A 52470-nucleotide genomic window follows, 5' to 3' on the forward strand; every position below is an offset into this window, starting at 1 on the left:
ATGGGGAGGATCAGGGGCTTCCGGCAGAAATCGTCGCCGATGCCGCGATGAAGCTCCTCGATGCGCGGGTCGCGTGTCGCGACGGGCGGGAGGCAGAGGCGATTGCAATCTACGCCGGTCTCAGCGCGAGGCTGGCTGCCGCCGCCGGCCGCCGTTGAGCTTCCTCTTTCTCACACAAGGAGGCTACGATGACAGCGGCTGAACTGGCGGCCACTGCATTTGCGCTGTGCAATGCCGTTCGCGCTCTCGCCTATCTGCCGCAGATCCTGCGCATCATCCAGGATCCGGACGGAGCGCGGGCGATTTCATGTGCGACCTGGAGCCTGTTCGCGATCTCGCACCTGACCACTGTCGCGTACGCGCTCCTGGCCGCTCACGATTGGACGATGGCGGCGGTCTTTGGAGTCAATGCTCTCGCCTGCGCCACGATCATCGGCCTGACCTTGTACAAGCGGAGGCGGGAGCAAAGGCGGTCAGGCGTCGAGATCGTTATCGGCGAAGCGGCTGGGCGCTCTTCAACAAGCAGGAAGGGCTCGCAGGATGGAAGGCTCGGGCAGCTCGCTCAGCCACGCCCTGCGGCTACGCGATTCTGACGATGACGTTGCCAATCGTTCCGCGCTCGACCGCTTCATGTGCGGCAGCGGTTTCGCTGATCGGAAATGTCGGTCCGATACGGGCAACGGCCTCACCTTGAGCAAGAGCGCGCGTGACGCCCGCCACTGCACGTTCTCGCTGCTGCGCGTCCAGTTGATAGATCAGGAAGAAGTTCAACTGGATCGAATTGGCGAGGAAGGCGAAGGCAGGAATCGTCGCCTCCACTCCCGTGCCGTAAACGATGACCTTTCCCTTCGGTCGGAGCACTGCGGGAATCAAGCTGGCGTTGGCAGTAAGGTCCATCTCGGTGATGGCGTCGACGCCGCGTCTCCCCGTGATTTCGGCAATACGATCGCCCACATTTTCGCGCTTGTAGTCGATGCAATGGTCGGCGCCGGCTTCGCGCGCTGCCACCGCCTTGTCCGGTGACGAGATCGTGCTGATCACGGTTGCGCCACGAGCCTTGGCGAATTGAATGGCGAACTGGCTCACCGAACCCGCACCGCCCGATACGAGCAAGGTTGTGCCTTGCCCGACCCCGGCCAGCTCGACGGCATGGTAGGCGGTCAGGGCAGGGATGCCGAGAGCGGCTCCCTCCTCGAAGCTGAGTGCATCTGGCAGGGGAACGGCCTGCGCGGCCGGCAGCGTAATGAACTCTGCGGCTGTTCCAAACGGACGCTGCCACTGCCCGTTCCAGATCCAGACCCGCTCGCCAAGGCGTGACTTCGCAACGCCAGGGCCGACAGCCTCGATTTCGCCAGCGCCGTCGCTATGTGGGATGACCAGCGGGAACGGCGACTTTCGGTGTCCGCGACTTTTGACGTCGGATGGGTTGACCCCCGACGCGTGCAAGCGCACGCGAACCTCCCCGACTCCTGGGCTTGGAGTTTCAATGTCTCCGATGCGCAGCACATCGCGCGCTGGCCCGTTGGCTTCATAGAATACTGCACGCATCGATCAGCATCCCTCGGCAATGTGAGAGCCTGAAAGAAGGATCGCTCTGGGCGGCTCGGCCAAGCGCTGGCGACAACCGGACGGACCACGACGACAACGAGGCTCGTGGTGCCGCGCCGGCTACCACAGAGCAGCTTTTTGCTCGGCCTCGACCAGTACCCATGCCGGGTCGAGGGCGGCACGCACGATCACTCCCGTATCGAAGACCTCATTGAATTCAAGCCGCCTGTCAGCTGTCATCACGACCTCGCGCTCGCTGTTCGGGCCACTGTAGCGAAAGGAATCGCCGAGGACGCGGGCCTTGAAATGGGTCGCGCCAGCCGGCTTGACGACGAGGCTCAGGGCCCGAGGAGGTCCCCGAACCGTGAAGCCCGTCAGAATGCCGGAGGGTTCTGCTCCGGTGATGACCAGCATGAATTGACGGTTCGAATTAACGAATCCGGTGCTGCTGACCCAGATGCCGACGAAGCGGCGGTACTCGGGGAGAACATCGCGCCCGATCCGGTTGATCTGGAACACCGGAAGCGGCAGCTCCTTCTTTGCGGCAATTGCCGCAATCCGCCGCGCGTCGTCTTCCGTGAAAAGAGCGTTGGCTGACGATGGCAACGACAGGCGGGCTGCAAGATATCCTGCCGCAACCAGGCAGCAGATGACGATGGCCGCCGTCACCAGAGCCGCCCGTTTGCGCTGTACAGGCGGCCATACAGCGAGGCGGCGGCCAACTGACCCGACAAACGGAATTCGAGATCGCTCGGATGGCGTCTGCGAGCCGTTCTCATGGACCGTGCGGGGTTGGCCGGCGTTCAGCAGGTATCCGCGACGGGGTACGGTTTCGATCAGGCGATGATCGGTGTCGCCCAGCTTGTCTCGCAGCTCGCGAATGCACTGAACGAGCGAGTCGTCCGTGACGGCGACATTGGGCCATACGACGTCGAACAGTTCCCGCTTCGACACCAGTCGTCCAGCATTCGTGACCAAGTGACGGAGAACCTCGAACGCCTTGGGTCGTAGCGCAATCTCTCGATCGCCCGCTCTCAGGCGTCCGCGCATCAGATCGAGCGCAAACCGGTCGAACTGCAGAAGTTTCGGAAGCACCGGGTCCATGGTGCTTGGCCCTCACCGTAGCTCGCCCGATGAACTGCGTCCGCTGACTATAGGCGAAATATCGGCATTCCGTCACCCATTGATCGTGACCAAAGGGAATGCTCTTCGCTATGGCTGACCCCGGAGACTGCCGGCGGGGATCAATCCGACGCAGTCAGGGCCCATCCTTGACATCAGCCCATATTCGAAGGGGGCATCTCATGGGACGAGCTTCAGTGTTTGCGATCTGCTCCGGCATCAATCTGGAGCGGGTTTGTGGAGAGCGCACAATCGATGACGCGTCAGGCACGGGCCTGCCTTGCCTAGGACAAGGAACTCGTACGCATGCTTGAGTGGAGCGAATTATTCGGCCTCCACACTGCATATCTCCGTCAAGGCATTCGCGTTGAGGCATTCAAATTGCGAGAACGATGTGCTCGCGATATCGGCAGGGCATCTCTTAATCGTTATGTCATGCACGCGAAGCTTCTCTATGATGATGAGGTTGATGAATTTGATATTTTCAGCGGATTATAAACGTCAGTAGATTGATTTGTTCGTATAATTTCTGAGTATAGAGTCGTTTATTGATATTTTACTTCGCAGTCGACCGCGTTTTCGACAGGTGGATGCGATGAGGATCATTAAACGGTGCCTGATATTTGGCGCAGTGCTACTCGCGCCTATGACCTTTGAAGCCCGGGCGCGTGACGAGACAGTAGAGCGCCTGCGTCTCGGCTCCGGCTTCGAAATCGTCATTGGGGAGAGGCAACCTGATCCGGGAGGAGGGTTACTGGAGGCCCTGGCGATATGGGTCGGTGCGAAATTGGGGCAGCCGGTACCCTCCTTTTTGCCAGAGCTCGTATTCAAGCCGGTTGGCCAAGTCGCCGCCCTGCGGCTCAAGCAATACGCGTCCGAAGTCATGCAGCAACACGGTCGGCCAGATATCCTGTCAATCTACGATTCTCGCGAGAAGGTTATCTACCTGGGGGACACATGGACTGGCGCAACGGCAGCCGATTTGTCGGTTCTCGTGCACGAATTGGTTCATCATTTTCAGGAGACGCATCAATCTAAATTTGAGTGCGATGCCGCACGCGAGGCCAAGGCTTTCGAGTTGCAGGAAAAGTGGCTGAGAATATTCGGGGAATCACTTGAGGAGGATTTTCAGATCGATCCATTCACGCTCCTGGTAAGGACATCCTGCGGAATGTAAGAATTTTCGGCTCGTTAAAAACTCTCCGAGACAACGCCTGTCTCGTTCTCTCTTCATGAGGCCTGCGCCGAGATTCTTCTGCACTGGGGTGCCTGGAAAGCGTTTTATCAGGGCGCGGCTTACGAGGTGCTCAAAAGCTTAAGGGGTGCCAGCAGCACGGCGCGCTGGCCAGCGTGGAAGGGCTTGAATAACGCCCCATCTCCCGGGCGCGATGGTTGGCCAAGCGCTTGTCAGCGGAGGAGCCGATGAAGATCACCCAGGTCGAAGCGATCCCTTTGCGTATTCCGTTCACGGTTGGAGGCAGGTCGGCCGCCGGTGCCTGGGGCAAAGGAGGTTTGCAGGCGGCCGACTCGCTGCTGGTGCGGGTTTCCACGGATGACGGTCTGGTAGGATGGGGAGAATCGTTCGGCTTTACAGCAATTCCGGCTGTCAGAGCTGCGCTCGATTCAATGATCGCGCCGGCCTGCATCGGCATGGAGGCGGGCCGGATCGAAGCGATTTCGGAAGATCTCCAACGGCGCTTCCACATTTTCGGGCGTAGCGGCGCTATCATGTTCGGCCTGTCGGCGCTCGACATTGCGCTCTGGGACATTGCCGGCAAAGCTGCGGGCGTGCCCGTTCATGCGATGCTGGGCGGGGCCCGGCGCATCCGCCTGCCTGCCTATGCCAGTCTGATCCGTTATGCGGATACCGAGGCGGTCACGACCAATGTCCGCCGTGCGCTGGGCGACGGGTACCGATCGCTCAAACTGCACGAAATCGATTTGACGGTGATTGCGGCAGCGCGGGAGGCCGCTGGCCCCGACACCGAAATCACTCTTGACGTAAACTGCCCCTGGTCGCTGCGAGAGGCGATTGACATGGCAGGGAAGCTGGAACCGATGCGGCTGCGCTGGCTTGAGGAACCTGTTTGGCCGCCGGAGAATTTCGATGGGCTCGCGGCCTTGCGCAACGTGTCAGCAATCCCTCTCGCTGCCGGAGAGAACGCGTCCTCGCTGATCGAATTCCAGCATATGTTCACTTGCGGAGCGGTCGACTTCGTGCAGCCCAGCCCCGCCAAGATGGGCGGCATCACCGCCTTGCGAAAGGTCATGGCGCTGGCCGAGGCCAACAACGTCGCCGTGATGGTTCATACCTTTTATGACGGCCCCGGCCTTCTCGCGAGTATTCACGCCACGGCCGCTCTCGGCGATGACGAGGCAATGATCGAGTGGCGATATTTCGACATGGAAGCCGATCTTTATGGCGGGGCCTTGCGTCCGCGCGACGGCCATATCGACGTGCCGCTCGGGCCAGGACTCGGCCTGGAGCCCGATCCGGCTGTCATCGCGCGATATCGTGTCGACTGACGAAGCCACCCGGAGCCGCCGGACGTCAACTACAGGCCAAACCTTGGCTCTCGGATGGTGCGCCTTGAACGGCTGGCTCGGATCGAAAGCAGCGTCGATCTATCCGTTGCACATAACCGAACAATCGAAGCATCGGCCGGCCGCCGAACCTGACCAAAGGTTGAAGAGACGGCGCGTTGTTGTCTTCCAGGCGCTGAACGTGAAGCCGGAACTGTCGGCTACCCCGCAAAGCAACGCCTCCTGACACGAGTCAGGAGGCGCCTTGGGAACAGGTTTCGATGGGGAGGGGCTTAGAACTCTTCCCAGCCCGCATTGTCGTTGCGCGCATTGACTGCGCGCTTCACAGGCGCGGGTTTGACCCCCGTGGGCTTGGCTTCCGCCGCCGGGCGTCGCGTTTGGTGGAATGCGGCTTCGGCGAGTTGGCGCAGGCGCTCCGGCTCCGACCCGGCGGTGACGGGCAGGCGCGTCGTGGCGGCCTGGCCCTGATTGGTCTTGAAGGCCGCGACCAGCGCATTGAGCTGCTCGATCCGGCCCGAGAGCGAGTTGGCCGAGGCCGCGCTCTGCTCGGACAGGGCCGCGTTCTGCTGCGTCATCTCGTCGAGATGCGCGACGGCCTGGCTCATTTCGTCGATGCCGTTGGCCTGCTCGCCGGACGCTGCCGAGATGTCGGCGATGGTCGAAGCCACCTTCTGCGAGGCCGCGAGGATTTGCGTCAGCGCTTCACCGGCCCTGCGCACCAGCTTCACGCCCTCGCCGACCTCGACATTGGACGAGGAGATCAGGGCCGAGATATCCTTGGCCGCCTCGCTCGAGCGCTGCGCCAGCGTGCGCACCTCGGAGGCCACCACTGCGAAGCCCTTGCCGGCCTCGCCGGCGCGGGCAGCCTCGACCGCGGCGTTGAGCGCGAGCAGGTTCGTCTGGAATGCGATGTCGTCGATGACGCGGATGATGTCGGAGATCTTCTGCGAGGCCGTCTCGATGCGGGCCATGGCATCGACCGCCTGGCCGGCGATCGTGCCGCCCGAACGTGCGGCGTTCGCCGCTTCATCGGCTGCGGTTGCTGCCGAGCGGGAGGCCTGGGCCGAGGCCTTGACCGAGGCCGCGAGTTCCTCGGTCGTCGCCGCGGTCTGCTCCAGCGAGGAAGCCTGTTCCTCGGTGCGCTTCGACAGGTCGTCAGCGCCGATGCTGATCTCTCGGGCGGCAAGGCCTACATCGGCCGAGGTGGTCTGGATCGTCGCGACCGTCGTCGAAAGCCGGTCGACCGTGTCGTTGATCGCACCCTTGAGATCGGCGAAGCGGCCGCGATAGCCGGTTCCGATCTGGCGGGTCAGGTCGCCGCCGGCAATCGCCTGGAGGATATCGGCGAACTCGGTCGTGGCGCTGTCGACGACCCGGTTGATCTCGTTGATGCCGGCGACCAGCCGTTGCATCTGCTCGTCGCCGTCGTCGATCTGGAGCCGTGCCGAGAAATCGCCGGCCGCGGCGGCGGCAACGACTTCGCTGACATCCGAGACGACCGCTTCCATCGACTGCGCCCGCGCGAGCCGGGCTGCGGCTGCGGCGCGTTCCTGTTCCTCCAACGCGCGGACCCGGGCCGCATTCTCCTGGAAGATCTGCAGGGCTCCGGCCATGTCGCCGATCTCGTCGCGGCGGCCGACGCTGGGCACCGTGACGTCCTGTTCGCCCTGGGCGAGGCGCTTCATCGCATCGGTCATGCCGCCGAGCGGGCGGAGGATGCCGGCGATCACGAAGGCCAGCGCCAGCGCGCCCAGCAGCAGCGCGCCGCCGGCGACGGCGAGCAGCAGAATGCTGGCGGAGCTGGCGGTCGAGCGCGCTTCCATGCCGTGGTCGCGCGCTTGTGTCAGCTGCAGCGCGGTCAGCTCGCCGAGCTTGGCCGCGATCGGGTCGATCGCCTTGTAGAGTTCGTCGGTGGTGAACATGCGCAGCGCGCTCTCGTCGCGCTCCTTCAGGATGCCGATCAGCTTGGCAACGGCCGCATCACCCTTCTTCATCAGTGACGCCGCCTGATCCGCGAGCTGCTTCTCGTCGGCAGCGGTGATGCTGGGCAGATAAGCCTTCCAGCCCTTGTCGATATTCCCCCCCGCGTCCTGGACGTTCTTCAGCGCGTTCGTCCAGGTGATCTGGTTGCTCTGGGCCTTCCAGGTCGTGTCGACGATGTTGATCGCATACATGTCGCTGACGATGCGCAGTTGCTCCATCGGGGCGACGTTGTTCTGGACGACCTCGTCGATCCGCTGCGTGACGGAGCGAAGGGCGACGAAGCCGCAAGCGCCGACGGCGAACACGCATAGGGTCAGCGCGGCGAGCGCCCCCGCCAGCTTGGTCTTGATGCTCAGGGTCATGATGAACCTTCTGGAGAAGAGGCCGTGGTGATGAGGAGGCGATGACGTAAAAGATGAGGGATCTGCCTATTTTTGAGGCGATCCGCGGGCTCGTCCGGCTTGGTTCATGACGGAGGGACTGTATTTGGGCTGCGATTTCTCCCGAAATTTTCAGAGAATGCTTAAGGCCGCTCTAACGGAACGGTGCAGTAATTTGCTCTCATAGGGTGTATAATTTCAAAATATTGAATAAATTCTTCCTAAGGTTGTATTTTGTGTCGGACTTGCAGCCTCTCCACGCGGCTTTCCGTGGCTGATTCTAGCCTCAGTCGAGGGGAGGCGCCGCTATTCCGCCGCGCGCTTCAGCTCCAGCCCCTTGGCGAAGGGCAGCTTCGGCTCGCTTTTCTCGTCGTCGAAATCGAGCGCGCCGATCTTCTCGGCGCGGCTGGTGACCTTGCCGGCCGAGGTCTTGATCTGGCCGACATCGTCCTGCGCCTGCCGGAAATGAGTGTCGAGCTTGTCGACGCGCTCGCCGAGCCGGCGCACATCGTCGAGCAGCTTGCCGACCTCGCTCTGGATCACCTGCGCCTCTTCCCGCATCCGGGCGTCGCGCACCAGCGACTGCATCAGCTGGATCGCCAGCGCCAGCAGTGACGGCGAAACGATCATGATGCGGGCGCGGTGCGCCCGCTGCACGACATCGTCGAAATGCTCGTGCAGATCGGCATAGATCGACTCGGACGGAACGAAGAGCAGAGCGAGATCCTGCGTCTCGCCCGGCAGGAAATAGCGCTCGGCGATGTCCTTCACATGTACGCCGACATCGCTGCGCACGCGCTGGCCCGCGGCCTTCCTGGCGTCGTCGCCGCGCGCCTCGCGCAGCAGCGTGAAGCTCTCCAGCGGGAACTTGGCGTCGATGACGAGCCCGCGCCCGTCGCCGGGGAGCGTGACGAGGCAGTCTGGCCGCTTGCCATTCGACAATTGCGGCTGGAAGGCGAAGAAGGCGGCGGGCAGGCCGTCGCGGATGATCGCCTCCATCCGCCCTTGCCCATAGGCGCCGCGCGCCTGCTTGTTGGCGAGCACGTCCTTGAGCGTCACGACCTCGGAGGTCAGGTCGGTCAGGTTCTTCTGAGCATTGTCGATCACCGCCAGCCGCTCCTGCAGCTTGCCGAGGCTTTCGGTCGTCTGCTGGACGTTGCGTTCGAGTCCCTGGCCGACTTTATGGCTCAACCCGTCCATCCGCTCGGCGACGAGCCGCGCGAGATCGCCCTGCCGGGTCGACAGGATCTCGGCCATCGATTGCATCCGGCCGGCAAGCTCCGCCTGCTGGCGGTTCATCTCCGCGACCTTGTCGTCCATCTCGCGTGCGCGCTCGGCCGCCATCGCGACTTCGATCGCGCGGCTCTTGCCGCCGCGCCAGCCGGCAATCACCGCCATCAATAGCAGGATGAGACTCAAGACCCCGAAGCCGAGTGCGGCCTCGGCCCAGGTCACCGGGCGTTCCAGCAGGGTGAAGGCGATCTCGTTCATGCGCGGGAGCCTAGCCGATTCGGCAGGGGATGGCGAACGAAAGCGGAACAGTTTGACCGTCTGCCCACAAATGCTTATGTCCCGGGTTCAACAGCTCTTTTCCCTTGGAATCCCATGGCCATTCGCCCGCTCGTCATCCTGCCCGACGCCCAGCTTCGCCTCGTCTCGAAGCCGGTCGAGGCCGTCACGCCCGAGATCAAGGCGCTGGTCGCGGACATGTTCGAGACGATGTACGACGCGCCGGGCATCGGGCTCGCGGCGATCCAGATCGGCGTGCCGCTGCGCGTGGTGACGATCGACCTGTCGAAGCCCGAGGCAAAGGAGGGCGAGGAGCCCGAGCCCCGGAAGCCGCAGGCCTTCATCAACCCGGAGATCACCTGGTCTTCGGAAGAGTTCAGTGCCTATGAGGAAGGCTGCCTCTCGATCCCCGAATATTACGAGGAGGTCGAGCGCCCCGCCGAGGTCAAGGTCCGCTACATGGATCTCGACGGCAAGACGCACGAGATCGCGGCCGATGGCCTGCTCTCCACCTGCCTGCAGCACGAGATCGACCATCTCGACGGCGTGCTCTTCATCGACCATCTCTCGCGATTGAAGCGCGAGCGCGTCACCAAGAAATTCGCCAAGGCGGCCAAGCGCGAGCGGGCTGCGTAAGCTTCGTGAATTGGCACTGGTCATCCCGGACGCAGCGAAGCGGAAATCCGGGACCCATGCCTGAACATTGGCCTGAAGCGCTCAGGCATGGATCCCGGGTCTCCCTTCAGTCGCCCGGGATGACATTCGTTTATAGGTAAGGTCGAGCGTATGAGTTTGCGCGTCATCTTCATGGGCACGCCGGATTTCGCCGTGCCGGTGCTGACCGAGATCGTCGGCCAGGGGCATGAGGTCGTCTCCTGCTATACTCGCGCTCCGGCGCAGGCCGGGCGGGGCCTCGAATTGAAGCCCTCGCCGGTTCACCGTGCCGCCGAACGCTTCGGCATCCCGGTCTTCACCCCCGCCACGCTGAAGACGCCGGAACAGGCCGAGATCATCGCCTCGCACCAGGCCGATGTCGCTGTCGTCGTCGCCTACGGCATGATCCTGCCCCAGGCGATCCTCGATCTGCCCGAACTCGGCTGCCTCAATCTCCATGCCTCGCTGCTGCCGCGCTGGCGCGGCGCCGCGCCGATCCAGCGTGCGATCATGGCCGGCGATACCGAAAGCGGCGTCTGCGTGATGAAGATGGAAGCCGGCCTCGATACCGGCCCCGTCGCCATGGTCGAGAAACTCACGATCGGCCCGGACATGACGGCCGGCGAACTGCACGACCAGTTGAGCCCTCTCGGCGCCGATCTGATGGTGCGCGCGCTCGCAGCACTCGGCCGCGGCGGGCTGCAGTTCACGCCGCAGCCGGAGGAGGGCGTAACCTATGCCAGCAAGATCACGAATGCCGAGGCCAAGCTGAGCTGGGCGCTGCCGGCCCAGCAGGTCCATGATCTCGTGCGCGGCCTCTCGCCCTTCCCGGGCGCCTTCGCCGAGATCGATCTCGGCAAGGGGCCGGAGCGTTTGAAGATCCTGCGGACGGCCCGCGCCGGCGGTGCGGCCGAGCCCGGCACGCTGCTCGACGACGAGGGCACCGTCGCCTGTGCCGTCGGGGCGGTGAAGCTGCTGCAGGTCCAGCGCGCCGGCAAGGCGCCGATGAGCGGGGCCGAGTTCCTGCGCGGCGCCCGGCTCGGAGCCGGCGGCAAGCTCTGAACCGATGACCTCACCCTCAACGCGGTCATCCCGGGCGCAGCGAAGCGAAGACCCGGGATCCATGCCGGAACCTTCATCGGCAGCGCTCCGGCATGGATCCCGGATCGGCGCGGCTTCGCCGCCTGTCCGGGATGACGGCGCAGGGGAGAGCGTCTGATGCCGCGCTACAAGCTCGTCATCGAGTACGACGGCACGCCGTTCTCGGGCTGGCAGCGCCAGCTCAACGGCCCGTCCGTGCAGCAGAGCGTCGAGGAGGCGGTCGAGGCCTTCTGCGGCCACCCCGTCCGTTTGCATTGCGCCGGCCGGACCGATGCCGGCGTCCACGCCACTCATCAGGTCGCCCATGTCGATATCGATAGGGAGTGGCGCACCGATGTCGTGCGCGACGCGACCAATGCCCGGCTGAAGCGGATTCCGGTCGCCGTGCTCGGCGCCGAATTGGTGCCCGACGATTTCGACGCCCGCATTTCGGCGCGGCGTCGCTATTACGTCTACCGCATCCTCGACCGCCGGGCGCAGCCGGCTCTGGAGCGCGAGCGGGTCTGGCATGTGCCGGTCAAGCTCGATCACGAAGCGATGGATCGCGCCGCCAAGGCGCTGCTCGGCCAGCACGATTTCACCACCTTCCGCGCCGCCGAATGCCAGGCCAACAGCCCGATCCGCACGCTGGATCGTTGCGATGTCCGCCGCGAGGGCTCCGAGATCGTGGTCTATGTCCATGCCCGCTCGTTCCTGCACCATCAGGTCCGCTCGATCGTCGGCTGCCTGAAGATGGTCGGGATGGGCCGCTGGCCGGAGAACAAGGTCGGCAAGGTGCTGGCGGCGCGCGACCGTTCGCAATGCGCCGCGCTGGCGCCGTCCTGCGGGCTCTATCTCGCCGGGGTCGACTATGTGGAACAGCCAGCCTGAGGCCGGAGCGCTTCAGAACAGGCCGAACAGCCTCGTGACGCCGTAGTCGAGCATAAGGCTGGCGGCGACCAGGGGCAGGGCGATGCCGCGCAGTTCCGGCCCGAACACGGCCTGCGCCACGCAATAGCGCAGCCTCATGACGATCGCGGCGAAGAAGACGGATTGCACGACGGCCAGCGCCGGCGGCGCCCAGCCGATTGCGAAGACCGTCGCAGGAACCGCCATCAGGCTGGCCGAGACGATGCCGGCCCAGTTCCAGGCGATCACGAAGCTGGTGAAGCGTGGTGTCTGCGCGAGCCGCGGACGCAACGCGACCAGCAGGGTCGGTACGGCGAGGATCGCCAGCGCCAACGCCGCGAGTACCGAGAGGGCGAGGGCTGGTGCGGTGAACAGCCCGGCACTGTTCGGTAACCCAGCGATCAACCGTACCGCGGCGAGGATGGCGATCGTCGCTGGCAGCATCAGCGCAAAGGCGAGGAAGGAGCGCCAGAATCCGTCCCGCGTCAGGTCGAGCTCGGGCAGGGCCTCCGCCCCGTGGGTCATCAGGTGCCAGGAGCCGCGCAGTGAACGCGCGATGTCATCGGCGGCCAGCCTCATCACGGTCTCCATCATCTGCGATCTTAGACTTTCGTCTAATGGAGATAATGGACCCTTGTTCCGAGGCGTCAAGCCCGCTGCTGCGCCGTAAAATAGCTGGCGAGTAAACGCTGCGTGATCCGCTGGAGCGACACCAGGTCGGCGACGGCGACGGATTCGTCGATCTGGTGCATCGTCTTGCCGACGACGCCGTATTCGACGACGGGGCAATAGCTCTTGATGAAGCGCGCGTCCGAGGTGCCGCCCGTGGTCGAGAGCGCCGGGCGCTTGCCCGTCTCGGCCTCGACGGCATCGGCGACGAGCGCGACGAAGGGACCGGGCTCGGTCAGGAAGGCGACGGCATTGGTCGGCTGGACCTCGAGCGTGTAGCGCACCTGATTGCCGGCAGCCTCGCGCAGGCGCCGTTCAAGCTCGGCTGCAAGCGTGTCGGGCGTCCAGGTGTCGTTGAAGCGGATATTGAAGGCCGCCTTCGCCTGCGCCGGGATGACGTTGGTCGCCGGGTTGCCGACATCGAGCGTCGTCACCTCGAGATTGCTCGCATCGAAATGCTGCGTTCCGCCGTCGAGTGGCGTGGCATCGAGGGCGGCAAGCAAACGGACCATGCCGCGGATCGGATTGTCGGCGAGATGGGGATAGCCGACATGGCCCTGCGTACCCTGCACGGTCAGCTTGCCGCTCAGCGAGCCCCGCCGGCCGATCTTGATCATGTCGCTCATCGCGGCCGGATTGGTCGGCTCGCCGAGGATGCAATGGTCGAAGCGCTCGCCGCGCTCATGCGCCCAGGCCAGCAGCTTGACCGTGCCGTTGACCGAGGGGCCTTCCTCGTCGCCGGTGACCAGGAAGGCGATCGAGCCGGGCGCATTCGGATTCTCGCGCCGGTAGCGGATTGCGGCTGAAACCATGGCGGCAAGCCCGCCCTTCATGTCGCAGGCGCCGCGTCCATAGAGCGTGCCGTTCTCTATGGCCCCGCCGAAGGGCTCGCGCGTCCAGGCGGCTGCGTCGCCGACGGGCACGACATCGGTATGGCCGGCGATCACGAAGACCGGCGCGGTGTCGCCTATGCGGGCGTAAAGGTTCTCGACGTCGGGCGTGCCGGGCTCGCTGAAGACCGGGCGATGCACGGTGTAGCCCTCGGCCGACAGCACGGCGTCGAGCAGCGCGAGCGCTCCGCCTTCCTCGGGCGTCACCGAGGGGCAGCGAACCAGCGCCTGCGTCAGGGCTACCGGGTCGGTCGGGTCGAAGGGAAGGGCGGGGGCGGAGTTGGGGGCGGCGCTCATTCCGCCGCTTTAGAGCATCGGCCCGAAAAGTGGAACGCGGTTTTCGGACAAAGCCGATGCAAAATCAAAGAGCTAGGGCATCGGACTGAATACGATGTTCAGTCCGATGCTTTAGCACCCGCTGCCGTGGCCGCAACCCCGTCCTCTTCCACCGCGGACGGCATCAGGCCGAGATCGATGAAGGCGACGACTCCGGCCATGGTCGAGATCGCTTCCAGCGACGGGCGCCAGCCGATCGAGAGCAAGGGTCGCAACTGGTCCGGCAACACGATCGCGCAGACCAGCAGGATCCCGAACAGTGACGTGCTGCCCCGGTCCGTGGCGCGCTTTGCTGCCAGCGCGGCCCAGGGGAGCAGTGCGAGCGACTTCGCGACGGTGACGATCTCCAAAGCATCCTGGGGGGGCGCCAGAAGCTGCGCGGTGCGCTGGATGGCCAACAGCGTCAGCGCGACCGCGATGCTGCCGAGCCAGAAGGTCCGCAATCCGATGCGGCCATGGAAGTCAGTGAACAGGCGGACCAGGGACATGCTGCAAGCTCCGATGGTCAGTTGTCGCATGGTCAGCGTCGGGGTTGAAGCACATGGTGAATAAAGGGTTAATGAGGCGCTTGAGAGTTTATCTAGGCTCAAAAAGGGCTTGAACGGTGCGAGGCTGGCCGTTAGCTGCGGGATGCGCGTCGCTGTTCGGCACGCGGCCTGCCGTTCCCCGTATCGTGAAGAGCTGTTGAAGGGCGCGTTCGCGCGACCCCAAGTGAGGTTTCGAGCATGACCATCCGCTTCCATCGCGGCGACCTGCCGGACGGCTACGATGCCGGGTCGAGTGTTGCGATCGACACCGAGACGCTCGGCCTCAATCCGCATCGCGACCGGCTCTGCGTCGTCCAGCTCTCGCGCGGCGACGGTACTGCCGATGTCGTGCAGATTCCGAAGGGTGGCGAGCGTCCGAAGAACCTGATCCGTCTGCTCGAGGATCCGGCGGTACTGAAGCTCTTCCACTTCGCCCGCTTCGACGTCGCCGTGCTCAAGCACGCCTTCGGCGTGGTCACGACGCCGGTCTACTGCACCAAGATCGCCTCGAAGCTGACCCGCACCTATACCGACCGGCACGGGCTCAAGGACCTCGTGCGCGAATTGCTGGGCGTCGAGCTCTCCAAGCAGCAGCAATCCTCCGACTGGGGCGCCGATACGCTGAGCGAGGCGCAACTGGCCTACGCCGCCTCCGACGTGCTGCATCTCCATGCACTGCATGATAAGCTGGAGATCATGCTCGCGCGTGAAGGGCGCCGGCATCTCGCGCAGGCCTGTTTCCAGTTCCTGCCCTATCGGGCCGAGCTCGATCTCGCCGGCTGGGGTGAGACAGACATTTTCGCGCACGCTTGACAATTTCTAAGGCTTCTTGCGTCAGTCTGCGCGCGGGTGAAGCGCGCGATGGCGCGCCTGCCCCGCATGGGCGAGCTGCGCGGGGGCGCGATGTGGCCTGTCCTGTGACACGAAAATGCCGTGAGCGGCTGCCATTGCGCGGGGCATGACTTTGGCAATGACCTTCAACGACCCGGCAGCGAGGCTGTCCGCGCAGGCATTGCGCCGGCGTGCGGCCTTTGGCGCGGCGCGACGTCACACGCGGCTGGTGCATATCCTGCGCCGGGTGATTCCCGTCGCCGCCGTCGTGCTCGTGCTGGCGCTGGTCGTGATTCCCTTCCTTGCCCCGCTCGGCGGCAAGCTGGCCAATGTCTCGGTCAGCTCCGTCGGCATCACAGGCGGCAAGGTCAGGATGGAGACGCCGAAGCTCTCGGGCTACCGCAAGGACAACCGGCCCTACCAGGTTACGGCCGTGAACGCCTTCCAGGAAATCAAGAATCCGACGCAGATCGAGCTGCAGAGCCTGACCGCGCGCATCCAGATGGAGCGCGAGGGCATGGTGACGGTGAACGCGAAGACGGGCCTGTTCGACACGCAGAAGGAGAAGCTGCGCCTCGTCGATGACGTCAAGATCCGCACCGAAAGCGGCCACGACATGCAGATGCGGGTCGCCGATGTCGACTTCAAATCCGGTACGGTCGTCTCGAAGGAGCCGGTCAAGGTCAGCCTTGGCGAAACGACGGTGGACGCCAACACCCTTGACGTGAAGAACAATGGCGAGTTGATCGTCTTCGAAGGGCGGGTGCGGGCCTTCATTCGCAATGCGCCGGCAGGTACGATCGCCGGCCCCGAGCGCGAGGGCAGCAGGCCGATGCCGGAACTGCTGAACGCGAATCGGGCGGCCCCTCTAGAGGCTGCGCCGGCAGACGGCCCCGGGAATGGGAAGAGACAGTGACATGACCATGGTTGGCCAGATGCTCCGTTTCGCGCATGCCCGCGACGCCGCGCTGTTGCTTGCGGCAGGCTTTGCGCTGCTCGGTGCGCCGCAGGAGGCCTTCGCCCAGGCGGCGCAAGGCAAGGCGCGCGGCGGGAACGCGTCCTCGCCGCTCGGCGGCCTCGGCGGCGACAGCAAGGAGCCGATCAAGATCGACGCCGACAAGCTCGATGTGCTCGACAAGGAGAACAAGGCGATCTTCTCCGGCAATGTCGTTGCTGTGCAGGGCGAGACGACGGTTCGCTGCACCGTGATGACCGTGCTCTACGAGGGGCGCGGTGGTCCGGGAGGGCGCGGAGCCGCGCCGGCTCCGGCTCCGGCCGCGACGGGAGCCGCCGGCTCTCCGGGCAATGACAGCTCGATCAAGCGCATTCTGTGCAAGGGCCCGGTCACGGTGGTCTCGAAGACGCAGGCTGCGAGCTCCGACAATGCCGAGTTCGACCGGGCCAACAATCTGGTCATCATGACCGGCAATGTCGCCCTCAACGACGGGCCGAACATCACCCGCGGCGAGAAGCTGACCTACAATACCGTCACCGGCGTCGCGAATGTCGAGACCGGAAAGGGCGGGCGCGTGCAGGGCCTCTTCGTTCCGAATTCGGCCGATGCCAATAAGGATGCCAACAAGAAGGATGCAGGCACTCCTGGCGCCAAGCCGGCCCAGCCTGCTCCCAAGCCCACCAACTGATTGTGCTGCAGTGACTGTTTCCGAAGCGCCACGTCCTACGGCCGCGCCGGCGCGGCCGGCTCCGCGCCCGCAGCAACCGGGCGTCTTCGGCCGGCTGCGCGGTCTTTTCGGTAATCGCGGGAAGGCCAGGGAGGGAGGGCTCCAGGCTGGGTCCAGGGTCGCCGCCATCGGCGGGCCGGGCATCCTTGCCGTCGCCGGCCTGCGCAAGAGCTATGGCGGGCGCGCCGTCGTCTCGGAGGCGAGCCTCTATCTGCGCCAGGGCGAGGCGGTCGGCCTGCTCGGCCCCAACGGCGCCGGCAAGACCACGATCTTCTACATGATCACCGGGCTGGTCGCGGCCGATGCCGGCATCATCTCGCTCGAAGGCGACGACATCACCGCCTTGCCGATGTACCAGCGCGCGCGCCTCGGCATCGGCTACCTCCCGCAGGAAGCCTCGATCTTCCGCGGCCTCTCGGTCGAGGACAATATCCGCTCGGTGCTGGAAGTGGTCGAGCCCGATCGCAAGGCGCGCGAGCGCCAACTCGACCAGTTGCTCGAGGAATTCACCATCTCCCGCCTGCGCAAGGCGCCCTCGATCGCGCTCTCGGGCGGCGAGCGCCGCCGCTGCGAGATCGCGCGTGCGCTGGCCGGCAAGCCCTCCTTCATCCTGCTCGACGAGCCTTTCGCCGGCATCGACCCGATCGCCGTCGGCGACATCCAGGCGCTGGTGCGGCAATTGACCGATCGCGGCATTGGCGTGCTGATCACCGACCACAATGTCCGCGAGACGCTCGGTCTCGTCGACCGCGCCTATATCATCCATTCCGGGCGCGTGCTGACCGAAGGCTCCCCGGCCGAGATCATCGCCAACCCGGATGTCCGGCGCGTCTATCTCGGCGAGGATTTCCGCCTCTGAGGCTGCTGATTGTCGCGTGGAACCACTGCGTCATCCCGGACAAGCCGCGAAGCGGCGCCGATCCGGGATCCATGTAGGGCTCCGGAGCTTTGCGATGGATCCCGAGGCAAGCCCGGGATGACGGTGTAGTTTCGCAAGTGCGCGGCGCTCTAAGATGGCTTGGCCATGGCGTCGCGGATTTGCTGCGACGCAGCATTTTCTGCGCGCAGGCGTGGCTGGGCCTTTGACGCGGCGGTGAGCCGGCGCTAGTGTCCCTTTCGCAAGCAAGAAGCGTGCCGAGGGCGCGCGAGCGAGAAGGGCCTTTCGCGCATGGCGATGATGCCGCGCATGGAGCTGCGCCAGGGACAGTCCCTGGTGATGACGCCGCAGCTGCTGCAGGCGATCAAGCTGCTGCAGCTCTCCCATCTCGAACTCCAGAATTTCGTCGAGGGCGAGCTCGAGCGCAATCCGCTGCTGGAGCGCGACGAGGCTGCCGATGGGCCGATGCGCTCCGACGAAGGCGACAGCCCGCACGCAGCCGATGCCGAGAGCTTTGCCAAGGCCGAGAGCCTGAATACGCAGGAGGGCATGGAAGGCCGGCTCGGTACCGGCCTGGACAATGTCTTCCAGAACGAGCAGCCCACCCCGGCACGCAGCGAGGCCGGCGGCGCCGACAGCCTGCCGATCGTAGGCGGCGCCTATGGCGCGACGGGCGGTTCCTTCGACGGCGACCCCGAAGGCTTCGAGAGCAGCCTGACAGCGGACGCCTCGCTCCACGACCATCTGATCGCGCAGCTCGATCTCGCCGTGGTCGAGCCGGGCGAGCGCATCATCGGCCGCCACATCATCGATGCCGTCGACGACAGCGGCTATCTCGGCGAGCCTCTTGCGGAGATAGCCGAGCGACTCGGCGTTGGCGTCGGCCGGGTCGAAACCGTGCTGCAGATCGTCCAGAGCTTCGATCCTTCCGGTGTCGCCGCCCGCAATGTCGCGGAATGCCTGGCCATCCAGCTGCGTGACCGCGACCGTTTCGATCCGGCAATGCAGGTGCTGGTGGCGAACCTGCATCTCGTCGCCAAGCGCGATTTCGCCGCGTTGAAGCGCATCTGCGGCGTCGATGACGAGGATATCGCCGACATGGTCGGCGAGATCCGCCGCCTCGATCCCAAGCCCGGCCGCGCCTTCGGCGGCTCGGCCGCCGAGACGGTCGTGCCGGATGTTTTCATCCGCGCCGCGCCGGACGGATCCTGGCTGATCGACCTTAACCCCGATACCTTGCCGCGCCTGCTGGTCAACCAGACCTATCACGCGCGGGTCTCCAGGGCTGCCCGCAACGAGGTGGAGAAGGCCTTCATCGCCGAATGCCTGCAGACGGCGAACTGGCTGACCCGCTCGCTCGAGCAGCGCGCCCGGACGATCCTGAAGGTCGCGAGCGAGATCGTGCGCCAGCAGGACGGGTTCTTCGCCCATGGCGTCGAGCATCTCAGGCCGCTCAACCTCAAGACCGTGGCCGACGCGATCGGCATGCACGAATCGACCGTCTCGCGCGTCACCTCGAACAAATACCTGACCTGCTCGCGCGGGGTCTTCGAGATGAAGTATTTCTTCTCGGCCGCGATCGCCGCGACCGGCTATGGCGAGGCGCATTCGGCGGAAGCGGTGCGGTTCCGGATCAAGCAGATGATCGACGACGAGGCACCCTCGGCGGTTCTCTCGGACGACGCCATCGTCACCCGGCTCAAGGATGGCGGCATCGACATCGCCCGGCGCACCGTGGCGAAATATCGCGAATCCCTCAGAATCCCGTCCTCGATGGAGCGCCGGCGCGAGAAAGTCGCGATGGCGGCGGCCGAGCGCTAAAGCGGAAGCGCTCCAGAGCGGCCACGTATCTGCGTCATGATTGCGCCGGCTCATTGACAACCCCGACTCCCGGTTCTTAGCTCCTGTAGATGGCCGTACAGGGCCATGGCTAAACAAGGGGAAGCACTCCATGAGCTTGCGAATCTCCGGCAAGAATCTCGATGTCGGCGAGGCCCTCCGCGGTCAGGCCGAGGAGCGGGTCGCTGCGGCGGTCAGCAAATATTACGAGGGTGGCTACCAGGGCCACGTCACGGTCGACAAGGACGGCACCGCCTTCCGGACCGACGGCGTCCTGCACCTGTCCTCCGGGATTACGCTGGAAGCCTCCGCCACCGCCCACGATCCCTACGCCAGCCTCGACAAGATGGCTGAGCGCATCGAGAAGCGGCTGCGGCGCTACAAGCGCCGGCTTAAGGACCGTTCGAGTGCCAATGGCCGTGACGTGGGAATCGAAATCCCCAGCTATGTGATCGCCGCTCCAGACGATGATATCGAGGATTTCGATGGGGTTACGGCTGGCGATAACCCGGTGATCGTCGCGGAATCGACCAAATCCCTGCATGTCAGGACGGTGGGCGATGCCGTGGCCGAACTCGACCTCACCGGCGCGCCGGTCATTGTCTTCCGCCACGCTGGCAATGGCCGCATGAACATCGTATACCGCCGCCGCGACGGCAATATCGGCTGGATCGACCCGCCGGCATCGCTGTCCTGAGGCCGGCGGGCGATCCGCTCAGGCCGTCGAACCTGACCCGTGCCGACGCAATTCGGCCGGCACGGGACATGCATGGACGGGCGAATGACGCTGACCGATCTCCTGAGCCCTGCTGCGGTGATTTCGCCGCTGCGGGCCAACGGCAAGAAGCAGGCTCTGCAGGAGCTTGCACAGCATGCCGCCACGCTGACGGGCCTGCCGGACCGAGAGCTTTTCGAAGCCCTGCTCCAGCGCGAGCGTCTTGGCTCCACCGGAATCGGTGAGGGCATCGCGATCCCGCACGGCCGAATGCCTGGCATCGACCGTCTCGTCGGCCTCTTCGCCAAGACCGAGAAGCCGATCGATTTCGACGCGCTCGACGGCCAGCCGGTCGACATCATCTTCGTGCTGATCGCGCCAGAGGGCGCTGGCGCGGACCATCTCAAGGCGCTCGCCCGCGTTGCGCGCGTGCTGCGCAACCAGTCCGTTCTGGATCAGGTCCGCAAGGTCCGCGACCCCGCGGCGATCTACGCGATCCTCGCCGAATCGGCCGCGCAGGCGGCTTGAACACGCCGTCATGCTCGGGCTTGACCCGAGCATCTCGTGCCGGACGAGCCTCTTCTTTTCTAAGATGCTCGGGTCAAGCCCGAGCATGACGATACTGGCGCCGTTCGGAACGATGCCGATGCCAGTCTGGATTCCCTAAAGACTGCTTGGATGATCCCGACCGACGGGCTATGACGCCGGCTGGATCGGCGCCGCGTCTTCCATGTCTTGATCGCGGCGCAACTTGTTTCGGAGCCGCTGGTCATGGCCTATACGCATGTCGATCTCTTCCCGCTCGGCGAGGACACGACGCCTTATCGCAAGCTGGGCAGCGAGGGCGTCAGCGTCGAGAAGATCGGCGACCGCGAGGTCCTGAGCGTCTCGCGCGAGGCGATCCGCCAGCTCTCCGAACAGGCCTTCATCGACATCAACCATCTGCTGCGCCCCGGCCATCTCGCCCAGCTCGGCAAGATTCTCGACGATCCCGAGGCGACCTCGAACGACAAGTTCGTCGCCTATGATCTGCTGAAGAACGCCAATATCGCGGCCGGCGGCGTGCTGCCGATGTGCCAGGACACCGGCACCGCCATCATCATGGGCAAGAAGGGCCGCAAGGTCTGGACCGACGGCGAGGACGAGGCCGCGCTCGGCGAGGGCGTGGCGGACGCCTATTTCAAGCGCAACCTGCGCTATTCGCAGCTCGCGCCGCTCTCGATGTTCGAGGAGAAGAACACCGCGACCAACCTGCCGGCGCAGATCGACATCTATGCCGAGGGTGAGGACGCCTACAAGTTCCTCTTCGTCTGCAAGGGCGGCGGCTCGGCCAACAAGACCTTCCTCTACCAGGCGACGCCATCGCTTCTCACCAAGGACCGCATGATGGCGTTCCTGAAGGAGAAGATCCTGACGCTCGGCACCGCCGCCTGTCCGCCCTACCATCTCGCCATCGTCATCGGCGGCACCTCGGCCGAGCAGAACCTCAAGACGGTGAAGCTCGCCTCGACCAAATACCTCGATGCGCTGCCGACGAAGGGCTCGCCCTCGGGCCACGCCTTCCGCGACATCGAGATGGAGGAAGAGGTCCACAAGATGACGCAGGCGCTCGGCGTCGGCGCGCAGTTCGGCGGCAAGTATTTCTGCCATGACGTGCGCGTCATCCGCCTGCCGCGCCACGGCGCCTCGCTGCCGATCGGCCTCGGCGTCTCCTGCTCGGCCGATCGCCAGGCCAAGGGCAAGATCACCAGGGATGGCATCTTCCTGGAGGCGCTGGAGACCGATCCGTCCAAGTACCTGCCGGATGTCGACGAGGCGAAGCTTGGCGGCGATGTCGTCAGGATCGACCTCAACCAGCCGATGAGCGAAATTCTCGCCACGTTGTCGAAGCATCCGGTCAAGACGCGCCTGTCGCTGACCGGCACCATCGTCGTCGCCCGCGACCTCGCCCATGCCAAGATCCGCGAGCGGCTGGAGCGCGGCGAGGGCATGCCCGACTATTTCAAGAACCACCCGGTCTATTACGCCGGTCCGGCCAAGACGCCTGAGGGCTTCGCCTCCGGCTCCTTCGGCCCGACCACGGCCGGCCGCATGGATTCCTTCGTCGACCAGTTCCAGTCCTTCGGCGGCTCGATGGTGATGCTGGCCAAGGGCAATCGCTCGGCAGCCGTGCGCGAAGCCTGCAAGGCCCATGGCGGCTTCTATCTCGGCTCGATCGGCGGCCCGGCGGCGCGTCTGGCGCAGGACTGCATCCGCAAGGTCGAGGTCCTCGAATATGCCGAACTCGGCATGGAGGCGGTCTGGCGGATCGAGGTCGAGGATTTCCCCGCCTTCATCGTCATCGACGACAAGGGCAACGACTTCTTCAAGGAGCTGAACCTCGGATGAGGCTCGCGCTGTCCTTGGGGATGCTTCTGCTTGCCGGCCCCGTGCTGGCCCAGCAGCAGCTCCCGGCAACCTGCTCGCGCGACCTGTTCCAGAACGAGGCCGGTTTCCGCGTCCAGCAGACGCGGCTTGCCGGTGTGGCGAACGCCGACCAGGCGACGCAGTGCCGGACCTTTCGCGAGCATGTCGCCTATCTCCAGAAGGCCCGTTCGGTCTTCGCCACCTGTCAGGACGGCGCGGAGCGCGCGCGCAATGTCGCGGAGATGGATTCCCAGCTGGTGAACTACCGCGCGCTGATCGCCAATCGCTGCGGCGGGCGGTAAGAGCCTTCTGAGACACGCGAAAGGCGTTCCATGACCGACCAGCAGCCGCCGCTCCAGATCGCCGTCGTGCCGGTGACGCCGTTCCAGCAGAATTGCTCGATCGTCTGGGAGCCGAAGTCGAACGAGGCTGCGATCGTCGATCCCGGTGGGGACGTGCCGCGCCTGCAGGCCGCCATCAAGGAACTCGGCGTCACGCCGGTCGCGATCTGGCTGACCCATGGCCATCTCGACCATGCTGGCGGTGCGACCGAACTGGCCGAAGCGCTGTCGATTCCGATCATCGGACCGCATGAGGGCGACAAGCCTCTGCTCGACGCCCTGCCGGAGCAGGGCCTGCGCTTCGATATCCCCGGCATGAAGGCGGTCGCGCCGACGCGCTGGCTGAAGGATGGCGATACGGTCACGCTCGGCGACCTCGCTTTCGCGGTCGCGCATGTGCCGGGCCATTCGCCGGGCCATGTCACCTTCTTCCAGAAGGACCTGCGCTTCCTGCTGGCAGGCGACACTGTCTTTGCCGGCTCGGTCGGCCGTACCGATTTCCCCTATGGCGACCATGAGGCGCTGATTTCGGGGATCAAGACCAAGCTCCTGCCGCTCGGCGACGATGTCCAGTTCCTGCCCGGCCATGGCCCCGCGAGCACGCTCGGCGAGGAGCGGCAGAACAATCCGTTCCTGCAGGGCTAATCACAGCCGTCATTCTCGGCCGAAGCGAAGCGGAGAGCCGAGAATATCTGGCCGGAAGGGGGCCTCCTTCTGCTGGAGATGCTCGGGTCAAGCCCGAGCATGACGCTTGAGGCAGGCCCCGGAAACGCCAACGGCCATGCAGCGGAACGGTGCGCGTACATCCGGCGTCACACGTTCGGCTCATGGCCGTCTTCACGGGCACTGGAGGGCCGTGGAACGCCCTCGACATCGCCGTGAGCACAAGATGGGGAGGGCTTCTCCCGATTACAAGCCCTCGGTCGAAAAAGATCTGCGCCACACGTAAAGCGCGTCCGGTTCGCCTTCAACATTGCGCCTGCCGTCGTTGAGATCGACGAGGCGGAAGCCGTGGCGCTCGTAGAAGGCCCGCGCGGCCGTGTTCCGCTGGAAGGTGAACAGGCTGAGCTGCTCGGGGCTGCGCTCCTTGGCCTTCGCGAGCAGCAGCGTGCCGATGCCGCGGCGAAAATACCCAGGCAACAGATAGAGCTGGTCGAGCTCCTCGCCGTTCAGCGTCGCAAAGCCGAGGATGCGCCCGGCCTCGCGCGCCACCCAGGTCTCGCCGGTTGCCAGCATCACGGTCGCGATCCAGCTCCGCACCGCCTCGTCGCTGTGGCAGCGGCGCAGATAGGGCAGGGCGGCGGCGCGCGAGGCGAGATAGAGCGTCGCGATCTCCCCGGCATCGCGGGGAGAGGCGGGTTCGATCGCGATCGTCGGCGTCGCCGGCACGGGGCGCCTCAGGCGTCGAAGACGCCCAGCAGGAAGTCCTGCTTGCCGATCTGGAAGCCGTTCTGGCGCAGGATGTCGTAGGCCGTCGTGGCGTGGAAATAGAAGTTCGGGATGGCGAAGCGGGTGAGATAGGCCTCGCCCGTCATCGTCACGGTCGCCGAGGGGCCGCGTGGGAAGGTAACCTCGCGGGCAAGCCCGGCATCGAGCGCGGCGCCATCGGCGGCAGCGACGAAGGCGAGCGTCTTGGCGATGCGTTCCTTCAGCTCCGGGAAGCTCTTCTCCTCGTCGGGGAAGCGCGGGTTCTCGCCGCCCGAGAGGCGCGCCACCGCGTTCTTGGCGAAATCGCAGCAGAGCTGGATCTGGCGGGTGAAGGCCAGCATGTCCGGCGCGAGCCGGGCGGAGAGCAGCACTTCCGGCTGGATCTTGCGAGTCTCGGCCTGTTCCACGGCCTTGTCGAGAATGGCGTCGAGCGCCTTGAGCGTCTGCACGAAGCCGGAAAGGGCGGCGGCCTTGACTGTGAGCGTCATGATGTCCTCGGAAACAACAACGGGCCCGGAAAGGGCCCGCTGCGTAAAGCTATAGAGGAGAATTTTCTGCTGCGCTCTGCACACAAGAGGTTGTCGGCAATGCGCTGCGGAGAGGCAAGTGGCGGTGCTTTCGAGAACCGGAGCGGAGCGTACTTCAGTACGTGAGCGCCGGAAGTGCAGAAAGCGCCGTCAGTCGACCGCCGCAGCAGCGTTGACGGCGGCTTCTTGGATCAGTCCTTCGCGCGCTCGACATAGGAGCCGTCGGCCGTCATCACGACGATGCGGGTGCCGACGCCGACATGCGGCGGCACGGCGCTGCGCACGCCGTTCGACAGGATCGCCGGCTTGTAGGAGGAGGAGGCCGTCTGGCCCTTGGTCACCGGCTCGGTCTCGGCGACTTCGAGCGTGACGCGCTGCGGCAGCTCGATCGCAACGGCCTTGTCCTCGAAGACCGAGAGCGAGACCTTCATGTTCTCCTGGAGATAGGGAGCAGCGTCGCCGATCACGTCCTTATCGACATGGATCTGGTCGTAGGTCTCCGGGTTCATGAAGACGTACTGCTCGCCGTCCTGGTAGAGATAGGTGAAGTCGCGATCCTCGACATAGGCGCGCTCGACCTGCTCGGTCGTCTTGTAGCGCTGCGTCATCTTGGTGCCGTCGGAGATGCGGCGCATGTCGATCTGCGTCGTCGGGGTGCCCTTGCCGGGGAAGAAGCTCTCGGCCGAGATGACGGTGCAGAGATGGCCGTCGAGCTCGAGGACGTTGCCCTTGCGGACGGAAGAGGCGATGACCTTGACCACGTGAATGTCCTTGCTGGTGCGCGGCGTTCCCCCGCGCCAAATCTAAAATTCAGAGCATCGCTCTCGCGAAAAACCGGTTCCCACTTTTTCGCGCGATGCTCTATGCGAATTCTGTCGCCGCGCAACTACCGCATTCGCGCGCGAAACGAAAGCTTTCCGACGCATTCGACGCGAGATTCGATGAGTTCATCCCCGACGCCGTTCTGGCGGCCCGATATCCATGCCGACCGCCGCCCGGCCCTGCTGGCGCGCGGGCGGATCAAGACGGCGCTGCGCCGCTGGTTCGAGGCCCGCGACTTCACCGAGGTCGAGGCGGCGATCCTGCAGCTCTCGCCCGGCAACGAGACGCATCTGCACGGCTTCGGCACGACGCTGATCGACAATGCCGCAGAGCCGCATCCCTATTACCTGCATACCTCGCCGGAGTTCGCCGCCAAGAAGCTGCTGGCGGCCGGGGAGACCCGCATCTTCGATTTCGCCCGCGTCTTCCGCAATCGCGAGCGCACGGCGCTGCACCATCCCGAATTCACGATGCTGGAATGGTATCGCGCCGGCGAGGACTACGAGGCGCTGATGCAGGATTGCGCGGCGTTGCTGGCCGAGGCTGCCCGCGCCGCCGGCGCCACGACGTTGCGCTGGCGCGGCATCGAGGCCGATCCCTTCGCCGAGCCCGAGCGATTGACGCTGCACGACGCCTTCGCCCGCCATGCCGGGATCGACCTGCTCGCGACCGTCTCGCCCGACGGCAAGACAGACCGGGCATCGCTGGCAGTACAGGCCATCGCCGCCGGCATCCGCCTGGCCGAGGACGATAGCTGGTCCGACATCTTCAGCCGCGTGCTCTCGGAGCGCATCGAGCCGCATCTCGGCCGCGGCCGCGCCACGATCCTCTGCGAATACCCGATCAGCGAGGCGGCGCTCGCGCGGCCCAAGCCCGGCGACCCGCGCGTGGCCGAGCGCTTCGAGTTCTATGCCTGCGGCGTCGAGCTCGCCAATGCCTTCGGCGAACTCACCGACCCGGCCGAGCAGCGCCGTCGCTTCGAAGCGGACATGGACGAGAAGGAGCGCATCTATGGCGAGCGCTATCCTGTCGACGAGGATTTCCTGGAAGCGCTGGCGCTGATGCCGGCGGCGTCCGGCATAGCGCTCGGCTTCGACCGGCTCGTCATGCTCTGCGTGGGCGCGCGCCGGATCGAGGATGTGCTCTGGACGCCGGTCGCGGAACCGGGCAGGGGATGGGCATGACCGTTCACCAGCCCCCCGGAGGCCAGCCGCTGCGCAGCATCGACGCGCTCGTGGAGGCCGGCCTGACCGCGCCCGCGCGCCGCGACGCCTTGCAGAAGGTGGCGGAACGCTATGCCGTCTCGGTGACGCCGGCCATCGCCGGGCTGATCGATCCGACTGATCCAGTTGATCCCATCGCGCGCCAGTTCATTCCCGATACGGCCGAACTGGTGACGCTGGCACAGGAACTCGCCGATCCGATCGGCGACGATGCTCATTCGCCGGTCGAGGGCGTGGTCCATCGCTATCCTGACCGCGCGCTGCTGAAGCTCGTCCATGCCTGCCCGGTCTATTGCCGCTTCTGCTTCCGGCGCGAGATGGTCGGCCCCGGTGGCGATGCTTTGACCGGCGCCAAGCTCGACGCCGCGCTCGCCTATCTCGCCTCCCGTCCCGAGATTTGGGAAGTGATCATGACCGGCGGCGATCCCTTTATCCTCTCCGCTCGCCGCGTGCGTGAGGTCGCGAAGCGCCTGGCCGCGATCCCGCATATCAAGGTCGCGCGCTGGCATACCCGCGTGCCCGTCGTCGATCCCGGCCGGATCACGCCGGATTATGCGAGGGCGCTGCGCATCCCCGGCAAGGCGAGCTATATTGCGATCCACGCCAACCATCCGCGCGAGTTCACCGATGACGCCCGTGCTGCGATCGCGACGCTGGCCGATGCCGGCCATGTGCTGCTGAGCCAGTCCGTCCTGCTCAGGGGTATCAACGCCGATGTCGAGACGCTCGGTGCCCTGATGCGCGCCTTCGTCGAGAACCGCATCAAGCCCTATTACCTGCACCATCCCGATCTCGCGCCCGGCACCTCGCATTTCCGGCTGACGCTGGAAGAAGGGCAGGCGCTGGTCAAAAGCCTGCGCGGCAACCTTTCCGGGCTGTGCCAGCCGACCTATATCCTCGACATCCCCGGCGGTGCCGGCAAGATTCCGGTCGGCCCTGCCTTCCTTTCCGGTTGCGAGACGCCCGGCGTGGAAGCGGTCGCCGAAGACCGTCACGGCAGGCAGCATCGCTACCCGCCGGCCTGAGACAAGGACATTGATATGCAGGACAAGCTGCCGCTCGCGATCGTCTCCGACATCGCCTGCCCCTGGTGCTTCATCGGCAAGACGCGGCTGGAGACGGCGCTGGAGCGCTACGGCCTGAACGAGCGCTTCGCCATCACCTGGCTGCCCTATGAGCTGAATCCGGAAATGCCTGAAGAAGGCATGGACCGCACGCAATATCTCGAAGGCAAGTTCGGCCCCGGCAAGCGCAAGGAGATCGAGGTCCGGCTGTCGGAGGCGGCGCTGGAGAGCGGCGTGACCTTCAACTGGGCGAAGGTGACGCGCAGCGTCAACACCCGCATGGCCCATATGCTGGTCGCGGCCGCCTCGACCGTGCAGCGCGGCGGGGACATGACCGCCGCCCTGTTCAAGGCCTATTGGCAGGACGGGCGCGATATCGGCGATCTCGAGACGCTGGTCCAGATCGCGGTCGAGCAGGGTTTTGACGAGCAGGCCGCTCGTGACGAACTCGCCAATGACGAATTGCGCGAGACGGTGATCGGGCTGGAGGATCACGCCCGCAAGGTCGGCGTCACCGGCGTGCCCTTCTTCATCGTCGACGGCAAGCTCGCCGTTTCGGGCGCGCAGCCGCCGGAAGTATGGGCCCAGGTCTTCCAGCAGGTTTTCGCGACGCAGGCGCCGCAGGAGTCGCAGTTCTGAGGCGAGGCGGGGGCGGAACCGCCTACCGTCGTCATGCCCGGGCTTGACCCGGGCATCTCGGAAACCAGCCCTTCTCCTCACGAGATTCTCGGGTCGATGCTTCGCTTCGCCCAAGAATGACGGCTTGGTCGCCGCAAGGCTGCAGGTTTCAGAAGCCGAGCATGTGGGTGACGGCCGGCGCGCCGAGCGAGACGCCCGACAGGAACAACAGCAGGAACACGACCTGCCGCATCACGGCCTGCGTGAGCGGCGGCGGATAGCGCCGCGCCAGATGTGTGCCCAGCATCACCGCCGGAATGGCGAAGAGCCCTGACAGCGTCGATGGCGCGGGGATCTGGCCGGTGGCGACGACCAGCCCCGTGCGGAACAGGGCGTTCAGCGCGAAGATCGTGACCAGCGTTTCCCTGACCACGACGAGCGGCATCGGCTGGCGATAGAAGTGGTAAACGAGTGGCGGGCCGGCAGTGGAGAACATGCCGCCCATGATGCCCGCGATGCTGCCGAAGAACAGGAAGCTCGGCGCTTCCGAGGGGCGCTTGAGCGGCTCGGGCTTGCGGGCGAGCTGCAGGCTGGAGATGATGATCACGAAGCCGAGCGCCAGCCTGAGCCAGTCGGCCCGGCTCGCGGCGAGCCATCCCAGCAGATGGAAGCCGATGAACAGGAAAGGCCAGCTCGCGATCAGCACCAACCCGAACTTGCGCCAGTCGACATCGCGCCAGCCCTTGAGCAGCATCTGCGTCGCGTTGACCAGTGTGAGAATACTGACGAGCATCGCCGCATCCGGCAGCGAGAGCAGCCCGGTCAGGCCGACGCCGCCCATCGTGATCAGCCCGAAGGCGAAGCCGGTCAGCGTCTGGACATAGGCCGCCATGCCGGTCAGCAGCAGGAACCCGATCAGGGCGGCCAAGGACATCGTCGGCGTCTCCGGAAGAACGGAGCGTGAGGCCTAGAGGATTGGCCTGAGGGCGGGAACAGATTTGTTGGCAAGGCATCGATGCGTAGAAGGATGTCCTACGCATCGTAGCTGCCGTTCTCGCGCTTGCATCCTCCTTCGAATCGTGCGCCTTCCCTCGAAACTCAGGGAGCCGGTTGATGAACCAGAAGATCAACGATGTCCGCGACCGCCTGATCGTCGCCCTCGATGTGCCGACCGTATGGGATGCCTACCGCCTCGTCTCGACGCTGGGCGACGGCGTCACCTTCTACAAGATCGGCTACCGCCTCGCTTTCGCCGGCGGGCTCGACCTCGCGCGCCAGCTCGTTGCGGAGGGCAAGAAGGTCTTCCTTGACCTCAAGCTGCACGACATCGGCAATACCGTGACCGAGGGCGTGGACTCGCTGACCAAGCTCGGCGTCACCTTCCTCACCGTCCATGCCTATCCGCAGACCATGCGCGGCGCGGTAGAGGGGCGCGGCGATGCCGCCCTCAAGCTGCTCGCGGTCACCGCGCTCACCTCCTATGACGATGGCGACCTGCGCGATGCCGGCTACGGGCTCGCGGTCCGCGATCTCGTGCGCCTGCGCGCCGAACAGGCCCGTACGGCCGGGATCGACGGCATCGTCTGCTCGGCCGCCGAGGCGGAAATCGTGCGCGAGGTGATCGGCAAGGACATGATCATCGTCACGCCCGGCATCCGCCCCTCCGGCAGCGCGGCGGGCGATCAGAAGCGCACGCTCACGCCGGCCGAGGCGATCCGCATCGGCGCCGATCATCTCGTCGTCGGGCGTCCCATCATCCGCGCGGCAGACCCGCGTGCGGCGGCAGGCGCGGTCATGGACGAGATCGTCGCGGCTTCGTAAGCTCCGGAGCATCGGACCGAAAAGTGGCTTCCACTTTTCGGATCAATCCGATGCCCGGACAAAAGAATAGCCTCAGACCCGATTCAAACGACGGATAGCACCATGCCCAAGGGATATGTCATCGGCCGCGCCAAGGTCTCCGACGCGACCAAGTGGGCGGGTTATGCCGCCAAGGCCTCCGAGGTCATGAAGATCTATGGCGGCACGCCGATCGTGCGCGGCGGGCAGATGACGGTGGGCGAGGGCGAAGGCCGCGCCCGCAACATCATCATCGAGTTCAACGACTTCGCCTCGGCGCGCGCCTACCTGTTCTCGCCTGAATATGCCGAGGCGCGGAAGCTGCGCGAAGGCGCCGGCGAGATTGATCTCGTCGCGGTGGAAGGGGCCTGAGCCGTGGCCAAGGGCTACTGGATCGCGCGGGTCGACGTCGAGAACGCCGAGGCCTACGCCAAGTACCGCTCGCTCAATGCCGTGGCCTTCGCCAAATACGGGGCGAAGTTCCTTGTCCGCGGCGGCGAATACAAGCTCGCCCGCGGCGAGGGCCGCAAGCACAACGTCGTCATCGAGTTCAAGGACGAGGAGACGGCCCGTGCCTGCTACGCCTCGCCTGAATATCAGGAGGCGGTGAAGCATCTCAGCGCCGCCGGCCAGTCCGACCTCGTCATCATCGGCGGCTATGACGGCCCGCAGCCGGGCGAGTAGACGCCTGACCTGCGTGCCGTGTCATCCCGGGTCTCCCTTTGGTCGCCCGGGACGACCTCGCGTTCTTGCCAAGAGCCGCAATTGGCGGATTGCCGCCCCGGCCGCCGCAATGCCGATCGCGATGGAAGCGATCAGCGATAGGCAGCGCTTGCCTTTGCAGGCAGACTCCGTCGCACTGTCGTGGTCGTCTCCGCCATTTGGATGACGAAAGGCGCGCGAGAGCTCCCCTAGGTTCCCCCTGGTGATCTGGCGGAGGGGATAGCAGGCGTGCGAGCCGGGCAGGCGCGTGAATTCGTCCCAATCCAGTCCCGACGTCGATATTTCAGCGCGGGCGCAGGGGGAGCGCCGCGTTGCGCAGCAGTGAGACGAGCTGACTTTGCTGGCGCGTGTTCGTCTTCTGGAAGATGCGCGCCAGATGCGTGCGTGCGGTCGAGATCCGGACGCCCTGGGCTTCGGCCGCGTCCGTCACGGAGGAGCCGCTCGCGAGCGCGGAAGCGAATTTGGCTTCGGCGTCGGTGAGGTCGAAGAGCTGGCGCGCGCAGGCGACGAGATTGGTCGCCGTTTCCAGCCGCCGCAGCGCGATCAGCACCTTGCCTGCCGTATGTGCTTGTGCGGCGGAGGAGGGCGCCGGCATGGCGCAGGCCGAAAGCGAATGAGAACCGTCCTCGCCACGCAGGATCATGCTGGCCTGATGATGGGCGAGGGGGTCCTGCGCGCTCCGCAGCGTGTTTTCGACCAATTGCTTGAGCTGGCGCTGGTCGGCCGGCTGGCGTGCGAAGAGGCGGCCCTGGCGCAGGCCTATCGCACTGTCGGGGTCGGCAAGAATCTCGTCGGCGCCCTCGTTGGCGTAGGCGATCCGCATGTCCTGGTCGAGGATCGCGATGCCCATGGCGATCCGGTCGAGCGCGCCGCGCGCTTCGTCCCGCTGGATGGTTACCCGGCCGATATGGCGGCGCAATTCGATGACGCGGCGCAGCACCGGATAGAGCTTTTCGAGCAGGGCGACATCTTCGGCATCGAACCCTTCCTGCTCCCGGCCGCGCTGTACGTCGAAGAACCAGAAGGCTTGCCCGTTCTTGGCGAGCCGGCAGGCCATGCCGCCATACATGTCCTGCGGACGCATCCATTCCTGCCAGACGCGCGTGCTACGCAAGGCCTCCGCGCCGAACACGTCGTGATCATGGTAGACGACGCCGAGCGGAATGTCGCGCAGCGCGTCGCCCACCTCGACGAAGTCGGGGGCGAATTCGCCGAAACAGCGCTCCTGCAGTGCGGGGTCGGGATTGCTCGCATAAGACGCCCAGTCCTCGGGACTGGGGCCGAAACCCGCGAAGCAGGCTTTCGAGCCATTGAACAGCTGCCGCATCGTTTCCGCGGCGGTCTGCATCTGCTCCTCGTCCATCGCTCCGGCGAGCAGCCGGTCGATGGCGGACATGACGGCATCGACATCGGGGCGCGGCATGAGACATCCCGGCTAGCCACGGAGGGCGCACGCATAGTGTGCTCTTTCGAAGTTACCAGCATGGAGTACTCAGGAAAAGTCCAAAAGCATTCCAAACACTTTGACGGGTTCCTACCCGCTTTACCGGCCGCTCAAGGCCTCGATGGCGGCAAGCGTCGGCAGCGCGTCGAAGACGCCATGCCGGATGGTGGTCAGGGCACCGGCTGCGGCCGCATCGCGCAGCGCGTCCGGCAATGGCCGCCCCGCTGCCAGCCGGATGCCCAGCGTGGCGGCGAAGGCGTCGCCGGCCCCCAGCGAATCGACGGTTTCGACCCGAAATCCCTCCTGCATGACGGGAGCGGCGTCGGCCGCCACGGCCATGGCCCCGGCCGCGCCCCGGGTCAGGACGACGAACTGCGGCCCCTGTTTCAGCAGGGCGGGTCCGAACGCCTTTCCGAAGTGCTGCGGCTCGGCGGCTCCGTCCTCATCCCGGCCGAGCGCTGCCGCGAGGCTGCGGGCTTCGGTCTCGTTGACGACGAGGATCGAGGTCAGCGCCAGGATTGCCGCGGGGATCGCACGAAAGGGCGAGGGGTTGAGCAGGGTTGGAACACCCGCCTGCCGGGCCAAGGCGAAGGCCGCCTCGATCGGTGCATCGCCGATCTCGAACTGCGCGGTCACCAGCGCCGCCTTCGCGATGGCTGGTGCCCGCTGTCGGACATGCTCGGCCGAGAGGGCGAAGTTGGCGCCGGGAGCGATGGCAAGGCAGGTCTCGCCCCGCGCGTCCGTGAAGCCGATGCCGCTACCGGTGCTGCCCGTGAGCCGCAGCAGCATCGATTGCGGCAAGCCGGCCCGTTCGAGCGCGGGCAGGGCGAAGCTGGCGGCGAGGTCGTCGCCGACTGCGAGCAGGCCGTCGACCTCGGCGCCGAGGCGGCGCGCCATGATCGCCTGGTTCAGCCCCTTGCCGCCGGGCTCGATCGTCACGATCTCGGCTGCCAGAGATTCCCCCGGCCGCGGGAAGCGGGAGACCTTCGCCGTGCAGGCGACGACGAAGCTCCCGAGCACGAAAACGGCTTTGCCGACCATGACAGTCTCCGGGGATTTGATTTTCCCATTCGCGAACTGCTACGCCGGTTGTGTCACGCTCATGCAAACGATGACAGCCCCTAAGCCGCCTCTTTCAAAGCCGCCCTTCCAGAACCTGCTGGAGCTGCGCTCGGACACTGCCAAGCCGCTCTACCAGCAGCTTGAAGACCAGCTGTCCCAGCTGATCGGCGACGGGACCTTGCCACCGGGCACGACGCTTCCCGCGGAGCGACAACTCGCCGAACGGCTCAATATCAGCCGCACCACTGTGCAGCGCTCCTACAACGCCTTGCGCGAACGGAAGTTGCTGAGCGCGCAGGGACGTCTGGGCTCGATCGTGCAGGGTGCCGGGCCGCGCCTCCATTCCGGCATGGATCGGCTCAAGGGCTTCACCGAGGAAATGCAGGAGCTCGGGCGCGTGCCATCTTCCCGCATCGTCGAACGGACCGTGGTCAGCGACCGCTCGATCGCCTCGATCTTCGGCCATTCCTCGCATGCGCGCTTCCTCAAGCTGGTCCGCATCCGCTCTGGCGACGGCATTCCGATGTCGCGCGAAGTCGCCTGGTACAACCTGGAGCGCCTGCCCGAACTGGCCGAGAGCGATCTTTCGGGTTCGGTCTATGCCCGGCTCGCCGAACTCGGCCTGCCGCTGACGCGTTGCGACCAGATGATCGAGGCTGCCGCTCCGACGGCCGAAGAATGCGCCATCTTCGGCTTCGATGCTCCCGTGCCCTGCCTGCTGATCAAGCGGCGCAGCTATGGCGCCGACGGCGACATGCTCGAATATGTCGAGGGCCTGTTCCGGGGCGATACCTACACCTACCGGCTGACGCTGACCGCCTGACGGCCTGTGGTGGAAGAACCCATCGCGACTTTCCCGATGCGATATCCAACGGAAGTCCAAAATCGAACGGCGTTGAACCTGCTCGCGGTCCGGCGCGACCAAGAAGAACGGAACCGCATTCGGCGAGCCTCGGGTTTCCTGAGCGACGGGCGCGGCGATCCTTCGATTGCAGGGATGGATATTGCGATGTCGCTTCACGTTTCGATTGTCGGCAGGATGAGCTACGCCCCTTTTCATCCGCGCCATGACATGGCTCCCGAGGCCTTCGGGCGGGCCTCCAAGCCGGTTTTCGTCATCGATGCCGAGTTGAACCAGCGCTTCGGCAACCGTGGCGCGGAAGCGCTCGCCCGTGACGGCCTGGGCGGTCTCGATCGCTTCACGGCCAGCGACAAGGATTTCATGGCGCGGTTGCAAGTCTGGCTGAAGCGCTGCCGCAATGGCAGCGCGGCCGGCGAGACGCGGCTGCCGTTGGTGCTGCGCAACGGGCGGCAGGTCGCCGTCGACGCCGTCCATCTCGTCAGCATCGAACTCTTCGTCCTGACGGTGGACGACCCCGAGAGCGCGATCGACCGCAATGTCGCCTGGGTCAGCGAAGCCTGCGGCCTGACGCCGACCGAGGAGCGCATGCTCGCCCTGATGGTCGAGGGGCTCGACACGATCATCGCCGCCAAGCGGCTGGGCATAGCGCCGACCACGGCTCGTACCCATCTCCAGCGCCTCTTCGCCAAGACCGGAACGGCCCGACAGAGCGAACTCGTGCGCTTCGTCGCGACCTATGTCGAGGAACTCCGCTGAGCGCGCGGTTTTTGCGGCACAGGTTACTGCCGTGCTGTTGACATAATCCGCCATCGCACGCCCTCTGGACCGGCATGTGGACACAACCGCACCTGTCCGGAGGCAATCGCGACCATGGCCGAGGCGCTGGCAGCCTTCCTCTTCTGCGCGCTGATGAGCGGCAGCGCCATCTTCGGCGTCAAGCTGCGCGACAGGCTGTCCGAGGAGCATCTCTCCGAACGCACCATGGAGGCGATCCGGCTGGTGACGAGCCTGCTCGTGACCTTCGCCGCCCTCGTGCTCAGTTTGCAGCTCTCCAGCGTCAAAGGGGCGTTCGATCAGGCCTATCGCGACCGCAATGCCGACGCGGCCCAGCTCGCCCAGCTCGACGAATGTCTGCGCAGCTACGGAGCAGGGGTGGAGTCGATTCGCCTCGACCTGCGCGGCTACACCGCAGGCGTGATCGCCAGCACCTGGCCGCGGGAGCCGAAGCCCGCTGGCGTGTCCTATCCAGATACGAGCGCCATGGCGCGCGAGGGCGCCGATCCGTCGCTCGGCGCCCTGATCGCCCGGGTCGGCCGGGCGATCAACGGCCTCGTCCCCGCCGATACGTTCCAAGCCAATGTCGCCGGGGAATGCCGCTCGGTCTATCAGCAGGTGCAGCAGCGGCGCTGGGCCGTGATCGAGGATGTGCGCGGCCCGGCTTCGCCATTGTTCACGAGTATCCTGACCTTCTGGCTGATGCTGGTCTTTCTGAGCTTCGGCCTGCAGATCCCGCGCCGGCGGCTCGCCGCGATCGTGCTCGCGATCGGCATCGTCTCGATCTCGACCGTGATGTTCGTGATCACCGATCTCGAGTCGCACTATGTCGGGTTGTTCGGCATTTCCAGCGCCTCGATGCGGGATGCGCTGGCGAGCATGGCGCGCTGATCCATCCGGGCAGTTGGCGCGCCGCTTGCCAAGAGGCGCGGGATCGGGTGCGATGGCGCCGGTCCGGTCCGACGAGGCCCGATTCAAACGATATGATCTCGGTACGAGGCAGGGGAACGGGCAGATGGTGCGTGGGATGACGGGATTGCGGGTGAGTCTGGCGCTGGCGGCGTCGGTTTTCGTCTTGGGCGGCGTGGCGGCCCAGGAGCCGAAGAAGGGCGGGACGGTCCATGTCGTCGTCCAGCCCGAGCCGCCGATGCTGATGCAGGGCCTCAACCAGAACGGCCCGACCAACATGGTCGCCGGCAATATCTACGAGTCGCTGCTGCGCTATAATGAGAAGCTCGAGCCGCAGCCCTCGCTCGCCAAGAGCTGGGAAATCTCGCCGGATGCCAAGACCTACACCTTCAAGCTCCAGGAGGGCGTGAAATGGCATGACGGCAAGCCGTTCACGGCCGATGACGTCGTCTTCACCCTCGACAAGTTCCTGCGCGACGTGCATCCGCGCTGGCGCCCGATCGTCAACGCCCAGGTCGAGAAGATCGAGAAGGTCGACGATCTCACCGTGAAGATCACGCTGAAGCAGCCCTTCGGCCCGATGATCATGACGCAGGAGGTCGCCTCCGCGCCGATGATTCCCAAGCATATCTATGACGGCACCGATTACCGCGCGAACCCGGCCAACAACACGCCGATCGGCACCGGCCCGTTCAAGCTCAAGGAGTGGAAGAAGGGCTCCTATATCTACCTCGTCAAGAACGAGGACTACTGGCTGAAGGGCAAGCCGAACCTCGACGAGATCTACTGGCAGATCATTCCCGATGCAGCCGCCCGCGCCGTTGCCTACGAGACGGGCAAGGTCGACGTGCTGACCGGCGGCTCCGTCGATGTCTACGACGTCGCGCGCCTCTCCAAGCTGCCCAATACCTGCATGACGACCAAGGGCTGGGAGATGTTCGCCCCCCATGCCTGGCTCACGCCCAACGTGCGCAACGGCATCCTCGGCAACAAGCAGTTCCGCCAGGGGCTGATGTACGCGATCGACCGCGAATTCGGGAAGGACGTGGTCTGGGGCGGCCTCGGCAAGCTGCCGACCGGGCCGATCTCGTCCAAGACCAAGTTCTATTCGGGCGACGTGCCGAAATACGCCTATGACCCCGCCAAGGCGAAGGAGCTGATCAAGGCCTCCGGCTACAAGGGCGAGACGATCAAGCTCCTGAACCTGCCCTATGGCGAGACCTGGAGCCGCTGGTCCGAGGCGATCAAGCAGAATCTCGAGGATGTCGGCGTCAAGGTGCAGATCGAGAACACCGACGTGCCCGGCTGGACGCAGAAGGCGTCGAACTGGGATTTCGATCTGAACTTCAACTTCCTCTACCAGCTTGGCGACCCCGCCATGGGCGTGGCGCGCTCCTACATCTCCTCCAACATCGCCAAGGGCAATCCCTTCGCCAATGTCGGCGGCTATTCCAATCCGGAGGTCGACAAGCTCTTCGCCGACGCGGCGATCGCGCCGACCGACAAGGAGCGCCAGGAGCTCTACACCAAGGTCCAGAAGCTTCTGGCCGACGAATTGCCGGTGCTCTGGCTGCTGGAGATGGATTTCCCGACCATCTACCGCTGCAACGTCAAGAACCTCGTCACCACCGGTATCGGCGTCGATGACGGCTTCCGCGACGCCTGGAAGGAGTAAACGGCGGGCTCGAAAAGGCGCGTCATCCCGGACGGCGCAAGGCAGCGATCCGGGATCGTATCGGGGTTGGCCTTCGAGGCCGCCCTATCCTGATGACGGTCCCGCGTCTGCGCGGCGGCACTTCGCGCCGCAGCGCGCGCGGGATGACAGGCTTCACGAAAGTCCTGAATGAACCTCGCGCAATTCCTCGCCGGCCGGCTCGTGAAGGGCGTCATCGTGCTCTTCGCCATCGCCGTGCTGAACTTCCTGCTGATCCGCGCCGCACCCGGCGATCCCGCGCAGGTGCTGGCCGGCGAGGCCGGCGCCGCCGATGCGCAGTTGCTCGAACAGCTGCGCGCGCGCTTCGGTCTCGATCAGCCCTTCCTGACCCAGCTCTGGATCTATCTGAAGGGCTATCTCACCTTCGATCTCGGCTTCAGCTATCGTCAGCAGCAGCCGGTGCTCAGCCTGATCATGGAGCGCCTGCCGGCGACATTGCTGTTGACCGGCGCGGCCTTTCTCGTCTCGCTCGTCGTCGGCACCGCGATGGGCGCGCTCGCCGCGCGCCGGGCCGGCAAATGGTCGGATAGTCTGATCACCACGCTGGCTCTGGCCTTCTACGCAACGCCGCTGTTCTGGATCGCGTTGATGAGCCAGATCGTCTTCGCGCTGAAGCTCGGGCTCGTGCCCAATGTCGGCTACGAAACCATCGGCGCGAACTATACCGGCCTGGCGCGGGCGCTCGATATCGGCCAGCACCTCGTCCTGCCTTCGCTCACGCTCGGCCTGTTCTTCACCGCGCTCTATGCCCGGATGATGCGGGCCTCGATGCTGGAGGTGGCGGGTGCCGATTTCGTCAAGACGGCCCGCGCCAAGGGCGTCTCTCAGGCCAGAGTCTGGCGCCGGCATGTCGCGCGCAATGCCATCCTGCCGGTGGTGACGCTGGCTGGCTTGCAGGCAGGCCAGCTCGTCGGCGGCGCCGTCCTGACCGAAACCGTCTTCGCTTGGCCAGGTATCGGCCGGCTGATGTTCGATGCGTTGGTCCAGCGCGACTATTCCGTCCTGCTCGGCGTCTTCTTCGTCTCCTCGGCGATGGTCGTCTGCTTCAACATCGCGACCGATCTGGTCTACCGGATCGTCGATCCGCGCATCGAGGCGCATGCATGAACTTCCTCAAGCGCTTCGCCCGCAATCGCGGCGCCGTCATCGGTATCCTCATCCTGCTCGCCGTCGTCGCCTTCGCGATCCTGGCGCCGACGCTCTATCCGCAATCGCCCTGGCGCCCGGTGGCGCGGCCCTTCCTCGCGCCCTTCGTCAACGAGCGCTTCCCGCTCGGCACCGACACGCTCGGCCGCAACCTCGCCGCCGGCCTCGTCCATGGCGCGCGCGTCTCGCTGATGATCGGCGTTGTCTCGACCTTGGTCGCGCTTGTGATCGGCGTGCCGCTGGGCGCCGTCGCCGGCTATGCCGGCGGCTTCGTCGATGACGCGCTGATGCGCTTCACCGAGTTCTTCCAGACCATTCCTTCCTTCGCCCTCGCGATCGTGCTGGTCGCGATCCTTCAGCCGCAGCTCGGCTCGATCGTGCTCGCGATAGGCGTCGTCAGTTGGCCACCCGTGGCGCGACTGGTGCGAGGGGAGGTGCTCTCCTTGCGAAGTCGCGAATATGTCCAGGCGGCGGTGACGATCGGCCAGTCGACGCCGCGGATCATCTTCAGCCAGGTCCTGCCCAACACCATCGCGCCGATCATCGTCATGGGCTCGCTGATGATCGGCTCGGCGATCCTGCTGGAATCCTCGCTCTCCTTCCTCGGCCTCGGCGATCCCAACCTGATGAGCTGGGGCTACATGGTCGGCGCCGGTCGCACGCGCCTGCTCGACGCCTGGTGGATCTCGTTCTTCCCGGGCCTCGCGATCTTCCTGACCGTGCTCGCGCTCAATCTCGCCGGCGAGGGGCTGAACGATGCGCTGAACCCGCGTCTGGCTCGGGGGCGCGAATGACCGCTCCCGCGCTCTCCATCGAAGGCCTGACGCTGGCACTGCCGGCGATGGCCGACCGCACCAATGCGGTCGAGACCGTCTCGCTCGCCATCCAGCCCGGCGAGACGCTCTGCGTCGTCGGCGAATCCGGCTCCGGCAAGTCGATGATCGCCCATGCCGTGATGGGCCTACTGCCCAAGGCGGTGAAGCCGGTCGCCGGGGCGATCAGGCTCGCGGGCCGCGATCTTCTCGCCCTCGACGAACAGGCGATGCAGGACGTGCGCGGCCGCGAGGTCGGCATGATCTTCCAGGAGCCGATGACCTCGCTCAACCCGGTCATGCGCATCTCCGACCAGATCGTCGAGACTTTCGCGGCCCATGGCCTGCACGACAAGGCGACGCGCCGCGCCCGCGCCATCGAGCTCCTGACCGAGGTCGGCCTGCCCGATCCGCCGCGCCTTGCGAAGGCCTATCCGCATGAACTCTCGGGCGGCCAGCGCCAGCGCGTGATGATCGCGATGGCATTGGCGCTCGAACCCAAGCTCCTGATCGCCGACGAGCCGACCACCGCGCTCGACGTCACCACCCAGGCGCAGATCCTCAAGCTGATCGACAATCTCCGCCACCGCCATGGCACGGCCGTGCTTTTCATCACCCATGACATGGGCGTGGTCGCCGAGATCGCCGACCGCATCGCAGTGCTGGAGAAGGGCGTGCTGGTCGAGGAGGGCACGGCCGATCAGGTGCTCGGCTCTCCGCAGCATCCCTATACGCAGAAGCTGCTCGCCGCGGTGCCCTCGCTGACGCCGGCTGAATTGCCGCCGCTGCCGGATACCGCGCCGGTGATCAGTGTCGAGGGGCTCGGCAAGACCTATCGCAAGCGCTCCCTTTTCGGCGTCGCGCGCGAGGTCAAGGCGGCCGACGACATTTCCTTCGCGCTCGTTCGCGGCGAGACGCTCGGCCTCGTTGGCGAGTCCGGCTCGGGCAAGTCGACGGTCGGGCGCTGCTGCCTGCGCCTGATCGAGCCGGATCGCGGCCGCATCGCGCTCGGCGATCTCGTCCTCTCCGAACTGAAGCCCGCCGAACTGCGCCGCCAGCGCAAGCGCATCCAGATGGTCTTCCAGGACCCCTTCGCCTCGCTGAACCCGCGCCAGACGGTCGGCCGCATCATCTCGGACGGCCCGGTCGCCCACGGCACGCCGCGCAAGGAGGCGCTGGCGAAGGCGAAGGAGCTGCTGGAGCTCGTCGGCCTTTCCGCGAATGCCATCGATCGCTACCCGCATGAATTCTCCGGCGGCCAGCGCCAGCGCGTCGGCATCGCAAGGGCGCTCGCTCTCGAACCGGACGTGCTCGTGGCGGACGAGGCGGTCTCGGCGCTCGACGTTTCCGTGCAGGCGCAGATCCTCAAGCTGATCAAGGATATCCAGAGCCGGCTCGGCCTCGCCATTCTCTTCGTCACGCATGATTTGCGCGTCGCCGCGCAGATCTGTGACCGCATCGCGGTGATGCAGCGCGGGCGCATCGTCGAAAGCGGGCCGACCGCCGCGATCTTCGCCGACCCGCAGCACGCGTATACGCGGCAGCTGCTGGCGGCGGTGCCGGGCGGCGGGCGCTTCGGGCACTAATAGTCGCGGGTTGCGTCGCGTCTCGTATTCTCAGCCCTCATCCTGAGGAGCCGCGTGAGCGGCGTCTCGAAGGATGCTCCAGCGCGCTCTGGACCATCCTTCGAGACGCGGCCTGACGGCCGCTCCTCAGGATGAGGGCTGGGTGGTCATCGATCTTCCTTTTTGCCGGAGCCTGCCCATGCCTCTCGATCCCGCCTTGCGTGACAAGATCCTCGCCGCCGTCGAGGCGGGCTTCGACGAACAGGTCGCCTATACGCAGGAACTGGTCCGCTTCGCCTCGACCCGCGGGCAGGAGCACACGGTCCAGGACTTCATCTTCCGCGCCATGAAGCAGCGCGGCTTCACCATGGACCGCTTCGCCATGGACAGGGAGGCGATCGCGGCCCATCCCGGCGGCGCGCCTTTCTCCGACACGCATTCCGAAGCCCCGATCGTCGTCGGCATCCATCGCCCCCGCGAGGAGAAGGGCCGCTCGCTGATCCTGCAGGCCCATGTCGACGTCGTTCCGGCCGGTCCCGCAGATCAATGGAAGCACGCGCCCTTCGACCCCGTGATCGAGGGTGACTGGATGTATGGCCGCGGCAGCGCCGACATGAAGGCAGGTTCCGCCGCCAATCTCTTCTGCCTCGATGCGCTCCGCCGCATCGGCATGCAGCCGGCGGCGACGGTCTATGTCGAATCCGTCGTCGAGGAGGAATCGACCGGAAACGGTGCGCTGATGACGCACTTACGCGGCTATCGCGCCGAGGCTGCGCTGATCCCGGAACCTGAGTATGAGATGCTGGCCCGCGCCAATGCGGGCGTGCTCTGGTTCCAGTTCGAGGTGCGCGGCATCCCCGCCCATGTCCGCGAGATGGGCACCGGCGCCAACGCGATCGACGCCGCCTATCGCGTCGTCGCGGCTTTGCGCAAGCTCGAGGAGCAGTTCAACATCGAGAAGGCGGGCCGCGAGCATTTCGAGGACGATCCGCATCCGATCAACCTGAACATCGGCAAGATCGAGGGTGGCGACTGGGCCTCCTCCGTGCCCTGCTGGTGCCGGGTCGATTGCCGCGTCGGGCTCTATCCGGGCGTCACCGCCAAGGAGACGGCGCAGCGCATCGAGGACTGCATCCGCGAGGCCGCGCGTGGCGATTCCTTCCTGGCGAACAACCCCCCGAAGGTCACCTTCAACGGCTTCTGGGCCGAGGGCTATGTGCTGGAGCCCGGCAGCGAGGCGGAGGCCGTGCTCGGCCGCGCCCATGAAGCCGCGCTCGGCAAGCCGCTGAAGAGCTTCATGACGGCGGCCTATCTCGATACCCGCGTCCACGCGCTCTACGACAAGATCCCGGCGCTCTGCTACGGCCCGATGGGTGAGAACATCCATGCCTTCGACGAGCGCGTCAGCCTCGCCTCGGTGAAGCGCATCACCGGCGCCATGGCGCTCTTCGTCGCCGAATGGTGTGGGCTCGAAAGCATCGAGGGGTGAGCGCGGGCAAGCCGGGCATCGGACCGAAAAGTGGGAACCGGTTTTCGGAGCCTCCGACGCTGAAGCAAGACATGGGATCGCCGCGCGTCCGCGAGGGCGCGGGGCGACCGGGCAGGGCGCTGCTGCTCGTTCCCCTGCTCGGGCTGCTCTGGGGCTTCAACTGGCCGGCGGTGCGGATATCGCTGATCGAGATCGCGCCCTGGACTTTGCGCGCCGCCGGCATGAGCTTCGCCGGGCTCGTCCTCGTCGCCGTCGCGTTGGGGCGCGGCGTCCCGCTCGCCGTGTCGCGTAGGCAATGGCCGCGGCTGGTCGTGGCCGGCTTCCTTTCGATCGCCGCCTTCAACGTGCTGCTCGCCTTCGCGCAGCTCGCAGCGCCGACCTCGCGCGCGGCGATCCTGACCTTCACCATGCCGATCTGGGCGACGCTGCTCGCGCGCTTCGTGCTGGGCGAGGCTTTCGACGGCCGGCGCCTCGCCGGGCTCGCGCTTGGCATTGCCGGCCTCATCTGCCTCGGCCTGCCGCTGATTCTCGCCGGGCAACTGTCCTTCGGTTTGATGCTGGCGCTCTGCGCGGCGGTGAGCTGGGCATTCGGCACGATCGTGACAAAGCGCTGGCCGGTCTCGGCCCCGGCGCTCACAATCGCCGCCTGGCAATTGCTGATCGGCGGCGTGGTCGCCGGCATCGGCATGCTCGTCTTCGAGGGGCTGCCGGTGCCGAAACTGCTCTCGCCGCGTGTGCTGACGGCGCTGAGCTTCCACATCATCGGCGCGCAGGCGCTGGCCTATTTCCTCTGGTTCACGGTGGTGGCGCGCCTGCCGGCGGGCATCGCCAGCCTCGGCACGCTGATGGTGCCGGCAGTCGGCGTGCTCGGCTCGGTGCTGCTGCTCGGCGAGCGGCCGACGCCGACCGATTGGCTCGGCCTCTGTCTCGTGATTGCGGCCTCCGGCGCGATCCTGGTCCCCGCCCGTCGCGCTTGAGTTTCGCTCAACTCGGGCCGGGAATGCTGTAGCGCTGCGCCAGCACCGCGCTCATGGCCGAGACCAGCTCGGCGATGAGGCCGCCCTTCTCCCAGGAATAGACCGAGACCACCATCGCCGGCTCCATGCCGAAGGGCGCATAGGGCCTGACTCGGCGGCCGGTCGTGGTGCCGACGGGCAGGAGTGAGAGCCCGAGCCCGGCCTCGACCGCCACGATGACATTGTGGAGACTGCTGCTCGACAGCGCGATGTACCAGCGCTGCCGCTCGCGCTCGATCCGCTCGAACATCGCGTCGCGGTAGAGTCCGCCGGGCGGGAAGGTCACCAGCGGTATCGGCTCGGGCCAGCTCTCCGGAGCGTCCGCGCTCTCGAACCAGGCCATCGCCTCGGGATAGCTGGCGCGGTAGTCGGAGCTGGCGGACGGCTCCTTGACGATGACGATGTCGAACTCGCCGGCCCGGTAGCGCCGTGTCAACTCGCGGCTCAGGCCCGCGACCACGTCGAGCCGGACTTCGCGATGCTGCCGCGTGAAGCCGGCGAAGACCTGCGCCATGGCGCCGGTCACGATGTCGTCGGGCACGCCGATGCGGATCGAGGCGGTGCCGGCGGAATCGCCGAGCATGGTCTCTGCTTCCTGCTGCAGCGTCAGGATGCGCCGGGCATAGCCGAGCAGCCGTTCGCCCGAGGCCGTGGCGCGAACCGGGCGGGCGAAGCGGTCGATCAATCCGCGTCCCACAGCCTCCTCCAGCCGCGCGAGCTGCTGGCTGACGGTGGATTGCGTCATGTTGAGCCGCTCGGCCGCTTGGGTGAAGCTGCCGGTATCGGCGACGGCGACGAAGGAGCGAAGCAGGCGAGGGTCGAGCATCGGAGCCGGCGGCGCGTGTCTGGAGCGGAGATGCTCCCGATATTCGCAAAGCCACTGAACGATATCCAGATATTTAATTTTCAGATGGACGATGCGGTCTTTATCTGAACAGCAAGGCGAGCTTGCTTCGACCAAGTCGACAGGGATGACGCCGCGCCGGCCGATGCCGCCCGCGCTTCCCGAGGGAGACGGAATTGACCCGATTTTCGCCGATCCTCGCCTTCGTTCTTCTCCTGCTGGCCTTCGGCCCGCAGACAGCCTTCGGACAAGCCATGACCGACACCAGATTGCACGCCGCCGCGGCCAGGGACGACGTTGCCACGATCAAGCGGCTCCTCGCCGAGGGCGTCGCCGTCGACGGGCGCGACAGTCGGGCCCAGACCGCCTTGCTGGTCGCCACCCATGAGAACCGCGTCAACGCCGCCCGCGCCCTGATCGAGGCCGGCGCCGACGTCAATGCCAAGGACGCCATCAACGACAGCCCCTATCTCTATGCCGGCGCGCGCGGGCACCTCGCGATCCTCAAGCTGACGCTTGAACATGGCGCCGACCTGAAGAGCACCAACCGCTATGGCGGCACCGCCCTGATTCCGGCCTGCGAGCGCGGCCATGTCGAGACGGTCCGCACCTTGATCGCGGCCGGCGTCAAGGTCGATCACATCAACAATCTCGGCTGGACCGGCCTGCTGGAGGCGATCATCCTCAGCGATGGCGGCGAGAAGCATCAGCAGATCGTCAAGGACCTGCTCGCGGCCGGCGCCGATGTGAATCTCGCCGATCGCGACGGCGTCACCCCACTCCAGCACGCCCGCAGCCGCGGCCAGCAGAAGATGCAGCAGATCCTGCTTGCCGCCGGCGGCCGCTGAACGGGAGAAGAGCATGTCCCAGGCACAGCGCTTTCTCTGCGAGGCGATCGAGCTCGCGCAGGCCAATATGGAGCAGGGCGGGCGGCCCTTCGGCGCGGTCGTCGTCAGGGATGGCGAGGTCGTCGCGACCGGCGTCAACGAGATCATCGCGACCCATGATCCCACCGCCCATGCCGAGATGACGGCTTTGCGCGCGGCGAGCCGCAAGCTCGCGTCGCCCAGCCTCGCCGGCTGCGCGGTCTATGCCAGCGGCCATCCCTGCCCGATGTGCATGGCGGCGATGCGGCTCTCCGGCGTCAGCGAGGTCTATTACGCCTATTCCAACGACGACGGCGCACCTTTCGGCCTGTCGACGGCGGCGATCTATGCCGATCTGGCGAAACCCTTCGCCGAGCAGTCGATGAAGATCGCCTATGTACCGGTCCGCCGCGAAACCGGGCCCGATCTCTATGCCGAATGGAAGCGGCGCCAGGCGGGGCCGGCCTGAAGCCATGACGCCTGCACGATCCGGCGCTTCACGGGCGCTTCTGCTCACGGCCGTGGTGCTGGTCGGCCTGAACCTGCGCCCCTTCCTGACGAGCATCGGCCCTCTCGCGGTGGAGATACGGGCCGCGACGGGCTTGGGTTTTGGCAGCCTCTCGCTGTTCACGCTGGTGCCGATGCTGCTGATGGGTGTCTGCGCCTTTGCCGGCCCCTGGCTCCAGCGCGTGCTCGGCGCAAGGACTGCCGTGGTCGGTGCGCTCTGCATCCTCTGTGCGGCCGCCGCTCTGCGGCTGGTCACCACGAGCGGTGAGGCGTTGATCGTGACGGCGGCCTTCTGCGGCCTGGGCGTCGCCGTGGTGCAATCGATCTTCCCCGGCATCGTCAAAGCCACGTTTCCCGGCCGGGTCGCGGTGGTGATGGGGCTCTATTCGGCGATGCTGATGGGCGGCGGCGCGCTCGGCGCGCAGCTCTCGCCGCTGATCGCGGATCGCTCCGGCAGCTGGCATCTCGGCCTCGGCTGGATCGCCCTGCCGGCCGCAATGGCAGCTTTGGTTTCGGCGGTGGCCCTGCCATCCGGTCGATCTGGGCAGAGCGGCGGGCTGCCGACGTTTGCGCTGCTGCGCCGCCCGCGCAGTTGGCTCCTGATGATCTGCTTCGGGCTGGTGAATGGCGGTTATGCCTCCATCGTCGCCTGGCTCGCACCCTCCTATCAAGCGATGGGCTGGTCAGGCGCTGAGAGCGGCGGCCTGCTGGCGGTGACGGCGGCGAGCCAAGCCGTAGCGGCGCTCGGCATCCCTGCGCTGGCTGCCCGTAATCCCGATCGCCGGTTCTGGATCTGGCTCGCGCTCGCCTGCCAGATCATTGGCTTTTCTGGCCTCGCCTGGTGGCCGCTTGCCGCGCCAACCGGCTGGGCGGTGGCTATCGGTATCGGACTCGGGGCGAGTTTCGCGCTGTTCCTGATCGTGGCGCTCGACCATATTGACAATCCCGCCAATGCCGGAGCGCTCTCGGCATTGATGCAGGGCGGCGGCTTCCTGATTTCCGCCATCCCGCCCTGGATCGTCACGTTGCTGCGCGATGCGGGTGGCAGCTTCACCGCCGGCTGGCTGATGCATCTGGCTTGCGCTGTGCTGGCGGGGCTGATGGCGCTGCGCTTCGCGCCGCGCGGTTACGCCCGCGCGATGCGGCTTGCGCCAGCCGCAGATCAGGCGTTGTCGCCGAGATAGGCGGTGGCATCGATCTCGACGAGGCAATGCGGCGAGCCCAGCCCGTTGACGATGCAGGAGACGCGATGCGGCGCCGCCTTGGCGAAATTGGCGAAATAGACCTCGTTCATCGGCTCCCAATAGGCGCGGTCGGTGACATAGACCGTGCATTTCACGACATCGTCGAGGCTGCCGCCGGCTTCCTCGAGCAGCGCCTTGATATTGTCGATGCATTGCTGGGTCTGAGCCCGGGGATCACCGATCGCGAGCTTGCCCTCCTTGTCGGTTCCGACGCAGCAGACGAACATGAAGCCGCCGGCGACCGTCGCCTGGGCGAAGGGCAGGCGGCCCTTGTGGATGCGGTCAGAGGTAATGATGCGCTTGGGCATGGCAGGCTCCGTCGGTGACGAGCCATCCTAGAAGACGGTTCTGCGCAGAGGAATGCGAGCCGATGACAAAGGAGTGATGCCAGTCAGCGAAGACTGCCGGAAGCCAAGCGTCGATATCGTGAGGAAGGCTGGTGCTGCGAGAGAGGATTGAAAACCTCAGAGGCAGTCCTAAGTAGCTGATATTACCGGATGCGTTCGCCAGTTTCAGGTAGGTTGTGTACCATAGGGGTGTCTCACGTCGCTAGCGGCCGGCGCAAAAAAAACAATCGGTCTGGCAGATGGTCTTGCCATTCGCAGGCTTCACTTTCCGCAGCGGCATGGCATGATCGAAATGCGCTGGGGACGTTCGATTGCTTCAAATCATCACGATATTCGTGTTCGCGGTTGCCGTGTTGGCCCTGCGATTGAAGGGCTACGGCTGGGGTGAGGCCGCGATGTTCGGTCTGCTAGGGACCGGGGCGCTGATTGGTGCGGGGGGAGAATTCATCCGGCCCTGACGCGAGCTTTGATGCCTTTGCAAGAACCCTAGCGACCTGCGCGGCGGTCCATTGGGCTTTACCGGCGGCCGTGGGGATGCCCTGCCGGGTTAACCCCGCTGCGATCTCGCGAAGGCTGCTGGCCCCGTCTGCTCTCAGGCTGGCAATTGCCGGGGTAAGGTCATCGGCCCTCTCTCGCGCCCGTTCGATCCGCCGTGCGGTGCCGAGTTGTCTGGCCCCGGCGCTCAGGATGGCGCCCCGGTGCCCGCCGAGCTTCTTCCCACGCGCTTTGGCCGCAGCTAGGGCAGCCTTTGTTCGCGAGGAGATCATTCCCGCCTCCAACTCAGCTACGGCGGCCATCTGCTGCAACATGAAGCGCCCGGTGGGACCTTCTATGGAGGGCAGGTCGGCAAAGCGCACATCAATCCCGGCCTCCAACAGTCGCGATAGGAATGCTAGGGACCGTGTAAGCCGGTCGACCTTCGCGACCACAAGCGCCGCCTTGTGAAGCCGACACATGGCAACCGCGCGGTCGAGTTCGGGCCTGTCCGAGCGCCGGCCGCTCTCAACCTCAGTGAAATCCCCTACAAGACGCCAATCGCCGCCGTTCAGGTAGTGCGAGACTGCGTCCCGTTGAGCCTCAATGCCGAGCCCCGATGCGCCCTGTCGCGCTGTCGAGACCCGATAGTAGGCGACGAAAGCCCCGTTTGCCATCGCAAGCCCCTCAGTAGCGCAGCTTGCCCATGCCAGCGACGACCAGCACAGCGGCGCTGACGAACAGCAGATAGGCGATTGCGAGTTCCATCCCGCTCTCCATAACGTTTCAGTCATCGGACGTTGATTGAAACGATACGGATAAGGTCGCGGCGATGCAACGACATCTGTTGCGGCAATCTGACTCAGGCCGGCGGATGGGGTAAGCAGTGCCAACGCGATGGTGCGTAGCGGCGGCCCTCGGCTCCCATGGTGCTGCCCTTGGCCGTGCTAAGGCCGGCCGTCCTGGCGACCGGCGGGGCCGCTCCGCGCAAGGGAGTTCCTGAAAGATGGCCCTGGTTTGACCACTGGGGCTGAAGGGGGCCGGCAGGGGGAAACGCGAGTTCCTCCCCTGTCGAGGGCCGCCTAACAGATTTTTGCGCCAACTATGCGGAAACCGGGAAAATCACAGCGCCGCATGGAGCCGATTTTGCGAGACATTGCAGAGCGATAGGCCCCGCGTTGTTCATAGCGGACGTTCAAATTGAACAGGCCGTTAGAAGTCCTTTGGTTCCGGTGTCTCCCATTCCGGCCCGAGGCGGTATCGGATGGCGCCCGTAAGCGCCTCCCGCTGTGCCGTGGGGAGGGCATCGCGGATCGCTGCAAGACTATGCAGGTGCTCCAAGGCGGCACTGAGATCGGATGTTGAGAGGATCGCCCATGTCGCGTCGGCGCCGGGGTTCCCGTGCGGCTCGGCCGGGCCATACGCTTCCGCGATAATCGGGAAATCCTCGCGCATCCAATTGCGGATCGTCGTGTGCGCCCTGACGCCGTGAAGGGCCTTGGCGATTTCCCGATAGGGTATCAGGTTCTTCCCCCTCCGGTGCTTCCCCGCCCGGATAAACGCTCTGAACACCTTGCGGTGCTCCCCTCTTTTGAGCGGAACGCCGTGGCAAAGGTTGGCCTCCGCCGCAAGCCATGCCGCCTCCGCGCTGCTCGCCGCCTCTATCGTGGCGTCGATCATGTCGAGGCCCGCTCTCCCGGCTGCGGCGAGGCGGTGCCATCCGTCGATCACGAAAAGGGCGTTCTCGGTCTTCGCTAAGCGCACTGGGGGCATATTGCTCCCGGCGATATAGGCGTCCTGATAGCGGCGGACGGCGCCCTTATCGAGCCCGCTGCGGACCTGCCATTCCGCCCGCTTCGCAATGCTGCTGATAGGGATGGATACGACTTCCATCAGTGCCGCTCCGCGCGGGCCTTCTCCGCCTCAGCTCTCGCCAAGCGGTCCACAAGGGCGTTGTGGGGGTCGTGAGCGTGGCCCTGCACCCATTCGACGACAACGCCGGGACGGGCGTCCACAAGGGCGAACAAGGCGGCAAACAGGTCGTTGTTGGCAATCGGCAGGCCCTTGCCGTTTCGCCATCCGCTGGCTTCCCATTGGCGGCGGTGGGTGTTCACCGCTTCCGAGACATACTGGCTATCCGTCCGCAGGGTAGCGGGTGTCCCTCTAGGAAGTTCCAGGAGCGCGTTGATGGCGGCCAAAAGCTCGGCCCGGCCGCTCGTGGTGTTCTGGATCGTTCCGCGACAGAGGCGGGTTTTGCCCTCCGGGCTGACGATGATTACGGCCCACCCGCCGGGGCCGGGATTTCCGAGTGACGACCCGTCAGAGTAGGCCGCAAGGGCCTTATCGTCGGGGTTCTCTCGATAGGTAATTGCGGCAGGCTGAAGGGGGCTGCCGGGGCGTCTAAAGTTGTGGTGCTTTTCCATGAATTGAAAGTTGGCCTCGCGGCCATGAGAGATGGGGACGCCGGCCCTGCCTGTCGCATTTACTTTGAGACGACGGCAGGCAGGGTCTTACGGCGCAGCCGGCCGCCGGAGAGGCAGCGGGCGGAGTTGTGTTGGGCTATTGTTGTCCCCCTCACCGTGCCGCTTGTTTCGCCTTACTGGGGAGGCTGGCCCCTATCGCGCCAGTGTTTACGTGGCGCCGCTTTCGGGGCGCTCGACGGAAACAGCGCCCAGCGCCAGATGAAGGTCGGATAGGCGACGGTGGCGCCGTTCTCAACGGGAGCGATGCCGGCCTGCTCCGCCCAATGGGCCGCGTCGGCCATCTCATCCGCGAAGGCGTCGGCGGTCGCCGGGGCTAGGGCCAGCGTCGCCGGTGCCTCGCGTAGCAAGAAAGTCCAGAGCGTATCGTGACCGTCCTTCGGGGAGGGCCAAATGAGATCAAGAGAGATTCCAGGGACAAAAAGTGTGGCGGCCATGATAGCTTCCTTGCGCTAATTATTGCCAAGAGGAAGGTATCTTTACCCGTCGCCAGGGTGGGGGGCGGATAGATTACAGGTCAAGTCTTAAGACGTGGCGGATTTTGTCTTGTAGGCGGGAATTCTGCTAATCACACCTGACATCATCGCCTTGGGTGTCACGTCACCATACCCTTCGCCCGCCGTCCTGGCCGCATGGCCTTGGATGGCGTCCACGATCCGGGGATCAAAGCCGCGCTCCCTCGCGATGGTCTTGAAGCGGTGTCGCCATCCGTGGTTGGGCTGCACGGCCTTATCCGGTACGATTTTCCGCACGGCTGCGGTGATCTTCCCGGCGATCGTGCTGGCCTTCGTTCCCGCCACATGGAACAGCGGCCCGTTTTTGCTGCCCTTCACGAAGGCCCCGAAACCCTGCTGCATCAAGTGGGGGTGCAGGGGGACAATGCGGAATGCATTCGCCTTGACGCTGCCTGCCTCGGGGGTGATCCGCAATGTCGGGGGCTTTGCGCTCAGGTCGATATCCTCTTTCCTGAGTTGGGCGATTTCCGCAACACGGGCGCCGGTATACGCCAAGAGCCACGGCATCCAGCGGAATGCTGCAACGGTCTGTAAGAGTTCGCGCGGGCCTGCCTTCCGCGAAAGGGCGGTGGACAAGACGGTCTCGGCTTCCGCGTCGGTAAAGCCCCTTTCCCGCGTGATCGGGGCGCGTGAAGCTGTAACCCGGACCTGTACCCGGTTGCTAGGAATGCGGCCGTTGCTGGCCGCCCATCCAAAGACTGCCTTGAGGGCCGGCAAGTCCACTTTGGCCACCGTGCTGGTGCTGATGCCGCTGGCGATGCGATGATCTTTCCAGCGAACCACATCGGTCGGCTCGATATCGCGGATGTCGTCCTTTCCGATCAGTTCCGCGAAAGCGTCAAAGATTGGCTGCCACCGCTTCCGCGCAATGCGTCCCCGGTCCGCTCGCCTTCCGCCGTCCTGCAACTCCGTGAAGTAGTCCGCGATGACTTGAGATAGGGCAAAGCGGCCCTGCTTCTCATCCCGCGCGGCCGACACCGGCGGGGGCTTCGTTGATGGGCTGGAAAAAGTTGGGCGCCGGGTTGCATCCGGATCGGGGGAGTAGTCCCCTTCCGCCATGCCGGCGATGCGGCGGGCCGCCTTCACCAAGTCTCGCGCTGTCCATAGTAGCAGTGCAGCGCGGGTGTCGCTGGCCACCGTCAAGGCATGCTTCGCCAGCACTTGATCCACGAACGGGCCAACACGTCGCTCCAGGGTCGCGATGGTCGATCCAGAGAGCGCCGCTACGCTCCCGCCGCCTTCCGATGCGAGGGGGATCATTAGGCTCAGGACTCATTGATTGAGCCAGAAGATAAAGGTTGCGGCGAAGGCTAT

56 protein-coding genes (1 of these 56 only partly in view) are annotated in these 52470 nt (G+C 65.6%); 36 read left to right on the top strand and 20 right to left on the bottom strand.

Translation table 11 applies throughout. The annotated features are described in order from the left end of the window. Together Q0Q02_RS10875 and Q0Q02_RS10880 are read left to right on the top strand one after the other, a co-directional pair. Positions 1-158: the 3' portion of a hypothetical protein gene (locus tag Q0Q02_RS10875; RefSeq protein ID WP_293809269.1), read on the top strand. It extends 142 nt beyond the left edge of the window; 158 of the gene's 300 nt are visible here — the last part of the coding sequence; the start codon falls outside the window, past its left edge; its stop codon occupies positions 156-158. Between the two features lie 30 nt (positions 159-188). After that, positions 189-593 carry a hypothetical protein gene (locus Q0Q02_RS10880; protein ID WP_293809271.1) on the top strand — a complete coding sequence of 135 codons (405 nt, stop codon included), beginning with the start codon at positions 189-191 and terminating at the stop codon, positions 591-593. On the opposite strand, the gene Q0Q02_RS10885 is transcribed toward Q0Q02_RS10880, so the two are convergent. Then, the gene (locus Q0Q02_RS10885; RefSeq protein ID WP_293809272.1) at positions 580-1548 is read right to left on the bottom strand and encodes an NADPH:quinone reductase; all 969 of its coding nucleotides are present in this window, start codon (positions 1546-1548) and stop codon (positions 580-582) included. The two genes, Q0Q02_RS10880 and Q0Q02_RS10885, sit on opposite strands and share 14 nt — an antisense overlap. 120 nt (positions 1549-1668) lie before the next feature. After that, positions 1669-2652: a transcriptional regulator gene (locus tag Q0Q02_RS10890; RefSeq protein ID WP_293809274.1), complete on the bottom strand. Its 984-nt coding sequence runs from the start codon at positions 2650-2652 to the stop codon at positions 1669-1671. A gap of 613 nt (positions 2653-3265) precedes the next feature. On the opposite strand from Q0Q02_RS10890, the gene Q0Q02_RS10895 reads away from it, so the two are divergent. From Q0Q02_RS10895 to Q0Q02_RS10905, 3 genes are all read left to right on the top strand, one after another. Next, positions 3266-3847, top strand: coding sequence for a DUF6647 family protein (locus Q0Q02_RS10895; protein WP_293809276.1), 582 nt, complete (start codon positions 3266-3268; stop codon positions 3845-3847). A 245-nt stretch (positions 3848-4092) separates the two neighbouring features. Further along, complete coding sequence (locus tag Q0Q02_RS10900) at positions 4093-5196, top strand: mandelate racemase/muconate lactonizing enzyme family protein (RefSeq protein ID WP_293809278.1); 1104 nt, start codon at positions 4093-4095, stop codon at positions 5194-5196. A gap of 64 nt (positions 5197-5260) precedes the next feature. Beyond that, complete coding sequence (locus Q0Q02_RS10905) at positions 5261-5440, top strand: hypothetical protein (protein WP_293809279.1); 180 nt, start codon at positions 5261-5263, stop codon at positions 5438-5440. Positions 5441-5486: 46 nt separating this feature from the next. On the opposite strand, the gene Q0Q02_RS10910 is transcribed toward Q0Q02_RS10905, so the two are convergent. Both Q0Q02_RS10910 and Q0Q02_RS10915 read right to left on the bottom strand, forming a co-directional pair. Continuing rightward, positions 5487-7559 carry a methyl-accepting chemotaxis protein gene (locus Q0Q02_RS10910; RefSeq protein WP_293809280.1) on the bottom strand — a complete coding sequence of 691 codons (2073 nt, stop codon included), beginning with the start codon at positions 7557-7559 and terminating at the stop codon, positions 5487-5489. A 324-nt stretch (positions 7560-7883) separates the two neighbouring features. After that, positions 7884-9068 carry a DNA recombination protein RmuC gene (locus Q0Q02_RS10915; RefSeq protein WP_293809281.1) on the bottom strand — a complete coding sequence of 395 codons (1185 nt, stop codon included), beginning with the start codon at positions 9066-9068 and terminating at the stop codon, positions 7884-7886. A gap of 114 nt (positions 9069-9182) precedes the next feature. On the opposite strand from Q0Q02_RS10915, the gene def reads away from it, so the two are divergent. The 3 genes from def to truA all read left to right on the top strand — a co-directional run bounded on the left by def (position 9183) and on the right by truA (position 11711). Further along, positions 9183-9722, top strand: a complete 540-nt coding sequence (gene def, locus Q0Q02_RS10920) for a peptide deformylase (protein WP_293809283.1) — start codon at positions 9183-9185, stop codon at positions 9720-9722. Positions 9723-9872: 150 nt separating this feature from the next. Further along, positions 9873-10802 (top strand): methionyl-tRNA formyltransferase, encoded by a 930-nt coding sequence (gene fmt, locus Q0Q02_RS10925; protein ID WP_293809284.1) that lies wholly within the window; start codon positions 9873-9875, stop codon positions 10800-10802. Between the two features lie 156 nt (positions 10803-10958). Next, positions 10959-11711, top strand: a complete 753-nt coding sequence (gene truA, locus Q0Q02_RS10930) for a tRNA pseudouridine(38-40) synthase TruA (RefSeq protein ID WP_293809286.1) — start codon at positions 10959-10961, stop codon at positions 11709-11711. A 12-nt stretch (positions 11712-11723) separates the two neighbouring features. Here truA and Q0Q02_RS10935 read toward each other — a convergent pair whose 3' ends face one another. From Q0Q02_RS10935 to Q0Q02_RS10945, 3 genes are all read right to left on the bottom strand, one after another. Beyond that, the gene (locus Q0Q02_RS10935) at positions 11724-12308 is read right to left on the bottom strand and encodes a hypothetical protein (RefSeq protein ID WP_293809288.1); all 585 of its coding nucleotides are present in this window, start codon (positions 12306-12308) and stop codon (positions 11724-11726) included. 68 nt (positions 12309-12376) lie between these two features. Beyond that, entirely contained in the window at positions 12377-13585 is a 1209-nt protein-coding gene (gene dapE, locus Q0Q02_RS10940; RefSeq protein ID WP_293809290.1) for a succinyl-diaminopimelate desuccinylase, read from the bottom strand. A 98-nt stretch (positions 13586-13683) separates the two neighbouring features. Further along, entirely contained in the window at positions 13684-14112 is a 429-nt protein-coding gene (locus tag Q0Q02_RS10945; protein WP_293809291.1) for a DUF805 domain-containing protein, read from the bottom strand. A gap of 237 nt (positions 14113-14349) precedes the next feature. Here Q0Q02_RS10945 and Q0Q02_RS10950 point away from each other — a divergent pair, with 237 nt between their 5' ends. From Q0Q02_RS10950 to Q0Q02_RS10995, 10 genes are all read left to right on the top strand, one after another. Beyond that, the gene (locus Q0Q02_RS10950) at positions 14350-14964 is read left to right on the top strand and encodes a ribonuclease D (RefSeq protein ID WP_293809293.1); all 615 of its coding nucleotides are present in this window, start codon (positions 14350-14352) and stop codon (positions 14962-14964) included. 157 nt (positions 14965-15121) lie between these two features. Next, positions 15122-15898, top strand: coding sequence for an LPS export ABC transporter periplasmic protein LptC (gene lptC / locus Q0Q02_RS10955; protein ID WP_293809295.1), 777 nt, complete (start codon positions 15122-15124; stop codon positions 15896-15898). Position 15899: 1 nt separating this feature from the next. Continuing rightward, entirely contained in the window at positions 15900-16625 is a 726-nt protein-coding gene (locus Q0Q02_RS10960) for an LptA/OstA family protein (protein WP_293809297.1), read from the top strand. Positions 16626-16635: 10 nt separating this feature from the next. After that, positions 16636-17523 carry an LPS export ABC transporter ATP-binding protein gene (lptB, locus tag Q0Q02_RS10965; RefSeq protein WP_293809299.1) on the top strand — a complete coding sequence of 296 codons (888 nt, stop codon included), beginning with the start codon at positions 16636-16638 and terminating at the stop codon, positions 17521-17523. A gap of 309 nt (positions 17524-17832) precedes the next feature. Further along, positions 17833-19362: an RNA polymerase factor sigma-54 gene (gene rpoN, locus Q0Q02_RS10970; RefSeq protein ID WP_293809301.1), complete on the top strand. Its 1530-nt coding sequence runs from the start codon at positions 17833-17835 to the stop codon at positions 19360-19362. 130 nt (positions 19363-19492) lie between these two features. Continuing rightward, a complete protein-coding gene (gene raiA, locus Q0Q02_RS10975) occupies positions 19493-20077 on the top strand; it encodes a ribosome-associated translation inhibitor RaiA (RefSeq protein ID WP_293809303.1) in 585 nt (194 codons plus the stop codon). An 84-nt stretch (positions 20078-20161) separates the two neighbouring features. Further along, positions 20162-20623, top strand: a complete 462-nt coding sequence (ptsN, locus tag Q0Q02_RS10980; protein WP_293809305.1) for a PTS IIA-like nitrogen regulatory protein PtsN — start codon at positions 20162-20164, stop codon at positions 20621-20623. 243 nt (positions 20624-20866) lie between these two features. Then, positions 20867-22483, top strand: a complete 1617-nt coding sequence (locus Q0Q02_RS10985; protein WP_293809307.1) for a fumarate hydratase — start codon at positions 20867-20869, stop codon at positions 22481-22483. Next, entirely contained in the window at positions 22480-22803 is a 324-nt protein-coding gene (locus tag Q0Q02_RS10990; RefSeq protein ID WP_293809309.1) for a hypothetical protein, read from the top strand. Before Q0Q02_RS10985 ends, Q0Q02_RS10990 begins: the two co-directional genes overlap by 4 nt. A 30-nt stretch (positions 22804-22833) precedes the next feature. Further along, positions 22834-23487 carry an MBL fold metallo-hydrolase gene (locus tag Q0Q02_RS10995; protein ID WP_293809311.1) on the top strand — a complete coding sequence of 218 codons (654 nt, stop codon included), beginning with the start codon at positions 22834-22836 and terminating at the stop codon, positions 23485-23487. A 264-nt stretch (positions 23488-23751) separates the two neighbouring features. Here the strand turns inward: Q0Q02_RS10995 and Q0Q02_RS11000 are convergent, their stop codons facing one another. The 3 genes from Q0Q02_RS11000 to efp all read right to left on the bottom strand — a co-directional run bounded on the left by Q0Q02_RS11000 (position 23752) and on the right by efp (position 25558). Next, positions 23752-24231 (bottom strand): GNAT family N-acetyltransferase, encoded by a 480-nt coding sequence (locus Q0Q02_RS11000; protein WP_293809313.1) that lies wholly within the window; start codon positions 24229-24231, stop codon positions 23752-23754. Positions 24232-24239: 8 nt separating this feature from the next. Continuing rightward, complete coding sequence (locus tag Q0Q02_RS11005) at positions 24240-24758, bottom strand: DUF1993 domain-containing protein (protein WP_293809315.1); 519 nt, start codon at positions 24756-24758, stop codon at positions 24240-24242. A gap of 230 nt (positions 24759-24988) precedes the next feature. Further along, complete coding sequence (gene efp, locus Q0Q02_RS11010; protein WP_293809317.1) at positions 24989-25558, bottom strand: elongation factor P; 570 nt, start codon at positions 25556-25558, stop codon at positions 24989-24991. Positions 25559-25738: 180 nt separating this feature from the next. Between efp and epmA the strand changes: the two genes are divergently transcribed. Genes epmA through Q0Q02_RS11025 form a run of 3 tightly spaced genes read left to right on the top strand, consistent with a single transcriptional unit; the run spans position 25739 to position 28545 of the window. Beyond that, positions 25739-26803: an EF-P lysine aminoacylase EpmA gene (gene epmA / locus Q0Q02_RS11015; protein WP_293809319.1), complete on the top strand. Its 1065-nt coding sequence runs from the start codon at positions 25739-25741 to the stop codon at positions 26801-26803. Next, a complete protein-coding gene (locus Q0Q02_RS11020; protein ID WP_293809321.1) occupies positions 26800-27867 on the top strand; it encodes a lysine-2,3-aminomutase-like protein in 1068 nt (355 codons plus the stop codon). Before epmA ends, Q0Q02_RS11020 begins: the two co-directional genes overlap by 4 nt. Positions 27868-27882: 15 nt before the next feature. After that, entirely contained in the window at positions 27883-28545 is a 663-nt protein-coding gene (locus Q0Q02_RS11025) for a DsbA family oxidoreductase (protein ID WP_293809322.1), read from the top strand. A gap of 148 nt (positions 28546-28693) precedes the next feature. On the opposite strand, the gene Q0Q02_RS11030 is transcribed toward Q0Q02_RS11025, so the two are convergent. Further along, positions 28694-29458, bottom strand: coding sequence for a sulfite exporter TauE/SafE family protein (locus Q0Q02_RS11030; RefSeq protein WP_293809324.1), 765 nt, complete (start codon positions 29456-29458; stop codon positions 28694-28696). A gap of 179 nt (positions 29459-29637) precedes the next feature. On the opposite strand from Q0Q02_RS11030, the gene pyrF reads away from it, so the two are divergent. The 3 genes from pyrF (at position 29638) to Q0Q02_RS11045 (ending at position 31047) form a co-directional block, all read left to right on the top strand. Beyond that, complete coding sequence (gene pyrF / locus Q0Q02_RS11035) at positions 29638-30345, top strand: orotidine-5'-phosphate decarboxylase (protein WP_293809325.1); 708 nt, start codon at positions 29638-29640, stop codon at positions 30343-30345. A 102-nt stretch (positions 30346-30447) separates the two neighbouring features. Further along, complete coding sequence (locus tag Q0Q02_RS11040; RefSeq protein ID WP_291655227.1) at positions 30448-30735, top strand: DUF1330 domain-containing protein; 288 nt, start codon at positions 30448-30450, stop codon at positions 30733-30735. A gap of 3 nt (positions 30736-30738) precedes the next feature. Then, entirely contained in the window at positions 30739-31047 is a 309-nt protein-coding gene (locus Q0Q02_RS11045; RefSeq protein ID WP_257733845.1) for a DUF1330 domain-containing protein, read from the top strand. Between the two features lie 322 nt (positions 31048-31369). Here the strand turns inward: Q0Q02_RS11045 and Q0Q02_RS11050 are convergent, their stop codons facing one another. Further along, entirely contained in the window at positions 31370-32509 is a 1140-nt protein-coding gene (locus Q0Q02_RS11050) for a hypothetical protein (protein ID WP_293809328.1), read from the bottom strand. Positions 32510-32629: 120 nt separating this feature from the next. Next, on the bottom strand, positions 32630-33571 hold the full coding sequence (locus Q0Q02_RS11055; protein ID WP_293809329.1) for a PfkB family carbohydrate kinase: 942 nt from the start codon (positions 33569-33571) through the stop codon (positions 32630-32632). Between the two features lie 70 nt (positions 33572-33641). On the opposite strand from Q0Q02_RS11055, the gene Q0Q02_RS11060 reads away from it, so the two are divergent. The 9 genes from Q0Q02_RS11060 to Q0Q02_RS11100 all read left to right on the top strand — a co-directional run bounded on the left by Q0Q02_RS11060 (position 33642) and on the right by Q0Q02_RS11100 (position 43840). Then, on the top strand, positions 33642-34415 hold the full coding sequence (locus Q0Q02_RS11060; protein ID WP_293809331.1) for a GntR family transcriptional regulator: 774 nt from the start codon (positions 33642-33644) through the stop codon (positions 34413-34415). 186 nt (positions 34416-34601) lie between these two features. Next, positions 34602-35210, top strand: coding sequence for a helix-turn-helix transcriptional regulator (locus tag Q0Q02_RS11065; RefSeq protein ID WP_293809333.1), 609 nt, complete (start codon positions 34602-34604; stop codon positions 35208-35210). 114 nt (positions 35211-35324) lie between these two features. Continuing rightward, positions 35325-36119, top strand: coding sequence for a hypothetical protein (locus Q0Q02_RS11070; RefSeq protein WP_293809334.1), 795 nt, complete (start codon positions 35325-35327; stop codon positions 36117-36119). Between the two features lie 124 nt (positions 36120-36243). After that, positions 36244-37812, top strand: coding sequence for an ABC transporter substrate-binding protein (locus tag Q0Q02_RS11075; RefSeq protein ID WP_293809335.1), 1569 nt, complete (start codon positions 36244-36246; stop codon positions 37810-37812). Between the two features lie 168 nt (positions 37813-37980). After that, a complete protein-coding gene (locus Q0Q02_RS11080; protein ID WP_293809337.1) occupies positions 37981-38958 on the top strand; it encodes an ABC transporter permease in 978 nt (325 codons plus the stop codon). Further along, positions 38955-39791 (top strand): ABC transporter permease, encoded by an 837-nt coding sequence (locus Q0Q02_RS11085; protein ID WP_293809339.1) that lies wholly within the window; start codon positions 38955-38957, stop codon positions 39789-39791. Before Q0Q02_RS11080 ends, Q0Q02_RS11085 begins: the two co-directional genes overlap by 4 nt. Then, positions 39788-41395: an ABC transporter ATP-binding protein gene (locus Q0Q02_RS11090; protein WP_293809341.1), complete on the top strand. Its 1608-nt coding sequence runs from the start codon at positions 39788-39790 to the stop codon at positions 41393-41395. The genes Q0Q02_RS11085 and Q0Q02_RS11090 overlap by 4 nt, the downstream gene beginning before the upstream one ends. Positions 41396-41573: 178 nt before the next feature. Continuing rightward, positions 41574-42863 (top strand): ArgE/DapE family deacylase, encoded by a 1290-nt coding sequence (locus tag Q0Q02_RS11095; RefSeq protein ID WP_293809343.1) that lies wholly within the window; start codon positions 41574-41576, stop codon positions 42861-42863. A gap of 71 nt (positions 42864-42934) precedes the next feature. After that, positions 42935-43840, top strand: coding sequence for a DMT family transporter (locus Q0Q02_RS11100; protein ID WP_293809345.1), 906 nt, complete (start codon positions 42935-42937; stop codon positions 43838-43840). A 7-nt stretch (positions 43841-43847) separates the two neighbouring features. Here the strand turns inward: Q0Q02_RS11100 and Q0Q02_RS11105 are convergent, their stop codons facing one another. Beyond that, positions 43848-44705, bottom strand: a complete 858-nt coding sequence (locus tag Q0Q02_RS11105) for a LysR family transcriptional regulator (RefSeq protein WP_293809347.1) — start codon at positions 44703-44705, stop codon at positions 43848-43850. A gap of 233 nt (positions 44706-44938) precedes the next feature. Between Q0Q02_RS11105 and Q0Q02_RS11110 the strand changes: the two genes are divergently transcribed. From Q0Q02_RS11110 to Q0Q02_RS11120, 3 genes are read left to right on the top strand one after another with little or no spacing between them, the layout of a single operon-like run. Beyond that, the gene (locus Q0Q02_RS11110; RefSeq protein ID WP_367275029.1) at positions 44939-45571 is read left to right on the top strand and encodes an ankyrin repeat domain-containing protein; all 633 of its coding nucleotides are present in this window, start codon (positions 44939-44941) and stop codon (positions 45569-45571) included. A gap of 13 nt (positions 45572-45584) precedes the next feature. Then, the gene (locus tag Q0Q02_RS11115) at positions 45585-46058 is read left to right on the top strand and encodes a nucleoside deaminase (protein ID WP_293809348.1); all 474 of its coding nucleotides are present in this window, start codon (positions 45585-45587) and stop codon (positions 46056-46058) included. Between the two features lie 4 nt (positions 46059-46062). Continuing rightward, a complete protein-coding gene (locus Q0Q02_RS11120) occupies positions 46063-47280 on the top strand; it encodes a cyanate transporter (RefSeq protein ID WP_293809350.1) in 1218 nt (405 codons plus the stop codon). On the opposite strand, the gene Q0Q02_RS11125 is transcribed toward Q0Q02_RS11120, so the two are convergent. The 6 genes from Q0Q02_RS11125 to Q0Q02_RS11150 form a co-directional block, all read right to left on the bottom strand. After that, positions 47259-47648 (bottom strand): RidA family protein, encoded by a 390-nt coding sequence (locus tag Q0Q02_RS11125; protein WP_293809352.1) that lies wholly within the window; start codon positions 47646-47648, stop codon positions 47259-47261. The two genes, Q0Q02_RS11120 and Q0Q02_RS11125, sit on opposite strands and share 22 nt — an antisense overlap. Positions 47649-48094: 446 nt before the next feature. Beyond that, positions 48095-48838: a recombinase family protein gene (locus Q0Q02_RS11130; protein WP_293809354.1), complete on the bottom strand. Its 744-nt coding sequence runs from the start codon at positions 48836-48838 to the stop codon at positions 48095-48097. Positions 48839-49373: 535 nt separating this feature from the next. Next, a complete protein-coding gene (locus Q0Q02_RS11135) occupies positions 49374-50054 on the bottom strand; it encodes a ParB N-terminal domain-containing protein (protein WP_293809356.1) in 681 nt (226 codons plus the stop codon). Beyond that, entirely contained in the window at positions 50054-50584 is a 531-nt protein-coding gene (locus Q0Q02_RS11140) for a ribonuclease H (protein WP_293809358.1), read from the bottom strand. The genes Q0Q02_RS11135 and Q0Q02_RS11140 overlap by 1 nt, the downstream gene beginning before the upstream one ends. Positions 50585-50757: 173 nt before the next feature. Then, a complete protein-coding gene (locus Q0Q02_RS11145; protein ID WP_293809360.1) occupies positions 50758-51078 on the bottom strand; it encodes a hypothetical protein in 321 nt (106 codons plus the stop codon). Positions 51079-51165: 87 nt separating this feature from the next. Beyond that, on the bottom strand, positions 51166-52416 hold the full coding sequence (locus Q0Q02_RS11150) for a tyrosine-type recombinase/integrase (RefSeq protein WP_293809362.1): 1251 nt from the start codon (positions 52414-52416) through the stop codon (positions 51166-51168). Positions 52417-52470 lie beyond the last annotated feature (54 nt).

The sequence above is a fragment of the uncultured Allobosea sp. genome, from assembly GCF_945956895.1.
In the GTDB taxonomy this organism is placed as follows: Bacteria; Pseudomonadota; Alphaproteobacteria; order Rhizobiales; family Beijerinckiaceae; genus Allobosea.

Coding starts and splice junctions, on each gene's coding strand:
- Q0Q02_RS11130 (WP_293809354.1), bottom strand. CDS start 48,838: ATGGCAAACGGGGCTTTCGTCGCCTACTATCGGGTCTCGACAGCGCGA.
- truA (WP_293809286.1), top strand. CDS start 10,959: ATGCCGCGCTACAAGCTCGTCATCGAGTACGACGGCACGCCGTTCTCG.
- Q0Q02_RS11030 (WP_293809324.1), bottom strand. CDS start 29,458: ATGTCCTTGGCCGCCCTGATCGGGTTCCTGCTGCTGACCGGCATGGCG.
- Q0Q02_RS11075 (WP_293809335.1), top strand. CDS start 36,244: ATGGTGCGTGGGATGACGGGATTGCGGGTGAGTCTGGCGCTGGCGGCG.
- Q0Q02_RS10945 (WP_293809291.1), bottom strand. CDS start 14,112: ATGTCCCTGGTCCGCCTGTTCACTGACTTCCATGGCCGCATCGGATTG.
- Q0Q02_RS11025 (WP_293809322.1), top strand. CDS start 27,883: ATGCAGGACAAGCTGCCGCTCGCGATCGTCTCCGACATCGCCTGCCCC.
- Q0Q02_RS10900 (WP_293809278.1), top strand. CDS start 4,093: ATGAAGATCACCCAGGTCGAAGCGATCCCTTTGCGTATTCCGTTCACG.
- pyrF (WP_293809325.1), top strand. CDS start 29,638: ATGAACCAGAAGATCAACGATGTCCGCGACCGCCTGATCGTCGCCCTC.
- Q0Q02_RS11090 (WP_293809341.1), top strand. CDS start 39,788: ATGACCGCTCCCGCGCTCTCCATCGAAGGCCTGACGCTGGCACTGCCG.
- Q0Q02_RS11100 (WP_293809345.1), top strand. CDS start 42,935: ATGGGATCGCCGCGCGTCCGCGAGGGCGCGGGGCGACCGGGCAGGGCG.
- fmt (WP_293809284.1), top strand. CDS start 9,873: ATGAGTTTGCGCGTCATCTTCATGGGCACGCCGGATTTCGCCGTGCCG.
- Q0Q02_RS11145 (WP_293809360.1), bottom strand. CDS start 51,078: ATGGCCGCCACACTTTTTGTCCCTGGAATCTCTCTTGATCTCATTTGG.
- Q0Q02_RS11125 (WP_293809352.1), bottom strand. CDS start 47,648: ATGCCCAAGCGCATCATTACCTCTGACCGCATCCACAAGGGCCGCCTG.
- Q0Q02_RS11070 (WP_293809334.1), top strand. CDS start 35,325: ATGGCCGAGGCGCTGGCAGCCTTCCTCTTCTGCGCGCTGATGAGCGGC.
- rpoN (WP_293809301.1), top strand. CDS start 17,833: ATGGCGATGATGCCGCGCATGGAGCTGCGCCAGGGACAGTCCCTGGTG.
- Q0Q02_RS11060 (WP_293809331.1), top strand. CDS start 33,642: ATGACAGCCCCTAAGCCGCCTCTTTCAAAGCCGCCCTTCCAGAACCTG.
- Q0Q02_RS11065 (WP_293809333.1), top strand. CDS start 34,602: ATGTCGCTTCACGTTTCGATTGTCGGCAGGATGAGCTACGCCCCTTTT.
- Q0Q02_RS11120 (WP_293809350.1), top strand. CDS start 46,063: ATGACGCCTGCACGATCCGGCGCTTCACGGGCGCTTCTGCTCACGGCC.
- Q0Q02_RS10880 (WP_293809271.1), top strand. CDS start 189: ATGACAGCGGCTGAACTGGCGGCCACTGCATTTGCGCTGTGCAATGCC.
- Q0Q02_RS11115 (WP_293809348.1), top strand. CDS start 45,585: ATGTCCCAGGCACAGCGCTTTCTCTGCGAGGCGATCGAGCTCGCGCAG.
- Q0Q02_RS11150 (WP_293809362.1), bottom strand. CDS start 52,416: ATGATCCCCCTCGCATCGGAAGGCGGCGGGAGCGTAGCGGCGCTCTCT.
- lptC (WP_293809295.1), top strand. CDS start 15,122: ATGACCTTCAACGACCCGGCAGCGAGGCTGTCCGCGCAGGCATTGCGC.
- Q0Q02_RS11040 (WP_291655227.1), top strand. CDS start 30,448: ATGCCCAAGGGATATGTCATCGGCCGCGCCAAGGTCTCCGACGCGACC.
- Q0Q02_RS10915 (WP_293809281.1), bottom strand. CDS start 9,068: ATGAACGAGATCGCCTTCACCCTGCTGGAACGCCCGGTGACCTGGGCC.
- Q0Q02_RS10935 (WP_293809288.1), bottom strand. CDS start 12,308: ATGAGGCTGGCCGCCGATGACATCGCGCGTTCACTGCGCGGCTCCTGG.
- Q0Q02_RS11140 (WP_293809358.1), bottom strand. CDS start 50,584: ATGGAAAAGCACCACAACTTTAGACGCCCCGGCAGCCCCCTTCAGCCT.
- Q0Q02_RS10990 (WP_293809309.1), top strand. CDS start 22,480: ATGAGGCTCGCGCTGTCCTTGGGGATGCTTCTGCTTGCCGGCCCCGTG.
- epmA (WP_293809319.1), top strand. CDS start 25,739: ATGAGTTCATCCCCGACGCCGTTCTGGCGGCCCGATATCCATGCCGAC.
- Q0Q02_RS10890 (WP_293809274.1), bottom strand. CDS start 2,652: ATGGACCCGGTGCTTCCGAAACTTCTGCAGTTCGACCGGTTTGCGCTC.
- Q0Q02_RS11095 (WP_293809343.1), top strand. CDS start 41,574: ATGCCTCTCGATCCCGCCTTGCGTGACAAGATCCTCGCCGCCGTCGAG.
- Q0Q02_RS11050 (WP_293809328.1), bottom strand. CDS start 32,509: ATGCCGCGCCCCGATGTCGATGCCGTCATGTCCGCCATCGACCGGCTG.
- Q0Q02_RS10950 (WP_293809293.1), top strand. CDS start 14,350: ATGACCATCCGCTTCCATCGCGGCGACCTGCCGGACGGCTACGATGCC.
- raiA (WP_293809303.1), top strand. CDS start 19,493: ATGAGCTTGCGAATCTCCGGCAAGAATCTCGATGTCGGCGAGGCCCTC.
- Q0Q02_RS11105 (WP_293809347.1), bottom strand. CDS start 44,705: ATGCTCGACCCTCGCCTGCTTCGCTCCTTCGTCGCCGTCGCCGATACC.
- Q0Q02_RS11080 (WP_293809337.1), top strand. CDS start 37,981: ATGAACCTCGCGCAATTCCTCGCCGGCCGGCTCGTGAAGGGCGTCATC.
- Q0Q02_RS10985 (WP_293809307.1), top strand. CDS start 20,867: ATGGCCTATACGCATGTCGATCTCTTCCCGCTCGGCGAGGACACGACG.
- Q0Q02_RS10895 (WP_293809276.1), top strand. CDS start 3,266: ATGAGGATCATTAAACGGTGCCTGATATTTGGCGCAGTGCTACTCGCG.
- Q0Q02_RS11135 (WP_293809356.1), bottom strand. CDS start 50,054: ATGGAAGTCGTATCCATCCCTATCAGCAGCATTGCGAAGCGGGCGGAA.
- Q0Q02_RS10885 (WP_293809272.1), bottom strand. CDS start 1,548: ATGCGTGCAGTATTCTATGAAGCCAACGGGCCAGCGCGCGATGTGCTG.
- Q0Q02_RS10960 (WP_293809297.1), top strand. CDS start 15,900: ATGACCATGGTTGGCCAGATGCTCCGTTTCGCGCATGCCCGCGACGCC.
- Q0Q02_RS10910 (WP_293809280.1), bottom strand. CDS start 7,559: ATGACCCTGAGCATCAAGACCAAGCTGGCGGGGGCGCTCGCCGCGCTG.
- Q0Q02_RS11005 (WP_293809315.1), bottom strand. CDS start 24,758: ATGACGCTCACAGTCAAGGCCGCCGCCCTTTCCGGCTTCGTGCAGACG.
- Q0Q02_RS11055 (WP_293809329.1), bottom strand. CDS start 33,571: ATGGTCGGCAAAGCCGTTTTCGTGCTCGGGAGCTTCGTCGTCGCCTGC.
- Q0Q02_RS11085 (WP_293809339.1), top strand. CDS start 38,955: ATGAACTTCCTCAAGCGCTTCGCCCGCAATCGCGGCGCCGTCATCGGT.
- Q0Q02_RS10995 (WP_293809311.1), top strand. CDS start 22,834: ATGACCGACCAGCAGCCGCCGCTCCAGATCGCCGTCGTGCCGGTGACG.
- def (WP_293809283.1), top strand. CDS start 9,183: ATGGCCATTCGCCCGCTCGTCATCCTGCCCGACGCCCAGCTTCGCCTC.
- Q0Q02_RS11020 (WP_293809321.1), top strand. CDS start 26,800: ATGACCGTTCACCAGCCCCCCGGAGGCCAGCCGCTGCGCAGCATCGAC.
- ptsN (WP_293809305.1), top strand. CDS start 20,162: ATGACGCTGACCGATCTCCTGAGCCCTGCTGCGGTGATTTCGCCGCTG.
- dapE (WP_293809290.1), bottom strand. CDS start 13,585: ATGAGCGCCGCCCCCAACTCCGCCCCCGCCCTTCCCTTCGACCCGACC.